At 65.1% G+C, this 55,970-nt stretch carries 56 protein-coding genes, 1 tRNA gene and 1 pseudogene (1 of these 58 running past the window's edge); 38 read left to right on the top strand and 20 right to left on the bottom strand.

All coding sequences use genetic code 11. The features are described 5' to 3' along the window. From ACKVEX_RS10150 to ACKVEX_RS10125, 6 genes are all read right to left on the bottom strand, one after another. Positions 1-184 carry the beginning of an AEC family transporter gene (locus tag ACKVEX_RS10150; RefSeq protein ID WP_473215609.1) on the bottom strand. 692 nt of this gene lie to the left of the window's left edge, so 184 of the gene's 876 nt are visible here — the first part of the coding sequence; its start codon is at positions 182-184; the stop codon falls past the left edge of the window. A 55-nt stretch (positions 185-239) separates the two neighbouring features. Continuing rightward, positions 240-1,571, bottom strand: coding sequence for an ATP-dependent protease ATPase subunit HslU (gene hslU, locus ACKVEX_RS10145; RefSeq protein WP_473215608.1), 1,332 nt, complete (start codon positions 1,569-1,571; stop codon positions 240-242). Further along, entirely contained in the window at positions 1,568-2,107 is a 540-nt protein-coding gene (gene hslV, locus ACKVEX_RS10140; RefSeq protein WP_473215607.1) for an ATP-dependent protease subunit HslV, read from the bottom strand. Before hslV ends, hslU begins: the two co-directional genes overlap by 4 nt. Before the next feature lie 38 nt (positions 2,108-2,145). Continuing rightward, positions 2,146-3,315, bottom strand: coding sequence for an STAS domain-containing protein (locus tag ACKVEX_RS10135; protein ID WP_473215606.1), 1,170 nt, complete (start codon positions 3,313-3,315; stop codon positions 2,146-2,148). A gap of 85 nt (positions 3,316-3,400) precedes the next feature. After that, positions 3,401-4,339, bottom strand: coding sequence for an alpha-E domain-containing protein (locus ACKVEX_RS10130; RefSeq protein WP_473215605.1), 939 nt, complete (start codon positions 4,337-4,339; stop codon positions 3,401-3,403). 1 nt (position 4,340) lies between these two features. Further along, on the bottom strand, positions 4,341-5,789 hold the full coding sequence (locus tag ACKVEX_RS10125; RefSeq protein ID WP_473215604.1) for a circularly permuted type 2 ATP-grasp protein: 1,449 nt from the start codon (positions 5,787-5,789) through the stop codon (positions 4,341-4,343). A gap of 145 nt (positions 5,790-5,934) precedes the next feature. On the opposite strand from ACKVEX_RS10125, the gene ybgC reads away from it, so the two are divergent. From ybgC to ACKVEX_RS10070, 11 genes are all read left to right on the top strand, one after another. Then, positions 5,935-6,384, top strand: a complete 450-nt coding sequence (ybgC, locus tag ACKVEX_RS10120) for a tol-pal system-associated acyl-CoA thioesterase (protein ID WP_473215603.1) — start codon at positions 5,935-5,937, stop codon at positions 6,382-6,384. Further along, positions 6,381-7,055, top strand: a complete 675-nt coding sequence (tolQ, locus tag ACKVEX_RS10115; RefSeq protein WP_473215602.1) for a protein TolQ — start codon at positions 6,381-6,383, stop codon at positions 7,053-7,055. Before ybgC ends, tolQ begins: the two co-directional genes overlap by 4 nt. A gap of 13 nt (positions 7,056-7,068) precedes the next feature. Next, on the top strand, positions 7,069-7,473 hold the full coding sequence (gene tolR, locus ACKVEX_RS10110; RefSeq protein WP_473215601.1) for a protein TolR: 405 nt from the start codon (positions 7,069-7,071) through the stop codon (positions 7,471-7,473). Further along, entirely contained in the window at positions 7,473-8,360 is an 888-nt protein-coding gene (locus ACKVEX_RS10105; protein WP_473215600.1) for an energy transducer TonB, read from the top strand. The genes tolR and ACKVEX_RS10105 overlap by 1 nt, the downstream gene beginning before the upstream one ends. Before the next feature lie 139 nt (positions 8,361-8,499). After that, a complete protein-coding gene (tolB, locus tag ACKVEX_RS10100; protein ID WP_473215599.1) occupies positions 8,500-9,783 on the top strand; it encodes a Tol-Pal system beta propeller repeat protein TolB in 1,284 nt (427 codons plus the stop codon). Between the two features lie 49 nt (positions 9,784-9,832). Then, positions 9,833-10,348 carry a peptidoglycan-associated lipoprotein Pal gene (gene pal / locus ACKVEX_RS10095; protein WP_473215598.1) on the top strand — a complete coding sequence of 172 codons (516 nt, stop codon included), beginning with the start codon at positions 9,833-9,835 and terminating at the stop codon, positions 10,346-10,348. Then, a complete protein-coding gene (gene ybgF, locus ACKVEX_RS10090; RefSeq protein ID WP_473215597.1) occupies positions 10,348-11,067 on the top strand; it encodes a tol-pal system protein YbgF in 720 nt (239 codons plus the stop codon). The genes pal and ybgF overlap by 1 nt, the downstream gene beginning before the upstream one ends. A 19-nt stretch (positions 11,068-11,086) precedes the next feature. Beyond that, positions 11,087-11,749: a 7-carboxy-7-deazaguanine synthase QueE gene (queE, locus tag ACKVEX_RS10085; protein WP_473215596.1), complete on the top strand. Its 663-nt coding sequence runs from the start codon at positions 11,087-11,089 to the stop codon at positions 11,747-11,749. Between the two features lie 31 nt (positions 11,750-11,780). Continuing rightward, complete coding sequence (queC, locus tag ACKVEX_RS10080) at positions 11,781-12,461, top strand: 7-cyano-7-deazaguanine synthase QueC (RefSeq protein WP_473215595.1); 681 nt, start codon at positions 11,781-11,783, stop codon at positions 12,459-12,461. 33 nt (positions 12,462-12,494) lie between these two features. Then, positions 12,495-13,601 (top strand): YeeE/YedE family protein, encoded by a 1,107-nt coding sequence (locus tag ACKVEX_RS10075; RefSeq protein WP_473215736.1) that lies wholly within the window; start codon positions 12,495-12,497, stop codon positions 13,599-13,601. Positions 13,602-13,699: 98 nt separating this feature from the next. After that, positions 13,700-13,775, top strand: a tRNA-Lys gene (locus ACKVEX_RS10070). Positions 13,776-13,896: 121 nt separating this feature from the next. On the opposite strand, the gene ACKVEX_RS10065 is transcribed toward ACKVEX_RS10070, so the two are convergent. Together ACKVEX_RS10065 and ACKVEX_RS10060 are read right to left on the bottom strand one after the other, a co-directional pair. Beyond that, complete coding sequence (locus tag ACKVEX_RS10065; RefSeq protein WP_473215594.1) at positions 13,897-14,292, bottom strand: PIN domain-containing protein; 396 nt, start codon at positions 14,290-14,292, stop codon at positions 13,897-13,899. Next, entirely contained in the window at positions 14,292-14,534 is a 243-nt protein-coding gene (locus ACKVEX_RS10060; RefSeq protein ID WP_473215593.1) for an AbrB/MazE/SpoVT family DNA-binding domain-containing protein, read from the bottom strand. The genes ACKVEX_RS10065 and ACKVEX_RS10060 overlap by 1 nt, the downstream gene beginning before the upstream one ends. Before the next feature lie 273 nt (positions 14,535-14,807). Between ACKVEX_RS10060 and ACKVEX_RS10055 the strand changes: the two genes are divergently transcribed. The 3 genes from ACKVEX_RS10055 to ACKVEX_RS10045 are packed head-to-tail and all read left to right on the top strand — an operon-like array spanning position 14,808 to position 17,982. Next, the gene (locus tag ACKVEX_RS10055) at positions 14,808-16,151 is read left to right on the top strand and encodes a metal-dependent hydrolase family protein (protein ID WP_473215592.1); all 1,344 of its coding nucleotides are present in this window, start codon (positions 14,808-14,810) and stop codon (positions 16,149-16,151) included. Between the two features lie 23 nt (positions 16,152-16,174). Further along, on the top strand, positions 16,175-16,954 hold the full coding sequence (locus ACKVEX_RS10050) for a hypothetical protein (RefSeq protein ID WP_473215591.1): 780 nt from the start codon (positions 16,175-16,177) through the stop codon (positions 16,952-16,954). Positions 16,955-16,992: 38 nt separating this feature from the next. Then, a complete protein-coding gene (locus tag ACKVEX_RS10045) occupies positions 16,993-17,982 on the top strand; it encodes an META domain-containing protein (protein ID WP_473215590.1) in 990 nt (329 codons plus the stop codon). Positions 17,983-18,029: 47 nt separating this feature from the next. On the opposite strand, the gene ACKVEX_RS10040 is transcribed toward ACKVEX_RS10045, so the two are convergent. The 3 genes from ACKVEX_RS10040 to ACKVEX_RS10030 are packed head-to-tail and all read right to left on the bottom strand — an operon-like array spanning position 18,030 to position 22,808. Further along, positions 18,030-19,244 (bottom strand): osmoprotectant NAGGN system M42 family peptidase, encoded by a 1,215-nt coding sequence (locus ACKVEX_RS10040; RefSeq protein ID WP_473215589.1) that lies wholly within the window; start codon positions 19,242-19,244, stop codon positions 18,030-18,032. Between the two features lie 8 nt (positions 19,245-19,252). Further along, positions 19,253-20,983, bottom strand: coding sequence for an N-acetylglutaminylglutamine synthetase (ngg, locus tag ACKVEX_RS10035; protein WP_473215588.1), 1,731 nt, complete (start codon positions 20,981-20,983; stop codon positions 19,253-19,255). 43 nt (positions 20,984-21,026) lie between these two features. Further along, positions 21,027-22,808 carry an N-acetylglutaminylglutamine amidotransferase gene (locus tag ACKVEX_RS10030; protein WP_473215587.1) on the bottom strand — a complete coding sequence of 594 codons (1,782 nt, stop codon included), beginning with the start codon at positions 22,806-22,808 and terminating at the stop codon, positions 21,027-21,029. Positions 22,809-23,043: 235 nt separating this feature from the next. On the opposite strand from ACKVEX_RS10030, the gene thiL reads away from it, so the two are divergent. The 11 genes from thiL (at position 23,044) to ilvA (ending at position 32,248) form a co-directional block, all read left to right on the top strand. Beyond that, positions 23,044-24,021 carry a thiamine-phosphate kinase gene (gene thiL / locus ACKVEX_RS10025; RefSeq protein WP_473215586.1) on the top strand — a complete coding sequence of 326 codons (978 nt, stop codon included), beginning with the start codon at positions 23,044-23,046 and terminating at the stop codon, positions 24,019-24,021. Further along, positions 24,005-24,505, top strand: a complete 501-nt coding sequence (locus tag ACKVEX_RS10020) for a phosphatidylglycerophosphatase A family protein (RefSeq protein WP_473215585.1) — start codon at positions 24,005-24,007, stop codon at positions 24,503-24,505. The genes thiL and ACKVEX_RS10020 overlap by 17 nt, the downstream gene beginning before the upstream one ends. After that, entirely contained in the window at positions 24,490-24,990 is a 501-nt protein-coding gene (locus ACKVEX_RS10015; protein ID WP_473215584.1) for a CinA family protein, read from the top strand. The genes ACKVEX_RS10020 and ACKVEX_RS10015 overlap by 16 nt, the downstream gene beginning before the upstream one ends. A gap of 74 nt (positions 24,991-25,064) precedes the next feature. Continuing rightward, the gene (gene recA, locus ACKVEX_RS10010) at positions 25,065-26,108 is read left to right on the top strand and encodes a recombinase RecA (protein ID WP_473215583.1); all 1,044 of its coding nucleotides are present in this window, start codon (positions 25,065-25,067) and stop codon (positions 26,106-26,108) included. 10 nt (positions 26,109-26,118) lie between these two features. Next, complete coding sequence (recX, locus tag ACKVEX_RS10005; protein WP_473215582.1) at positions 26,119-26,568, top strand: recombination regulator RecX; 450 nt, start codon at positions 26,119-26,121, stop codon at positions 26,566-26,568. Continuing rightward, positions 26,555-27,277: an LPS export ABC transporter ATP-binding protein gene (gene lptB, locus ACKVEX_RS10000; RefSeq protein WP_473215581.1), complete on the top strand. Its 723-nt coding sequence runs from the start codon at positions 26,555-26,557 to the stop codon at positions 27,275-27,277. The genes recX and lptB overlap by 14 nt, the downstream gene beginning before the upstream one ends. A 22-nt stretch (positions 27,278-27,299) precedes the next feature. Continuing rightward, positions 27,300-28,730, top strand: a complete 1,431-nt coding sequence (locus tag ACKVEX_RS09995; protein ID WP_473215580.1) for an RNA polymerase factor sigma-54 — start codon at positions 27,300-27,302, stop codon at positions 28,728-28,730. A gap of 16 nt (positions 28,731-28,746) precedes the next feature. Beyond that, complete coding sequence (hpf, locus tag ACKVEX_RS09990; protein ID WP_473215579.1) at positions 28,747-29,070, top strand: ribosome hibernation-promoting factor, HPF/YfiA family; 324 nt, start codon at positions 28,747-28,749, stop codon at positions 29,068-29,070. Positions 29,071-29,239: 169 nt separating this feature from the next. Then, positions 29,240-29,725: a PTS IIA-like nitrogen regulatory protein PtsN gene (gene ptsN, locus ACKVEX_RS09985; RefSeq protein WP_473215578.1), complete on the top strand. Its 486-nt coding sequence runs from the start codon at positions 29,240-29,242 to the stop codon at positions 29,723-29,725. Then, positions 29,694-30,635, top strand: coding sequence for an HPr(Ser) kinase/phosphatase (hprK, locus tag ACKVEX_RS09980; protein WP_473215577.1), 942 nt, complete (start codon positions 29,694-29,696; stop codon positions 30,633-30,635). Before ptsN ends, hprK begins: the two co-directional genes overlap by 32 nt. 92 nt (positions 30,636-30,727) lie before the next feature. Further along, positions 30,728-32,248, top strand: a complete 1,521-nt coding sequence (gene ilvA, locus ACKVEX_RS09975) for a threonine ammonia-lyase, biosynthetic (RefSeq protein WP_473215576.1) — start codon at positions 30,728-30,730, stop codon at positions 32,246-32,248. On the opposite strand, the gene ACKVEX_RS09970 is transcribed toward ilvA, so the two are convergent. Then, the gene (locus ACKVEX_RS09970; RefSeq protein ID WP_473215575.1) at positions 32,227-32,808 is read right to left on the bottom strand and encodes a 5-formyltetrahydrofolate cyclo-ligase; all 582 of its coding nucleotides are present in this window, start codon (positions 32,806-32,808) and stop codon (positions 32,227-32,229) included. The genes ilvA and ACKVEX_RS09970 overlap by 22 nt on opposite strands. A gap of 102 nt (positions 32,809-32,910) precedes the next feature. Between ACKVEX_RS09970 and ACKVEX_RS09965 the strand changes: the two genes are divergently transcribed. The 3 genes from ACKVEX_RS09965 to ACKVEX_RS09955 are packed head-to-tail and all read left to right on the top strand — an operon-like array spanning position 32,911 to position 37,070. Then, positions 32,911-34,857: a lytic transglycosylase domain-containing protein gene (locus ACKVEX_RS09965; RefSeq protein ID WP_473215574.1), complete on the top strand. Its 1,947-nt coding sequence runs from the start codon at positions 32,911-32,913 to the stop codon at positions 34,855-34,857. A gap of 24 nt (positions 34,858-34,881) precedes the next feature. Next, positions 34,882-35,847, top strand: a complete 966-nt coding sequence (locus ACKVEX_RS09960) for a complex I NDUFA9 subunit family protein (protein WP_473215573.1) — start codon at positions 34,882-34,884, stop codon at positions 35,845-35,847. Next, entirely contained in the window at positions 35,847-37,070 is a 1,224-nt protein-coding gene (locus ACKVEX_RS09955; protein WP_473215572.1) for a multifunctional CCA addition/repair protein, read from the top strand. Before ACKVEX_RS09960 ends, ACKVEX_RS09955 begins: the two co-directional genes overlap by 1 nt. Positions 37,071-37,098: 28 nt before the next feature. Here the strand turns inward: ACKVEX_RS09955 and ACKVEX_RS09950 are convergent, their stop codons facing one another. Beyond that, on the bottom strand, positions 37,099-37,296 hold the full coding sequence (locus tag ACKVEX_RS09950) for a DUF2905 domain-containing protein (RefSeq protein WP_473215571.1): 198 nt from the start codon (positions 37,294-37,296) through the stop codon (positions 37,099-37,101). A 113-nt stretch (positions 37,297-37,409) separates the two neighbouring features. On the opposite strand from ACKVEX_RS09950, the gene ACKVEX_RS09945 reads away from it, so the two are divergent. Next, a complete protein-coding gene (locus ACKVEX_RS09945; protein WP_473215570.1) occupies positions 37,410-38,030 on the top strand; it encodes a glutathione S-transferase family protein in 621 nt (206 codons plus the stop codon). Continuing rightward, entirely contained in the window at positions 38,027-38,833 is an 807-nt protein-coding gene (locus tag ACKVEX_RS09940) for an alpha/beta hydrolase (protein WP_473215569.1), read from the top strand. The genes ACKVEX_RS09945 and ACKVEX_RS09940 overlap by 4 nt, the downstream gene beginning before the upstream one ends. A gap of 29 nt (positions 38,834-38,862) precedes the next feature. On the opposite strand, the gene ACKVEX_RS09935 is transcribed toward ACKVEX_RS09940, so the two are convergent. Then, positions 38,863-40,023 carry a class I SAM-dependent methyltransferase gene (locus tag ACKVEX_RS09935; protein ID WP_473215568.1) on the bottom strand — a complete coding sequence of 387 codons (1,161 nt, stop codon included), beginning with the start codon at positions 40,021-40,023 and terminating at the stop codon, positions 38,863-38,865. Positions 40,024-40,098: 75 nt separating this feature from the next. Between ACKVEX_RS09935 and ACKVEX_RS09930 the strand changes: the two genes are divergently transcribed. From ACKVEX_RS09930 to ACKVEX_RS09915, 4 genes are all read left to right on the top strand, one after another. Then, on the top strand, positions 40,099-40,848 hold the full coding sequence (locus ACKVEX_RS09930) for a pteridine reductase (RefSeq protein ID WP_473215567.1): 750 nt from the start codon (positions 40,099-40,101) through the stop codon (positions 40,846-40,848). An 86-nt stretch (positions 40,849-40,934) separates the two neighbouring features. Continuing rightward, positions 40,935-41,867, top strand: coding sequence for a tRNA 2-thiocytidine(32) synthetase TtcA (gene ttcA / locus ACKVEX_RS09925; RefSeq protein ID WP_473215566.1), 933 nt, complete (start codon positions 40,935-40,937; stop codon positions 41,865-41,867). 66 nt (positions 41,868-41,933) lie between these two features. Continuing rightward, positions 41,934-42,851, top strand: a complete 918-nt coding sequence (locus ACKVEX_RS09920) for an FHA domain-containing protein (protein ID WP_473215565.1) — start codon at positions 41,934-41,936, stop codon at positions 42,849-42,851. Between the two features lie 247 nt (positions 42,852-43,098). After that, positions 43,099-46,998: a DUF3683 domain-containing protein gene (locus tag ACKVEX_RS09915; protein WP_473215564.1), complete on the top strand. Its 3,900-nt coding sequence runs from the start codon at positions 43,099-43,101 to the stop codon at positions 46,996-46,998. Between the two features lie 31 nt (positions 46,999-47,029). Here the strand turns inward: ACKVEX_RS09915 and ACKVEX_RS09910 are convergent. Further along, positions 47,030-47,377 (bottom strand): annotated as a pseudogene (locus ACKVEX_RS09910) (LysR substrate-binding domain-containing protein); the annotation flags it as partial. Between ACKVEX_RS09910 and ACKVEX_RS09905 the strand changes: the two are divergent. Next, on the top strand, positions 47,349-47,624 hold the full coding sequence (locus tag ACKVEX_RS09905) for a hypothetical protein (RefSeq protein WP_473215563.1): 276 nt from the start codon (positions 47,349-47,351) through the stop codon (positions 47,622-47,624). The pseudogene ACKVEX_RS09910 and the gene ACKVEX_RS09905 overlap by 29 nt on opposite strands. Positions 47,625-47,722: 98 nt before the next feature. Next, on the top strand, positions 47,723-48,592 hold the full coding sequence (locus tag ACKVEX_RS09900) for a pirin family protein (RefSeq protein ID WP_473215562.1): 870 nt from the start codon (positions 47,723-47,725) through the stop codon (positions 48,590-48,592). A gap of 63 nt (positions 48,593-48,655) precedes the next feature. Here the strand turns inward: ACKVEX_RS09900 and ACKVEX_RS09895 are convergent, their stop codons facing one another. The 4 genes from ACKVEX_RS09895 to pyrE form a co-directional block, all read right to left on the bottom strand. Continuing rightward, positions 48,656-49,432 carry an NAD-dependent deacylase gene (locus tag ACKVEX_RS09895; RefSeq protein ID WP_473215561.1) on the bottom strand — a complete coding sequence of 259 codons (777 nt, stop codon included), beginning with the start codon at positions 49,430-49,432 and terminating at the stop codon, positions 48,656-48,658. Next, the gene (locus ACKVEX_RS09890; RefSeq protein ID WP_473215560.1) at positions 49,429-51,510 is read right to left on the bottom strand and encodes a molybdopterin-containing oxidoreductase family protein; all 2,082 of its coding nucleotides are present in this window, start codon (positions 51,508-51,510) and stop codon (positions 49,429-49,431) included. Before ACKVEX_RS09890 ends, ACKVEX_RS09895 begins: the two co-directional genes overlap by 4 nt. 118 nt (positions 51,511-51,628) lie before the next feature. Further along, positions 51,629-52,270, bottom strand: coding sequence for a hypothetical protein (locus tag ACKVEX_RS09885; protein ID WP_473215559.1), 642 nt, complete (start codon positions 52,268-52,270; stop codon positions 51,629-51,631). Further along, complete coding sequence (gene pyrE, locus ACKVEX_RS09880; protein WP_473215558.1) at positions 52,257-52,901, bottom strand: orotate phosphoribosyltransferase; 645 nt, start codon at positions 52,899-52,901, stop codon at positions 52,257-52,259. The genes ACKVEX_RS09885 and pyrE overlap by 14 nt, the downstream gene beginning before the upstream one ends. 30 nt (positions 52,902-52,931) lie before the next feature. Here pyrE and ACKVEX_RS09875 point away from each other — a divergent pair, with 30 nt between their 5' ends. Further along, the gene (locus ACKVEX_RS09875; RefSeq protein ID WP_473215557.1) at positions 52,932-53,714 is read left to right on the top strand and encodes an exodeoxyribonuclease III; all 783 of its coding nucleotides are present in this window, start codon (positions 52,932-52,934) and stop codon (positions 53,712-53,714) included. Between the two features lie 515 nt (positions 53,715-54,229). After that, entirely contained in the window at positions 54,230-54,913 is a 684-nt protein-coding gene (locus tag ACKVEX_RS09870; protein WP_473215556.1) for a PEP-CTERM sorting domain-containing protein, read from the top strand. A 742-nt stretch (positions 54,914-55,655) separates the two neighbouring features. On the opposite strand, the gene ACKVEX_RS09865 is transcribed toward ACKVEX_RS09870, so the two are convergent. Next, on the bottom strand, positions 55,656-55,868 hold the full coding sequence (locus tag ACKVEX_RS09865; RefSeq protein WP_473215555.1) for an SLC13 family permease: 213 nt from the start codon (positions 55,866-55,868) through the stop codon (positions 55,656-55,658). Positions 55,869-55,970: the final 102 nt, after the last annotated feature.

Below are 55,970 nucleotides of genomic sequence, written 5' to 3'. Positions count from 1 at the left end.
CGAAGTAGTCGGTCACCCGCATGTCGCGATTGACCAGCGCGGCGAAGATCAACGCCGGCAGGAAGACGTCCATGTTGAGCTTGTTCGCATGCGCCATGTCCGGCTTCAGGCGCCGGCCGATCCAGTAACCCAGCGCCGCGATCGCGAACATCGGAAACAGGATGGCAACGATTCGGATCAGCATCGGGAAGGGTTCGTCCTGACCAGAACGGAGGCCGCTTCCCGGCCCCCGCTCCCGCTCAGAGCACGTAGCGGGCCAGGTCCTCGCGTTGGGACAGCACTTCCAGACGGGAGTCGACATAGGTCGCGTCGACATTGACCCGGTCGAAGCCGGCCTTGCCCGCGTCGAAGGACACTTCCTCGAGCAGCTTCTCCATCACCGTGTACAGCCGGCGCGCGCCGATGTTCTCGGTTTTCTCGTTGACGTGATACGCGATCTCGGCGAGCCGCCGGATCCCTTCGTCGGTGAAGCCCAGCGTCACGCCGTCGGTCGCCAGCAGCGCCTCGTACTGACGGGTCAGGCAGGCGTCGGTCTTGGTCAGGATGCGCTCGAAATCCTCCACCGACAGGCTCTCCAGTTCGACCCGGATCGGAAAGCGCCCCTGCAGTTCCGGAATCAGATCGCTCGGTTTGGACAGGTGGAAGGCACCGCTCGCGATGAACAGGATGTGGTCGGTCTTGATCATGCCGTACTTGGTGGACACGGTCGTCCCTTCGACCAGCGGCAGAAGGTCACGCTGCACGCCCTGGCGCGACACGTCCGCGCCATGCACGTCGGAGCGCGCCGCGATCTTGTCCACCTCGTCGAGGAACACGATGCCGTTCTGTTCGACCGAACGCACCGCCTCGGCCTTGATCTCCTCGTCGTTGATCATGCGCGCGGCTTCCTCGTCGGCGAGCGCCTTGATCGCGTCACTGATCTTCATCTTGCGCTGCTTCTTCTTGCCACCGCCCAGATTCTGGAACATGCCCTGAATCTGCTGCGTGAGTTCCTCCATGCCGGGCGGCGCGAAGATCTCGGCGGTCATCGCATGCGCGGCGACCTCGATCTCGATCTCCTTGTCGTCGAGTTCCCCCTCGCGCAGCTTCTTGCGGAATTTCTGACGGGTGCTCGAATCCTGCGCTGCGGGCTCGGCATCGAGACCGACCGCACGCGCCGGGGGCAGCAGCGCGTCCAGCACGCGGTCCTCGGCCGCGTCCAGTGCGCGATCGCGTACGCTGCGCATGGCCTGCTCGCGCATGTCCTTGATCGCAGTCTCGGCCAGGTCGCGGATGATGGTCTCGACGTCGCGGCCGACGTAGCCCACTTCGGTGAACTTGGTCGCCTCGACCTTGATGAACGGGGCGTTCGCGAGGCGGGCCAGCCGACGCGCGATCTCAGTCTTGCCGACACCGGTCGGACCGATCATCAGGATGTTCTTGGGCGTGATCTCGCTGCGAAGTGGCTCGTCCACCTGGGCGCGACGCCAGCGGTTGCGCAGCGCGATCGCGACCGCGCGCTTGGCCTTGTCCTGTCCGACGATGTGCTTGTCGAGTTCGGAGACGATCTCCGGGGGGGTCATCTGGGTCACGCTTGAAGTACCTCGATCACATGGCTCTGGTTGGTGTAGATGCAAAGGTCGCCGGCGATCTGAAGCGACTTCTTCACGATGTCCTCGGGCGACAGTTCGGTGTTCTCGAGCAGCGCGCGCGCCGCCGACTGCGCATACGCGCCACCGCTGCCGATCGCGACGATGCCCTGCTCGGGTTCGAGCACGTCGCCATTGCCGGTGATGACCAGCGAGTGCTCGCCGTCGGCGACCGCCAGCATCGCCTCGAGTCGGCGCAGCATGCGATCGGTGCGCCAGTCCTTGGCCAGTTCCACCGCGCTGCGCAGCAGATTTCCCTGATGCTTGTCGAGTTTGCCCTCGAACCGCTCGAACAGAGTGAAGGCGTCGGCGGTGCCGCCCGCAAAACCGGCGAGTATCCTGCCCTGATACAGCGTGCGCACCTTGCGCGCGGTCGCCTTGATCACGATATTGCCCAGCGTGACCTGACCGTCGCCACCGAGCGCGACGTGCCGGCCCCGGCGCACCGACAGGATGGTGGTGCCGCGATATTGCTCCATGATTGTTCCTCGATTGATTCGATTCAGGCCGGTCCGACTCAGCGGCGCAGGCTGACCTGCGCCACCTGATCGACACTCATCACGCGCAACAGCGCGCCGACCATCGCATTGACATTGATCAGGCTCACCCGCTTCCCCTGTGCACACAGGGAGGACACGATGTTGAAGAGGGTGCCTGCACACACGAAATCCATGCGCCGCAACTGGCCGCAGTCGATCTCGATCGACTGCCGTTCGGCCCCCAGTGCGGCGAGCCGCCGGATGCTCTCGTTGCCCGCGCCGACCAGTTCCCCCTCCAGGCAACAGTCGTCCGAACGCACGCTGGTCTGGTTGGTTGCGGCAATCGCCGCAGTGGGCCGGGGTTTGTCTTCCCAGGACGGCGGCGACTCCTCGAAGGTGATCGCATAATCGAGCGCCAACTGCTCGAAACGCTCGTGCGCGCCAGTATGCTGGAGGAGCTCCAGCATCAGCAACCAGAACGGCCTGCGCTGTGCGACACCGACCTCGATCTGGCTCTCGACCAGCGTGATCAGCCCCTCGCAGTTGAGCAGGTACAGTCTGGCGCGCTCCCGCGCGAGTCCGGCGACCACGTCCAGCAGCAGGCAGCAGCCGGTTTCATCGACCGTGCGCAGGCGCTTCAGGTCTATCCTGATCGCCCCGCTCTTCTGCCCGATCACCAGCATCTGCTTGAATTGCGCTTCGGCCTGACCGTTCAGGTTGCCGGTCAGATTGATCAGCGGCACCACGTCGGACTTGCGCCTCGGCGGACTCGCCGACAGATCCACCCACGGCGGCGGGGAGCGCTCGAAACGGGTCGCGTAGTCGAGCACACGCGACTCGAAGCGCTCGCGCTGCCCGGTCAGCTGGTACAGATCGAGCAGCATCATCCACAGCCCTTCCCCTGCTGCGGCGGATTCATCCGCCAGCACCGCATTGAGCAGGGCTTCGGCTTCGCGCGCATTGCCGTTCGCGTAGAGGATCGCGACTTCCTCGAATATCGCACCAAGGCCTGTACCGACCTCCTGGACTTCGACCAGGTCCGCGCAATCGGCCAGCGCCAGCGAGAATTCGCCGGTGGAGAAATCGATGCGGGACAATTCGCCGCCAGGCTCGGCTGCCTGCCCACGACGCGGGGGCGCATCCTTGCGGGCGCCGTCCCGCGCACCCGGTTTACCCGCAGGAGACTTGTTGCCAAATAGACCAGCCACGCCGATATGTACCCGAGAGTTCGCCAAAGATCCTACCGATCCATAACCAGCGCAAGGATAGCATTTTGCACCCGCGCCTTGCCGCTCAAGCGTCGTACGCGGCCGGAAACCAGCATTCGACGATCGCCTCGTGCAGTTCGGCGATCTCGAGCTGGAGCCTGTCCATGAATTCGTGTAGCCCGTCGCCTGCGATCAGCGCGTCGACGTCCGCATCGAGCACATGGCGCCGGGCCTGCATCGCGATCCGCAGCGGACGCTCGTTGTGCGGCAGGCAGTCGAGCGCGCTCTCGGACTGGGTCAGCGCATGCGCGACCGAACGCGGGAACGGGACGTCCTGCAGCAGAAAGCGCACCACGTCCGGTCCGTTGATGCGGCGCTTGACGTGCTGACGGTACATCTGGAAACCGCTCTGCGAGCGCAGCACGCTGGTCCACAACAGGCCTTCGTAAGGTTCCGGGTCGTCGCGACGCGTCAGCAGGCGGATCGCACCGACGTCGATCTGCCGGGTCGCCATGTCGCCGCGCTCCAGATTGCGGCCGAGCCGGATGAAGTCGTAGGCGGGGTCGTGGCTCATGCTCCCGGCGAGCAAGCCGGTCAGCGTCTGGCAGCGGCGCACGATCTCGGACAGAAAAGCGTAGCGCCCGCGCTTGGTCAGCCCGCTTTCCAGATGGTCGCGCGCGAACAGGTAGAGCTCGTTTACCACCTCCCAGCCGTCGGTCGGCACCAGGTCGCGCGTGGTGCGCACGTTCTCGCGAGCGCCACGCAGCGAACTGAAGACCGAACTCGGGTTGTAGGTATCCGCAACCAGGAACTTGACACAGTTGCGGTCGTCCTCGCGCTGATAGTGCTCGTCGAAGATGTGGTCGTTGCCGGTCACCGCCACCAGCCCCTTCCACGAAAGCTGAACCGAGCGGGGCATGTCCAGCGCCAGGTTGTGGAAGGCCATCATCATTCGCGCGGTATTTTCCGCCCGCTCGATATAGCGCGCCATCCAATACACACGCTCTGCGACTCTCGATAGCATGTCAGCTCTCCTCGTCGACGATCCAGGTGTCCTTGCTGCCACCACCCTGGGATGAGTTGACCACCAGCGAACCCTTGCGCATCGCGACCCGGGTCAGTCCGCCGGCGGTCACGTCGGTGCGCACGCCCTGCAGCACGAAGGGCCGCAGATCGAGATGGCGCGGCTCCAGGCCATCCTCGCACAGCGTGGGGGCAACCGACAGACTCAGCGTCGGCTGCGCGATGTAGTTGCGCGGATCCTTGCGAATCAGCTGCGCGAACTCGGTGCGCTGCTTCTTGGTCGAGTGCGGGCCGACCAGCATGCCGTAGCCGCCCGACTCGTTCGCCGGCTTGACCACCAGTTCCTCGAGGTGCTCGATGACGTAGTCGCGGTTCTTCTTCTCCACGCACATCCAGGTCGGCACGTTCGGGATGACCGGATCCTCGTCCAGGTAGTACTTGATCATGGCCGGCACGAAGGTGTAGATCACCTTGTCGTCGGCCACCCCCGAACCGGGCGCATTCGCGATGCCGACCTTGCCTTTGCGCCAGGCGCGCATCAGGCCGGGCACGCCGAGCATCGAATCCGCTCGGAAGGCGTCCGGGTCCATGAACTCGTCGTCGATGCGGCGGTAGATCACATCGACCCGCTCCAGGCCGTCGATGGTGCGCATATACACGCAGTCATCGTCGTCGACGACCAGGTCCGCGCCTTCGACCAGTTGCGCACCCATGCGCTGCGCGAGAAAGGAGTGCTCGAAGTAGGCCGAGTTGAAGATGCCCGGCGTCAGCACCGCGATCTGCGGATAATCCTGCGGGCGCGGAGAGATCGACGCGAGCATGTCGAACAGCTGGGTCGTGTATTCGTCGACCGGCAGGATGCTGGAGCTCTCGAACAGTTCAGGGAACACGCGCTTGGTCACCTGGCGGTTCTCGAGCATGTAGGACACGCCGGACGGCACCCGCAGGTTGTCCTCCAGCACATAGATCGTTCCATCCTTGTCGCGCACCAGATCCGAGCCGCAGATGTGCGCCCACACGCCCAGCGGCGGCGTGAAACCCCTGCACTGATCGCGGAAGTTCTTGGAATTCGCGAACACGTATTCGGGCACGACCTTGTCCCGGACGATGCGCTGCTCGTTGTAGATGTCGTCGATGAACAGATTCAGCGCGGTCAGGCGCTGGATCAACCCCGTCTCGACCGCCTGCCACTCGCTGCGCGGAATCACGCGCGGGATGATGTCGAAGGGCCAGGCCCGATCGATGTTCTCGCCCTCGCTATAGACGGTGAAACTGATCCCCATCTCGACGATCGCGAGTTCAGCGGCGCGCTTGCGTGCACGGATTTCGTCATCGTCGAGCGACGCGAGGTAGTCGGTGAGCTTGCGTGCACCCGAACGTGGTTTGCCGGGCGATGCGATCAATTCATCGTAGAAGGGCGATGGATCGTAGGTCTTCCAGTCTATCGACATGCTGTACGTCCTCTCTGGTCGGTGCGGCATGTGACGCCGCTCGGATCGGCCGTGCTCACCGCCGCAGCATACGTGATCGCCATTCGGGTTGAAACCCGATGTGGCATGCTGCGCCGCACGCAACGATCCCGTCTAGAATACGCGGATGAACGATTCCGACCAACGGACCCGGGCCAAGCTGGCAGTCCCCTTCGAACTCCAGCTGCGCGTCTATTACGAGGACACCGACGCTGCGGGCGTCGTCTATTACGCCAACTACCTGCGTTTTTGCGAGCGTGCCCGCACCGAAGCCTTGAGAACGCTTGGCTTCGAACAGGGGCGGCTGCTGGCCGAAAAGGGCATCGGTTTCGTGGTCCGGTCGGTTCAGGCGACGTTCATCCGCCCCGCCCGCCTCGACGACCCGCTGCTGATCGCCAGCACGGTCACCCGTCTCGGCGGGGCCAGCCTGGAGTTCGATCAGAAAGTGCTGCGCGGCGCGGAACTTCTGTTCGACTCCAGGATCTCGATCGCCTGCGTCGACACGCTGCGGCAACGTCCAACCGCGATTCCGCCGGAACTTCGCACCCTTCTCACTCAGCACGTTCCACAGCCATGACCACCACTCAAGACCTGTCCATCCTTTACCTGATCACGCAGGCGAGCCTGCTCGTGCAGCTGGTCATGCTGCTGCTCGCGGCGCTGTCGGTCGTGTCCTGGTACTGGATCTTCCGCAAATGGTTTCAGATTCGCACCGCACGCGACAGCACCGGAACCTTCGAGCGGGACTTCTGGAGCGGTGGCGATCTGAACACGCTGTATCAGTCGGCCGCCGCCGCGCGCGAGGACGCCGGCGGGATCGAGCGGATCTTCGAATCCGGCTATCGCGAGTTCACCAAACTGCGCGCCAAGAGCCACGACCATCCAGCGATCATCGATGGCGCCCGGCGCGCGATGCGGGCGACCCACCAACGCGAGATGGACGATCTGGAGTCTCACCTCGCCTTCCTCGCGACGGTCGGCTCGGTCGCACCCTACATCGGGCTGCTCGGTACCGTGTGGGGCATCATGAACGCGTTTCGCGGCCTGGCCAACGTGACGACCGCGTCGCTCGCACAGGTCGCACCGGGCATCGCCGAAGCACTGGTCGCCACCGCGATCGGACTGTTCGCCGCGATTCCGGCGGTGGTCGCATACAACCGCTTCACGCACGACATCGACCGGATCGGTATCCGCTTCGAGAGCTTCATGGAGGAGTTCTCCAATATCCTGCAGCGGCACCTGCGCTGAACGAGCCACAACCATGCGTCAACGCCGTCTCATGAACCAGATCAACGTCGTGCCTTACATCGACGTGATGCTGGTGCTGCTGGTGATCTTCATGGTCACCGCCCCGATGATCCAGACCGGCAGCGTCGATCTGCCCACCGTCGACGGCGTGCCGCAGCCGCCGAGCGAAGCGATGTTCGTCGTGATCCGATCGGACGGCTCCTTCGCACTGCGGCAGACCATGTCCGCGCCGGCGCGCGACCTGCCCGAACTCGAGGTGATGCGCGAGCTCAAACAGGCCATAGAAGCCAATCCCGATCAGGCCATCGTGATCGAAGCCGACAAGGAAGTGAAGTACCAGATCGTGATGGATACTCTGAATGAAATGCGCAAAGCCGGCTTCAACAAGGTCGGCCTGCAGACCCAGACCGGCAGCTGATGAACGATTCCCCGAATTTCGAGCGCCGCGAGCCCCCCGGCAAATGGGTGTCGATGGGGCTGACCGTGTTCGTTCACGTCGGTCTGATCGTGTTCCTGCTGGTCGGCGTGCGCTGGGAAAGCCGGCCGCCTGCCGCGATGGAGGTCCAACTGGTCGCCGCGCCGACCGCCCCGGTGGCCGAGACGAGGCCGGCACCGGCCCCGCGTCCGACGCCGGAGCCGCCCAAGCCCGAGCCGCCGAAACCCGAACCCAAACCGGAACCACCGAAACCGGCGCCAGCGAAGCCTGAGCTGCCCAAACCGGCGCCGGACATCGCGACCAAGGCGCCCGAGCCCAAGCCTGAGCCGCCCAAAACCGAACCGCCCAAGCCGCCACCTCCGAAACCGGAACCTCCGAAACCGCCACCGCCCACACCGGAGTCACCAAAGCCGGAGCCAAAGCCAGAGCCAAAGCCGGAACCAAAGCCGGAACCACCGAAGCCGGCCCAGACGCCGCCCGACGACTATATGGCGCAACGCCTGGCGCAGGAACTCGAGCGCGCGCAGATCGAGCGGCTGATGCGCGACGACGCGGCACGCGTTGCGGAGGCACGAACCGCCGTTCCGGGCGGGGCGCTCGGGGATTACGATGCACGCATCCAGGCGCACATCAAGCGCAATATCGTGCTGCCGCCCAGCGTCTCGGGTGATCCGAGCGCCGAGTTCCTGGTGACACAGGCACCGGACGGCACGGTCACGAGCGTGCGGCAGCTCAGTTCGTCCGGCATTGCTGCGCTCGACGCGGCGATCGAACGGGCGATCAACCGCTCGAGCCCGCTGCCGCTGCCGACGACGCAGGAGCGGCCACCGCGGGAACTCCGACTGACTTTCCGGCCACTCAGGGACTGAGCTGAACGCCGTGCAGCCCGAACGCCGACAGACGGACTGCATCACTTTCGCTTCAAATTCAATGCAGACCAATGCTTACACACCTCGCCGCAGGACTCCAGTAGAATCCCGGACCAACGCAAAAAGGCACGACAAGGCCATGAAATATCTGCTTTTCCGCTTTCGAATCGCCATCATGGCCTGCGTGCTGGCGATTCCGCTGTTCACGCACGCCCAGTTGTCGATCGAAATCACCGGCGCGGGCGCGACCCGCTTCCCGGTCGCGATCCCTATTCTGGAGAACGAATCCACCCTCCCTCGCAGCGTGTCGGATGTGGTGCGTGACGATCTCGAGCGCAGCGGGCTGTTCAGCATCGTCAATCTCGGGCTCGCCAGCCTGCCCGAAGCCGTGGTGCCCGATCTGATCGGCATCCGCGGCCGCGGCGCCGACGCGGTCCTGACCGGTACGGTCGTACCGCTGCCCGACGGCCGCTTCGACATCCGGGTGCGCCTGTTCGACACGCAGAAGCAGATCGAACTGGGTGCGATGGCAATGCGCATCGCGCCGGCGCAGAACCGTACCACCGGACATCGGATCGCGGACTTCGTGTATGAGAAGCTCACCGGCCTGCCGGGTTACTTCTCGACCCGCATCGCCTATGTCGTCAAGAGCGGGCCACGCTTCGAGCTGCAGATCGCCGACGCCGACGGCATGAATCCGCAGACCGCGCTGGTGTCGCGTGAGCCGATCATCTCGCCGGCCTGGGCGCCCGACGGCCAGCGCCTTGCTTATGTGTCATTCGAGGCGAAGAAACCGGTGATCTACGTGCACGACCTGCCGACCGGTCAGCGCCAGGTGGTCGCGAACTTCCGGGGCTCCAACTCGGCCCCGGCATGGTCACCCGACGGTCGGCAACTGGCGGTAGTACTGACCCGGGACGGGCCGTCCCAGATCTACATCCTCAATGCCGACGGGTCGGGCGCCCGCCGGCTGACGACGTCGAGCAGCATCGATACCGAGCCGGCCTGGTCGCCAGATGGGCAATGGCTGTATTTCACGTCCGACCGCGGCGGCAGCGCGCAGATCTATCGTGTCGGACGCGACGGCGGAACGCCGCAGCGAGTCACCTTCGATGGCAATTACAACGTCACACCGCGGGTCTCGGCCGACGGCAGAAGCCTCGCCTACGTCACACGCAGGGATGGTCGCTTCCAGGTCGCCATCATGGACCTCGCGTCGGGCCAAAGCATGGTTCTGACCGATTCGGTGCGCGACGAATCGCCGAGCTTCGCGCCGAACGGCCGCATGATCCTGTATGCGTCCGAGAGCGGTGGTCGCGGCGTGCTCGCCGCGGTTTCGTCCGACGGACGGATCAAGCAGCGACTGTCGATCCAGGCGGCGGACGTGCGCGAACCGGCATGGGGCCCGCTGCCCAGACAATGAACACCCCGATCCTCCTTGGTACACACCTCAACCTGTAATGGAAATCGAAATGAAGAAATTGCTCCTGCCGGCCCTCCTTTCAGTCCTGCTGGTCGCTTGCGGCGGAAAAGCAGGCCCGCAGCAAACCGGGGTCGGCGTGGATGACCGCTCGACCGGCGTCGCCACCGTCTCCGCAGGCGACGTCTCCGGAACCGGTATCGCGGCCCTGACCGACCCGAACAGCATCCTGTCGCGCCGAGGCGTGTATTTCGATTTCGACAGCTTCGTGATCCGCTCGGAGTTCATGCCGCTGGTCGAAGCGCACGCCAACTTCCTGTCCAGGAACCCCGACATGCGCATGCTGGTTCAGGGCAACACCGACGAGCGCGGCAGCCGCGAGTACAACCTCGCACTCGGCCAGAAGCGCGCCGAGGCGCTGAAGCAGGCCTTGATGCTGCTCGGTGCGCGTGAGAACCAGATCGAGTCGGTGAGCCTCGGCGAAGAGAAGCCGCGCTGCACCGAGCAGACCGAAAGCTGCTTCGCGGAGAACCGCCGCGCCGACATGTTGTACACGGGCGAATTCTGATGAAGAGACTGCTCCCGATCGCTGTGCTCCTCGCAAGCTCCACGTTTTCCACCGCGCATGCCCAGTTGTTCGGCGGCGACGATCAGGCCAGGCGGCAGATCGTCGAGATGAACGCTCGTCTCGAGGCCAGCGGTCGGGCGCAGCTGGAGCTGTCCAATCAGAACGAAATGCTGCGGTCCGAGATCGCGACGATGCGCGGCCAGATGGAAGTGCTGATGCACGAGCTCGAGTCGCTGAAGCAGCGGCAGCGCGATTTCTATGTCGATCTCGACGACCGCCTGCTGCGACTCGAGGGCACCGGTGGCGCGGAGGGGTCTGGCGGTGCCGCCGCAGCGCCGTCCGACCCAGGCGCCGAATCGGCAGCCTATGAGGCGGCGCTGAATCTGCTGAAGGAAGGCAGGCACGCCGATTCGCTGGCGGCATTCGAGAAGTTCATCGCCGAACACCCCCGCAGCAACTTGCTGCCGGGCGCCAACTTCTGGGCGGGCAACGCGGCCCTTCAGGCCCAGGAAATCGTGTCGGCCAGGAGCTTTTTCAACACTGTCATCACCAACTGGCCGAACGACCCGATCGCCCCGGATGCGATGCTCGGCCTGGCCAACAGCCTGCAACTGATGGGGGAGGCGCGTACCTCGCAGGAGACCCTGCGACGCATAGTCGAACGCTATCCCGACAGCTCGGCGGCACAGGTCGCGATACAGCGACTCGGCACCCAGTAAGGCGCAACGCCCAGACCTGATGACGATGACCGACAACCGCAGTTCGAGGCTGCGGATCACCGAGATTTTTGCCTCGGTGCAGGGGGAATCTTCCCGCACCGGCCTGCCGACCGTGTTCGTGCGGCTCACCGGCTGTCCGCTGCGCTGCAGCTGGTGCGACACCGAGTACGCCTTTCATGGCGGCAGGCTGCGCGACCTCGACGACATCCTTGCCGAGATCGCGACCCATGGCATTCGGCAGGTCTGCGTCACCGGAGGCGAGCCGCTCGCACAGAAGTCCTGCCTGGAACTGCTGACCGCGCTGTGTGATGCGGGCTATTCCGTGTCGCTCGAAACCAGTGGCGCGCTGGACATCGCGGCGGTCGATTCTCGCGTATCGCGCGTCATGGACCTCAAGCCACCCGGCTCGGGCGAGGTCGGCCGCAACCGGTACGAGAACATTGGGGCGCTGCGCGCCGGCGACGAGGTCAAGTTCGTGCTCGCCGACGCGGACGATTACGCATGGGCGAAAGCCTGCATCGCGGAGCATGCGCTGATCGGGCGCTGCGAGGTGCTGCTGTCTCCGGTCGAAGGTCGGTTCGATCCGGCCGCGCTGGCCGAATGGATCGTGCGCGACCGGCTGCCGGTCCGCTTTCAGCTTCAGCTTCACAAGATCCTGTGGCAGGACGCGCGGGGTCGCTGAAGGCCAAACACGCACCAGAAGGAAGACCACCATGGACACCCGACCCCGCGCAGTCATCCTGCTCTCCGGCGGCCTGGACTCGACCACCTGCCTCGCGATCGCGCAGGCCGACGGTTACGACTGCCACACGCTGTCGGTCGCCTATGGGCAGCGGCATGTTGCCGAGCTGACCGCGTCGAAGCGCATCGCCGAAGCCATGGGCGCACGCGAACACCGGATCGCCACGGTCAGCCTGGGCCAGTTCGGCGGCTCGGCGCTGACCGACGCCGCGATCGGCGTGCCGACCCACGGCGCGACCGAGGACATTCCGGTCACCTACGTCCCCGCGCGCAACACGGTCATGCTGTCGATGGCGCTGGCCTGGGCGGAAGTCCTGGGATCAGGTGACATCTTCATCGGCGTCAACGCGGTCGACTACTCGGGCTATCCGGACTGCCGTCCCGAGTTCATCGACGCCTTCGAGACGATGGCGAACCTGGCGACCCGCAGCGGCGTCGAAGGCAAGAGGCTTCGGATTCATGCCCCGCTGATGCGTCTGTCCAAGGGCGAGATCATCGCTCGTGGCATCGAACTCGGTGTGGACTACGCGCAGACAGTGTCGTGCTACCAGGCCGATGCCAGCGGAGCAGCCTGCGGCGTGTGCGAGGCCTGCCGGCTGCGTCGCGCCGGCTTCGAGGCAGCCGGCATGGTGGATCCCACGCGATACCAGTAGAATCGACACCGCTACGCCCAACGGAAAATCATGCTGGACGAACCGATCATTGCCGCCTCCACGATCGCCTGGGCCGCCTTCGCGCTGGGCGCGGTCTTCGGCTTCGTCGGCAACAAGACCAGTTTCTGCACGATGGGTGCGGTGTCGGACATCGTCAATATGGGCGACTGGACGCGCATGCGCATGTGGATGCTCGCGATCGGCGTCGCGATCGTCGGCACCACCATGCTGCAGTTGACCGGCCAGTTCGACGTCACGCACTCCTTCTACACGGGTAATCGGCTGATCTGGTTCTCCAACCTGCTCGGTGGCGCAACCTTCGGGGTCGGCATGACGCTCGCCTCAGGTTGCGGCAGCAAGACGCTGATCCGCATCGGCGGCGGCAATCTGAAGTCGCTTGTGGTTTTCGTGTTCCTCGGCATCTCCGCCTACATGACGATGCGGGGCCTGTTCGCCGTCTGGCGGGTCGCGTTCATCGACTCGGTCGACGTGACCTTGAGCACCGGCCAGGACATTCCATCCATCCTCGCCGGCATCGGTCTCGCACACGACACCGCGCTGATCCTTGCGACCGGGATCATCGGCGGCGGACTGCTGATTTTCGCGCTGCTCGACCGCGAGGCCCGGCGTAGCGACATCCTGCTGGGCGGTATCATCATCGGCGGCCTGTCGGTCGCCGGCTGGTATCTGACCGGGCATGTCGGCTATGTCGAGGAACACCCACGCACGCTGGAGCAAGCGTTCATCGGCACCAACAGCGGCAGCGCCGAGTCCTTCACTTTCGTCGCGCCGATCGCCTACACGCTGGAACTGCTGATGCTGTGGAGCGATACCAGCCGCATCGTGACCTTCGGCATCGCCGGCACGCTGGGCGTCATCGCCGGCTCCGCGGTCTATGCGCTGCTTTCGCGGAGCTTCCGGATCGAGGGTTTTCACCAGTCCGACGATCTGGCACGCCACATCGTCGGTGCGATCCTGATGGGTTTCGGGGGCGTGACCGCCTTCGGTTGCACGATCGGACAAGGCATCACCGGTTTCTCCACGCTCGCGGTCGGCTCGATCATCACGACGGCCGCGATCATCGCCGGCGCCGCCGCGACGATGAAGATCCAGTACTGGCTGCTGATGCGCGAGGGCTGAAACCCGGCTCCGGCGCCGGCGCCCGGCTGGCCCGCCCTGTCCGCGATGTTGACCCGGTCAGCCGTGCTAACTATAATTGCGGTCTTTCGAAGGTCGGCGGGTCGTTAGCTCAGTTGGTAGAGCAGCGGACTTTTAATCCGTTGGTCGCGTGTTCGAGCCACGCACGACCTACCAAAAACCTCGAAATAAAACACGCAGATAGCCCAGCCGATTCGGTTGGGCTTTTTGCTTTCCGGTTTCATGCAAGCACGATGCAGGCGCTGTCGGGCGATAGCGGCGCAGGCCGAAGGCAAAGTCAGGCAAAGGGATTGCGGACCTGTAGGCGACCCAGTGCCAACCCATCGTGCAGATCTTCCGTATACAGCACTTCAGCATCCACCTCCTGTGCCGAGGCACAGATGAGGGCGTCGTAGAACGACAGTCGATAGCGTTCAGCCAGGTGAAGCGCGCGCTCATGGGCCGCGAGCGACAGCGACACGACCTCGCAGCACGCCTTCACGGCATCGAGTAGTTCGCGCACCTCGGACCAGGGCAGTTTCAGCTTTCGCCGGCATACCGAGGCCACCTCATTGAGCACCTGAACGCTGACCGTGCCGCCGCGTGCGAGCAGCGCTTCGGCCGCGTTGGCCTTGTGCTCGTCAGCCGAAAGCAGGTAGAGCACGACATTGGTATCGAGGAAAACCGGGCGCATCAGCGGCTACGGTCGTCTTCATGGGCTTCGAGTCGGTCTAAGCGGAAGTCTGCTGGCAACCGGCCTCTGAACCGGCGCAAGCGTGCCAGCAAATCCTGAGGCAGCGCCTTGCGGGCAACCTCGAGCGTTCGGTCGCCCACCACGTGCAGTTCAATCTCCTCGCCTTCCTTCAGTTCGAGGGCCTGAACCACTGCAGCGGGCAGGCGGACGGCCAGTGAATTCCCCCATTTGGCGACTTGCATGGCAGCTTTCCCGTTTGGATATACATTCCAGGATAAGTTTATCCTTGCTTTGAATGGCTGTCAGTATTGCTGGACGACTCTTCGGCAGACATATGCAAGCTCATTTCCGCGGCCCATTCGCTCGGGGCCCCGAAGGATCGACACAGCCCATGCCGGTCCGTTTTCGTGCGGCTTCCGAAGTACCCTCCTTTACAGGATCGGCACACGCCGCTATCGTCCTCGTTAAATCTCGACGTAACGCATGGCGCAATGGGTGCGCCGGGGAGCCATCCAATGAATATCAAGCACTTCGCCATCGTCTCGATAGTCGCCTCGATGTCGGCGCTGACCTTCGATGCTCACGCCGCGCAGACCGCGGTGCTGATCGAAAACGTATTCATTTTCGACGGCAAGGGCAGCGCCCGCGCAAGTGTCCCGGCCAACGTGCTGGTCGTCGGCAACACCCTCGAGGCCATCTCCACCGCGCCGCTGGCTCCGCCCGATGGGGCCGAGGTGACCCGCATCGACGGCGCCGGAAGAACCCTGATGCCGGGTCTCATCGACGCGCACTGGCACGCGATGCTGATCGGCCAGACGCTGATGGACGCGATGACCAGCGAGGTCGGCTACACGAACCTGCGGGCGGCGCAGGTGGCCGAGGCCACGCTGATGCGCGGCTTCACCACCGTGCGCGACATGGGCGGCCCGGTTCAGGGGCTGCGCCGCGCGATCGAGGAGGGGCGTTATCGCGGGCCGCGCATCTTTCCGTCCGGCGCGATGATCTCCCAGACCGGCGGCCATGGCGACTTCCGCCTGCCGCACGAGATACCGCGCGCGCCCAACCAGCCGCTGAGCCACACCGAGCTGACCCGGACCGCCGCGATCGCCGATGGCGCCGATGAGGTCCTGCGGCGCGTTCGCGAGCAGCTGATGCTCGGTGCGACCCAGGTGAAACTGATGGCTGGCGGCGGCGTGACCTCCATCTACGACCCGATCGACGCGAGCCAGTACACGCCGGAGGAGATCCGTGCTGCGGTGGCAGCTGCGGAGAACTGGGGCACCTACGTCACGGTTCACGCCTACACGAGCCGGGCCGTACAGATCGCGATCGAGGCGGGTGTGAAGGCCATCGAGCACGGCCAGCTGGTCGACGATGACACCGTCAGGCTGATGGCCGAGCAGGGCATCTGGTGGTCTCTGCAGCCCTTTCTCGACAACGAACTCGCGAACCCGCAGACCGGCGCGAACCGGGTCAAGCAGTTGATGGTCTCGGCCGGCACCGAGCGCGCCTACGAGCTGGCCAGGAAGCACAAGGTCAAGGTCGCGTTCGGCACCGACATCCTGTTCTCCGGCGATGACGGCGAGGGGCAGAACGCCCGCCTGGTTTCGCTGGAACGCTGGTATTCACCGGGCGAGGTGCTGCAGATCGCGACCGGCAACAACGGCGCATTGCTCGAGCTGACCGGCGAACGCAATCCCTACCGCAAACCGCTGGGCGTGATCGCCGTAGGTGCGCTCGCGGATCTGTTGCTGGTCGATGGCGATCCAACCGAGGATCTGTCGCTCATCAAGCACCCCGAAGAGCACTTCGTCGTAATCATGAAGGACGGCCGCATCTACAAGAATCTGCTCGACTGAGCACGCAGACACCCGAGGACAGCATGAATCCGACACGGAGCTTTCGAGACGTCGCGATTTTCATCGTAGCGGTGACCCTTCCGCTGAGCGCCGCAGCCCAACTCCGTGTCGATCCTGATGCGATCGACAACGACCGCTGGCACTACCGCATCACCCCCTACGCCTGGGGTGCGGGTCTCGATGGCACGGTCGGCAAATTCGACCGCCGTGCTGAAATCGACAAGAGCTTCAGCGACATCCTGCACGACCTCGATTTCGGGGCCATGGTCGGATTCGAGGCCCGCCGGGGCCGGGTCGGGCTGCTCGCAGAATTGATGTACGTGCGTGTGAGCGAGTCCGACCGGGTTCCCACGCCGTTCGGCTTTTCGGTCAAGGTGAACGTCACGGCCCGCACTACGACCGGCCTGCTCGCCGCAACCTACCGGGTTGCGGTCGACGACTGGGGCTATGTCGATGTATTGGGCGGCGCGCGGCACTGGTCGCTGCGCACCGACGTCAGGCTCGGGGGCCCGCTCAACCTTCGTGGCCGGAACACCGAAAGCTGGACCAATCCTGTGATCGGCGTCCGTGGGCTCCACCACCTCGGGCCGCGCACCTACGCTTTGGGCTGGGCCATGGCCGGTGGCTTCGGCGTCGGTTCGCGCAGCAGTTCCGACCTGATGGCCGGGCTGGGCTACCAGCTAAACGAGCAGGCAGCATTGCTGTTCGCCTACCGTCGGCTCGCGGTCGATTATCGGAACTCCGGCTTCGTGTTCGACACGACCTTGCAAGGACCGGTCATCGGGCTCGACTATCGGTTCTGATCACCCGCTTACTGTCACATCCAAGGCTGGAATTCATCATGACACGTTACCCGAACAAACCCGTTCTGTTGTCCGCGCTGCTGCTCGGCTTGTCGGCCTGCGCCACGGTCGCGGAGCCCGATCGCGCGGGGAGCGCCTCCATGGCGCAGACAGTGTATACCGCCCTCCATTTCGATTGTGGTGACCTGTCCGTGCTGCTCACCGATGTGGATTCCACCCCGGTCCTGGTAGCCGCAGGCGAATCGATTCCGATGCATCAGACCCGCGCCGCATCCGGCGTGCGCTACGAGGCGACGCAGGACGCCTCGACCGTGCTGCACATGAAGGGCGACGCCGCCTGGGTGGATTTGCGCGGACGCGACCGCGCAAACTGTACGCTGACCACCCCGCCCGCGCAGCCCTTCACCGCTCAGGGACAGGAGCCGCCATGGCGGGTACAGGTGATGGATGATGCCGTGACGCTCACCACCGGCTATGCCGGCGCGGCGCGCACACTGGCGTTGTCGAGTATCGAGCAGTCCGGTCTGACGACGAGGATGCAGGCTGCGGACCGCGCGGGTGTGATCGCGCTGGCGATCGTCGGTGAGGTCTGCCGCGACAGCATGAGCGGCATGCCGCATCCGTACTCGGTCGTGCTCTCGGGAATCGACGGCGCTCAACCCGGATGCGGTGGCCAACCGATCGACCTGCTGGCCGGGCGGGAATGGATCATCCAGTCGCTGGACGGCGTGACACCGACCGACGGCTCACCGGTGACGCTGCGCTTCCTGAAAGACACGGGTCGAATCGCCGGCACGGGGTCGTGCAATCGCTACCACGCCGGCTACACCCTGGATGGCGAGTCGCTGCGCTTCACCCACGCCGCGACCACGATGATGGCCTGCGCGCCAAACCTGATGGACCAGGAACAACGCTTTCACTCGATCCTGAGTGGCATCGACCGTTTCGACTTTGACCTGGACGGCCGGTTGATCCTGGGCGGCGCCAATGGTCAGTTGGTCGCCACAGCCTCGCCTCTGTCGGACTGAAGCCTCTGCCCCGGTCAACCGAAGAGGGCCATCCCGCCATTTCCGCCTTACAGTCGATCCTGACAGTTAGGCAGATTGGGTGAGTCCAGGTCGAGGAACTCGCCCGGCTCCGGCAGCGGCGAGTTCGGCAGCACCATGTCCTCCGGACGCAGCTGTTCGGTGAAGCCTTCGAGCGAGCCGAGGGAGTGACAGTCACGTGGGCTGACCGGCTCGCTCATCATGTAGGCGGTGACCAGCCGGCTCAGTGCGATCAGCGCTTCGCGATGGGTACGCTCCTGCGCATGCGAGGCGTCCGCGCCGAAGCCGATCAGCGCGGTCCGGATATCGTTGCCGGCCTCGACCGCCGCGGCCGAATCGGAGCGGTAATACTTGAACACGTCACGCCGGTGCGCGATGCCGTGCTCCTTGGCCAGGGAAATCAGTTTGTGGGTCAGGTGGAAGTCGAAGGGCCCGGACATGTCCTGCATACAGATCGTGGCGGCATGTTCCGACGTGTTCTGGCCTGGCGCGGCGATCGAGATGTCCAGGCTGACCATCTCGGCGATCTCGCCATGCAGGGCGGCCGAAGCGCCGGAGCCGACCTCCTCCGTGATGGTCAGCAGCGGGTGCACATCCACCGGCAGCGGCAGCTTGTGGTCGCGTACCGCCTTGCACGCGGCAAGCAATGCAGCCACGGCGGCCTTGTCGTCAAGGTAGCGCGAGTTGATCCAACCGTTGGGCTGGATCTCGGGTTGCGGGTCGAAGGCGATCCAGTCGCCGACATGGATTCCGGCGGCCTCGAGATCGGCCTTGCAGCGCGCGTCCACATCGACCCGCACCTCGACATGATCCCAGCCGACCGGCTGAGAGTCGATCTCATCGCCGAAAGCGTGGCCAGAGGTCTTCAACGGCAGGCAACTGCCGCGCAGATGTCCATCCTCGGTGAAGATGGTCAGTCGCCCACCTTCGGCAAAACGTGCCGACCAGTGACCGATCGGCACGATCCCGAGGCGCCCGTTGTCCTTGAGGCCGCGGACCATCGCGCCCAGCGTATCGAGATGCGCGACGATCGCCCGCGCCGGCTGCTTTTCCCGACCGCGCAAGGTCGCACGGATCGCACCACGCCGGGTCAGCTCATACGGAATGCCCAACGCCTCGAGGCGTCCCGCGGTGTAGCGCACGGCCGCATCGGTCAGGCCGACCGGGCTCGGGATCGCGAGCAGCTGCAGCATGGTCTCCTCGAGATAGTCGTAGTCGATACCGGGCAGGATGGCTGGGGTCATGGTTCTCCTCACTGACTTGTTCTTGTATTCGGGAACAGCAGATCGATGAATCGTTCCGCCGTCGGCTGAGGTTCGTGATTGGCGAGACCGGGACGTTCGTTGGCTTCGATGATGACGTAGTCGGGCTCATCGGCCGCAGGCACCAGAAAATCCAGCCCGGTCACCGGAATGTCGAGTTCGCGGGCCGCGGCCTCGGCCGCGTCGCGCAGCACCGGATGCAACTGGTCGGTCACGTCGTGGATGGTTCCGCCGGTATGCAGGTTGGCGGTGTTGCGCACCGTGATCCGGTGATCGAGCGGCGGCACGTCATCCAGCGCGAAGCCCTGCGACTGCACGCAGCGGCCGGTCTCGTCATCGACCGGAATGCGCGACTCGCCACCGGTGGCCGCCTGCCGGCGCCGGCTCTGCTTCTCGATCAGCGCGCGCACGCTGGATCGGCCGTCGCCCACCACCACCGGCGGGCGGCGCACCGCGGCCGCGACCACCTTGAAGTCGATCACGACGATGCGCAGGTCCTGACCCTCGCAGTATTGCTCGAGGATGACCCGGTCGCAGAACTGCCGCGCACGTTCAATGGCGGCCTCGACTTCATCGGCTCCGGTCAGGTTCACGCTGATGCCCTTGCCCTGCTCGCCCTCGACCGGCTTCACCACCACCGCGCCATGCTCGGCCAGGAACGCGTCGATCGCATCCCGCCCGGACGCCTCGGCTTGCGCCGGCACCCGGATGCCGGTCGAACCCAGCAACCTGAGCGTCACCCGCTTGTCCTGGCAGCGGCTCATCGCGATCGCGGTCGTCATCTCGGACAGCGACTCGCGACACACGATACTGCGTCCGCCCAGCGTCAGGCGGAAATAGCCGTTCTCGGCATCGAGCACCTCGACATGGATGCCGCGTATGCGCGCCTCATCGACGATCAGGCGCGCATAGGGGTTGAGGCGATCGACGCCCTCTTCGGGTCCGACGAACAGCGCTTCGTTGATCGCATTGCGCCGCTTGACGGCGAACACCGGAATGCGGGTGAAACCGAGTTTCTCGTACAAGGCGATGGCCTGCGCATTGTCGTGCATGACCGACACGTCCATCCACGCCCGACCGCGAGCCTGGTAGTGCTCGGCGAGGTAGCGTACCAGCGCCTCGCCGATGCCGGGATGCGCCGCCTGTGGCGCCACCGCCAGTGCCCACAGGCTGGAACCTCGTTGCGGATCGTCGAAGGCCTCGACGTGATCCAGCCCCATCGCAACACCGACGATCTCGCCGCTGCTGCGCTCTTCGGCCAGCGCATAGGTGATGCTGCGGCTCGCGCGCGCGCGCCAGACCTTCTGCGTGTCGACCGGCACCATGTTGCGTGCCCGGTACACCACGTTGATCGCAGCCACGTCCGAGCGCGTTCTGAGACGCCTCACGGTAAAGCCTTTCCGCGCCGCGGTGCCGGTCCGATAGCCGGACAGCTCGAGACGGAACGCGTCGGACGGATCCAGAAACAGCTGCTGCGGTGCCTGGGCGACCACGATCTGCGGCTGCTGGACGTAGAACGCGATATCGCGCTCGCCGCTGCCTTCCTTCAGCAGTTCGACCGCAAGCCGGGCCGGATCACGCCAGGTCTGTGCCGGCAACCAGCGTCCCCAGCCGCACTCGATGATCGCGTCCTCGGACATGTCCTTGAAGGCCGGCTGCCCGGAGGGCAGGTGCAGCGGCGTCCGTCCGGCGCGCAACACCTTGGTCAGTTGCTTTCTCATTCGTCCACTCCGAACAGTGTCGGCCCGGAAGCCGTCGCCGTCGTCACCCACGACCTCCCGAATGGGTTTGCAGCCACCATTCGAGCAGGCCGAGTTGCCACAACTTGGACCCGCGCAGCGGCGTGATGTGAGCGCCGGGGTCGGCGAGCAGCATGTCGACATGGTCCTTGCGGAACAGTCCGCGCTCGCGCGCGGCCGCACTGTTCAATGCGTCCCTGACCCGCTCCAGCACCGAACCCTGCAGATACTTCAGCGCCGGCACCGGAAAGTAACCCTTGGGCCGGTCGATGACGGCCGACGGGATGACCTTGCGGGCCGCCTCCTTGAGCACGCCCTTGCCGCCGTGCGCGAGCTTGTGCCGCGCCGGGATGCGCGCGGCGAGTTCCACCAGCTCATGGTCCAGGAACGGCACCCTTGCCTCCAGGCCGAAGGCCATGGTCATGTTGTCCACACGTTTGACCGGGTCGTCGACGAGCATCACCGTGGTGTCCAGACGCAAGGCCTTGTCCACCGGATCGTGGGCGCCGGGCGCATTGAAGCGTTCGGCGACATAGGCGGCGGATTCGTCCGCGGCCAGCCATTGCGGCGACACCACCGCGGTGTATTCGTCGAAATCCCGGTCGCGGAAGGCCGCGAGATAGTCGGCGACCGGCTGGGCGCTGCCATCGAGCTTGGGATACCAGTGATAGCCGCCGAACACCTCGTCCGCGCCCTGACCGCTCTGCACCACCTTGCTGTGCCGCGACACCGCCTCGGACAGCAGGTAGAAGCCGATACAGTCGTGGCTGACCATGGGTTCGCTCATCGCCTCGACCGCTTCCGGCAGGCGCGCGAGCAGGTCGGACTCCGGCACGAAGATGCGCTCGTGTATCGTCGAAAAGCGCTGCGCGACGATGTCGGCATACTCGAACTCGTTGCCCTTCTCGTCGCCGACATCCTCGAAGCCGACGTTGTAGGTGCGCAATTCCGACACGCCGGCCTCGGCCATCAGGCCGACGATCAGGCTGGAGTCCACCCCGCCCGACAATAGCGCCCCGACCGGCACGTCGGCGACCAGGCGTCGCTTGACCGCCGCGCGCAGGCCATCGAGCAGGATCTGCGTCCATTCGTCGAAGCTGCGCGCTTCGTCGGCCGGGTCGCGCGGATAGACGAGCGACCAGAATGTCTGCTCGCGGCGCCGGCCATCGGCCTCGATCTCCATCAACGTGCCCGGCGCGAGCTTGCGCACGCCGGCGTACATCGTGTGCGGGGCCGGCACGACCGCATGGAAGGACAGGTAGAAGTTCAGCGCGACCGGATCGATCGCAGTATCGACGCCACCGGCGGCCAGCAGCGCCGGCAGCGACGACGCGAAGCGCAGTCCGCCGGCGAGTTCGGCGTAGTAGAGCGGCTTGATGCCGAGACGGTCGCGCCCGAGCAGCAACCGACCGCTGTCGCGCTCCCAGATCGCGAACGCGAACATGCCGTTGAGCCGCTTCACGAAGTCCGCCCCCCACGCGTGGTAGGCCTTGAGCAACACCTCGGTATCGCCTTGCGAGTAGAAGCGATAGCCGAGCCCCTCGAGCTCGCGCCGCAGCTCCGGGTGATTGTAGATCGCGCCGTTGAACACGATGCCCAGCCCCAGATTCGGGTCGAACATCGGCTGCTGCGCCGATTCGGACAGATCCATGATCTTCAGCCGCCGGTGCCCGAACGCGTAGCCTCCCTGCGCAAACGCACCCCCGCTGTCCGGGCCGCGGCGACGCTGGCGCGCGTTCATACGCGCCAGCGCGACCAGATCCGGCTCGGATCCGTCGAATCTCAGCTCTCCTGCGATACCACACATACGTGTTCCTCCTGCACTTCGAGCGGCGCACCCGCACAGACGCCGACTGTGAGCGACGACCCTGGCATCGCGCGACGGTCGGTGCGTCAGGAAACGACCGTTTCCGGCGCATCAGTCATTGCATTGACGATAAATTGATATTATAGCAAATATGTTTGCACCAATCCTTCAGACACTTGACAAGGCCTGGAGTAAGCTCGTCACTCGCCGCCCCTGGACATCCTGACCGCAGCACATGCCCTCCGAATTCGAGCTGATCCACCGCCATTTCACGCGCCCCACCGACCACACCGATCTTGCGGTCGGCGATGACGCAGCGCTCGTCCACGTCGGCCAGGGCATGCAACTGGCCGTGTCCTGCGACATGCTGGTGTCGGGCACGCATTTCCTGCCGGATGCCGAACCCGGCTCACTTGGCTGGAAGGCGCTCGCCGTCAATCTGTCGGATCTCGCAGCGATGGGCGCACGCCCGCGCTGGGCGGTTCTGGCGCTCGCGCTGCCCGCTGCGGAGGAGGCGTGGATACGCGCGTTCGCCGACGGCCTGCATGCATGCGCAACCCGCTTCGGGGTGGATCTGGTGGGCGGAGACACGACCCGCGGCCCGCTGAACCTGTGCGTCACCGTCATGGGCGAAGTCCCCGCCGGTAGCGCGATCACGCGCGCCGGCGCGCGCAGCGGCGACGATCTGTGGATCACCGGGGCACCAGGACGCGCGGCGCTCGGACTGACCTGCCTGCGCGATGCGCTGACGCTCCCGCCCGACGGCAGGGCGGTCTGCATGGATGCGCTTGAACGCCCCACGCCGCGCGTGGAAATCGGACAGAGGCTGCGCGGTGTGGCCAACGCGATGCTGGACGTGTCCGACGGCCTGCTCGGCGACCTCGGGCACATCCTCGAATGCTCAGGCGTCGGCGCCACGGTCGAGGTCGCGCGCCTGCCGCTGACGCCATTGCTGGACTGCGGGGCCAGTCGCACCCATGCGCTGGATGCGCTGCTGTCGGGCGGCGACGACTACGAGCTGCTATTCACCGCGACGCCACCGCAGCGGCATCGCATCGAGGCCCTGTCGGCCGCCACGGCGCTGCCGATTACACGCATCGGCTCGATCGTGGCCGAAGCCGGCAAGCTGATGCTCAGAACCGCGGACGGAAGGCTGTCGCACCCCACCCGGCTGGGTTATGATCACTTCCGAGATCATGCAACCGACATTTAATTTTCTCGTCAGCCATCCGGCCCATTTCATCGCACTCGGCTTCGGGTCGGGACTGTCCCCGCGCGCACCCGGCACGATGGGCAGCCTGCTGGCCTGGCTGATCTATCCGCTGATCAAGACGCCGCTGCCGGACGTCGTGTTCATCGCGTTTCTGACAGCCTTCTTCGCCGCCGGCGTGATCGTGTGCGACCGGACCGGACGCGCGCTGGGGGTGTCCGATCACGGCGCGATCGTGTGGGACGAGATGGTCGCAGTATGGCTGGTGCTGCTGTTCACGCCGGCGAGCGTGGTGTGGCAGGCGATCGCGGTCGGCCTGTTCCGTTTCTTCGACATTCTCAAGCCGCAGCCGATACGCTGGGCCGACAGCCGCCTGAAGGGCGGATTCGGCGTCATGCTCGACGACCTCCTCGCCGCCGGCTACACGCTGCTGGCGCTGGCCGTGCTGGTACACCTGTTTGGAGCCGACCCATGGACGATGCACTGAGCGCACTGTCGCGCGAAACCGGCGATTGCCTGAGCGGGCGCGGATGGATGCTGGCCACGGCGGAGTCCTGCACCGGAGGCTGGATCGCGGAAACGGTGACCGCCACCGCCGGCAGTTCCGCCTGGTTCGACCGCGGCTTCGTGACCTATACGAACCAGGCCAAGCAGGACATGCTGGGCGTCACACCCGAAACACTTGCCCGCTGTGGCGCGGTCAGCGAGCAGACGGTCGCCGAGATGGCGCAGGGGGCGCTCGCCCATAGCCGCGCCCAGGCGAGCGTGGCGGTATCCGGCATTGCAGGGCCGGACGGCGCGACACCCGGCAAGCCGGTCGGGACGGTCTGCCTCGCGTGGGCACTGGACGGCGACGGCACGATCACCCGGACCCTGCACCTCGACGGCGATCGCGAAGCGGTGCGGCGCCAGGCGGTGATCCATGCCCTCGACACATTGAACAGACTTCTTCGCGGCCCGATGATTGCATAGCCGCGGGCGTGGCTGCGCACCGCGCTCACGCAATCTCTGTGCCATAATTACAGCTCGTTTTTCAAGGAACGGAAATGGACGAAAACAAGGCCAAGGCCCTGACAGCCGCGCTATCCCAGATCGAGAAGCAGTTCGGCAAGGGTTCGATCATGCGCATGGGTGACGGCAACGTCGAACGGGACATCCAGACGGTGTCCACCGGCTCGCTCGGACTGGATATCGCGCTCGGACTCGGCGGCCTGCCGCGCGGACGGGTGGTCGAGATCTACGGCCCGGAGTCGTCCGGCAAGACCACGCTGACGCTGCAGGTCATCGCCGAGATGCAGAAGCTCGGCGGCACCGCGGCCTTCATCGACGCCGAGCACGCACTCGACGTCGGCTATGCCGAGAAGCTCGGCGTCAATATCGAGGACCTGCTGATCTCGCAGCCGGACACCGGCGAACAGGCGCTCGAGATCTCCGACATGCTGGTTCGCTCCGGCGGCGTGGACATCGTCGTCATCGACTCGGTCGCGGCGCTGACCCCCAAGGCCGAGATCGAGGGCGAGATGGGCGATCAGCTCCCCGGCCTGCAGGCCCGTCTGATGAGCCAGGCACTGCGCAAGCTGACCGCCAACATCAAGCGCACCAACACGCTTGTGATCTTCATCAACCAGATCCGCATGAAGATCGGGGTGATGTTCGGTAGCCCGGAGACCACCACCGGCGGTAACGCGCTCAAGTTCTATGCGTCGGTCCGGCTGGATATCCGACGCATTGGCGCGATCAAGAAAGGCGACGAAGTCGTCGGTTCGGAGACCCGCTGCAAGGTGGTCAAGAACAAGGTGGCCCCCCCGTTCAAGGAAGCGATCTTCGACATCCTCTACGGCGAAGGCATCTCGCGCGAAGGCGAGATCATCGATCTGGGCGTGCAGCACAAGATCGTCGACAAGTCCGGTTCATGGTATGCCTACAACGGCGACAAGATCGGCCAGGGCAAGGACAACGTGCGCGAGTTTCTGCGCAACAACCCGGCGCTTGCGCGGGAGATCGAGAACAAGGTGCGCAACGCCGTCGGTCTGAACCAGATGCAGGCGGTCAGTCGGCCGCAGGCCGAAGTTGCGGCCAGCGAGGCCTGAACCGGGCGCGATGCCGGAAACCAGTCTCAGGGAGCGCGCGATCCGCTTTCTCGCCCGGCGGGAGCATTCGCGCGCCGAGCTGGCACGTAAGCTCGCGCCACACGGGACAACCGATGAAGTCGAAGCCGTCCTCGATCGCATGACCTCCCTGGGACTCCTCTCCGATGCGCGCTTCGCCCAGAGCTGGCTCAGGAGCAGGGCGCACCGTTTCGGGCTGGCCCGAATCCGTCACGACCTCGCCCAGCGGGGACTGGATCGCGACACGATCGATGCAGCGCTCGAGAACGAACCCCTGGACGACGAGCTCGAGCGCGCACGCGCGGTCTGGACGACCCGGTTCGGTTCGATCGCTGCCGACCGTCGGGAATGGGCAAGACAGGCCCGCTTTCTGCAAAGTCGCGGCTTTTCCACCGCCACCATCACCCGATTGCTGAGAGAACGCCCCGATGACGCTGCTTGATGTGGTCGGCCTGCAGAAGCGCTACAAGTCACGCACTGTCGTCCACGATGTCGGCTTCGAGGTCGACGGAGGCGAGGTGGTCGGCCTGCTTGGCCCGAACGGCGCGGGCAAGACGACCTGTTTCTACATGATCGTCGGGCTGGTCCGAAGCGACGGGGGCGGAATCACGCTGGATGGGATCGACCTGACGCACCTGCCGGTGCACAAGCGCGCCCGCCAGGGACTGTCGTACCTGCCGCAGGAAATGAGCGTCTTCCGCAAGCTCAGCGTTGCGGACAACGTGCGCGCGGTGCTGGAGTTGCAGGGGCTGGGGCGCGGCAAGCTCGAGACGCGCCTGGAAGAGCTGCTCGACGATCTCGGCATTGCACATCTGCGCGACAACCCGGCGGTGTCCCTGTCCGGCGGCGAGCGACGGCGCTGCGAGATCGCGCGTGCGCTGGCGACCAACCCACGACTGATCCTGCTCGACGAACCCTTCGCCGGCGTCGATCCGATCGCGGTGCTCGACATCCAGAAGATCATCCGCTACCTGAAGGAGCGCGGCATCGGCGTGCTGATCACCGATCACAACGTGCGCGAGACGCTCGGCATCTGCGATCGCGCCTACATCATCAGCGAAGGGCGGGTCCTGGCGAGCGGACGTCCGGACGAGATCATCCGCAACGAACAGGTCCGCCAGGTCTACCTCGGCGAGCACTTCCAACTGTGACTGCCGCTCGCGTCGCCTCATCATGAAACCCACGCTCCAGCTCAAGCTTTCACAGCACCTGACGCTGACACCGCAACTGCAGCAGTCGATCCGGCTGCTGCAGTTATCGACGCTCGAACTCAATCAGGAGATCGAGAAGTTCCTGCTCGAGAACCCGATGCTGGAACGCGAGGACGGTGACGAGTCCGCTCCAGGCCCGGCCCCGTCTGCGGGCACCACGAGCACCGGCGAGGGTGTGGATGGTCAGCGGGCGGGCGAGTCCGAGCAGGAACACGATGCAGCCAGCTTCGCGGATGACTCGGACTGGTCCACGTCCTCGGGTAGCAGCGCCAGCCGTGACGACGAAGACAACGACTTCCAGGACATCCAGGCAGCCGAGACCAGCCTCAGGGATCACCTCAACCAGCAGATCAGCATGTCGCCGCTGTCCGATCGGGACCGGGCGCTGGCGCGCTTCATCATCGAAGCGATCGACGACGACGGTTACCTGAATCAGACGCTCGAAGACTTGCTGGAATTGCTGTCACCCGAGCTCGAGGTCGACCTGGACGACCTCGCCATCGCGCTGCATCAGGTCCAGAGCCTCGAGCCGGCCGGCATCGGTGCGCGCAGCCCGCAGGAGTGTCTGAGCCTGCAACTTCGTGCGATGCCGGCCGACCCGAACCGGAATCTCGCGCAGATCATCGTCGAGCGCCATCTCGAACTGCTGGCCGAGCGCAATTTCGTTCGCCTGCGCAGGGTGATCGGTTGCAGCGAGGACGAACTGCGCGCGGCCCATGCGTTGATCTGCAGTCTGGACCCGCACCCCGGGGCGCAGTATTCGACGCAGGCGACCCGTTACGTCGTTCCGGACGTGGTGGTACGCAAATTGCGCGGCCAATGGGTCGTCAACCTCAACGCCGACGCGATGCCCCGCCTGCGGGTCAACGCGCTGTACGCCAGTATCCTGCAGCAGCATCGCGGCAGTGGCGGCGCGCTGACCGGACAGCTCCAGGAAGCACGCTGGCTGATCAAGAACGTGCAGCAGCGTTTCGACACGATTCTGCGCGTTTCGCAGGCGATTGTTGACCAGCAGCGCCAGTTCTTCGAATATGGAGACGTGGCGATGCGTCCGCTGACCTTGCGCGAGATCGCCGAACAACTCGAGCTCCACGAATCAACCATTTCGAGGGTCACCACGCAAAAGTTCTTGTCCACGCCGCGCGGCGTGTTCGAACTCAAGTATTTCTTCGGCAGTCACGTGGCCACCGATACCGGCGGCGCGGCCTCCTCCACGGCGATCCGGGCGCTGATTCGCCAGCTGATCGAGGCCGAGGACAAGAAAAAACCCGTGTCCGACTCGAAGATTGCCGAACTATTGGGCCAGCAGGGTATCGTGGTGGCGAGGCGGACCATAGCCAAGTATCGCGAGTCACTGAATATTCCGCCGGTCAGCCAGCGCAAGACGATCTGAAAACCAAGGAGCAATCATGAATCTCAACATCACCGGGCATCACGTCGAGGTCACTCCGGCCATCCGCGAATACGTCACGACCAAGCTCGACCGGGTCATCCGTCACTTCGACAACGTCACCAGCATCAACGTGATCCTCTCGGTGGAGAAACTGAAGCAGAAAGCGGAGGTGACCCTGCACGTGCGGGGCAAGGACCTCTTCGTGGAAAGTGACGATGTCGACATGTATGCCGCGATCGACGACATGACCGACAAACTCGATCGTCAGGTGATGAAATACAAGCAAAAGAATCAGGATCACGGCCACGATGCACTGAAGCACCAGGTTCCGGAAGTCTGACGCTGTCGCGAAACCGGGGACGCGAATCGCGGCCTCGTGACTGAAGAACTGGTACTTTCGTCGTAGGGTGTGTTTATAATCGCGCACGTTTCGTGCCAAACGCACCCTTCCATCATCTTTCACCGTAACGACTCCGGCGTCGCCGGGACCGTAAGGACATCCCTCAAAGATGAGCCTGATAGCAGACCTCCTGCCCGTCGCCAACGTCGTCATCGACCTCGAAGCCAGCAGCAAGAAGCGCGTTTTCGAGCAGGCCGGACTTATGTTCGAGAACAACCAGGGCATCGCGCGCGGCGACGTGTTCGATTCGCTGTTCTCGCGTGAGCGGCTCGGTTCGACCGGACTCGGCCAGGGCATCGCGATCCCGCATGGCCGCATCAAGGGCCTTCAGAACGCCGCCGGTGCCTTCATCCGCCTCAGCACGCCGGTCCAGTTCGACGCACCGGACGGGCGCCCGGTCAGCATGCTGTTCGTGCTGCTGGTCCCTGAACAGGCCAACGAACAGCACCTGCAACTGCTCTCGGAACTGGCGCAGATGTTCAGCGACAGCGACTTCCGCGAACGACTTGCCAACGCACCGGACGCCGAGACCATTCACTCCCTGTTCGTTTCCTGGGGCCCGCATGCGACAGACGAACGTCGCGCAGCTGTTTGAGGCGCAGCGCGGCCCGCTTCAACTGACGCATTTGTGCGGCGAGCTCGACCGCACGATCTCGGTCACCGAGGAACGCATCTGGCCCGCCGACCTGGTCGGCCACCTGAACCTGATGCATCCGGCACGCCTGCAAATCGTCGGCGCGGCCGAACTGGCCTGGGCACGTCGCCAGTCGCGCGAGAAGATCGCGCACCACCTCCAGGAGATCTTTTCGGTTCGCCCGCCCGCGATCATCATGGCCGACAACTGCGAAGTGCCCGGCATGGTGCAGTCGATCTGCGAAGCGACCAATGTCGCGCTACTGACCTCGCCGCTCGCGTCGGCCAGCGTCATCGACCAGTTGCGCCTGTACCTGTCGCGCCAGCTGGCCGAAAAGATCTCGCTTCACGGCGTGTTCATGGATGTGCTCGGCCTGGGCGTGTTCATCACCGGGGATTCGGGCGCGGGCAAGTCGGAACTGGCGCTGGAGCTGATTTCCCGCGGCCATGGGCTGGTGGCCGACGACGTCGTCGAATTCTCCCGCATCGCGCCGACCGTGCTCGAAGGCCGCTGTCCGGAACTGCTTCAGGACTTCATCGAGGTCCGCGGCCTCGGCGTGCTCAACATCCGCACGATCTTCGGTGAGACCGCCTGCCGACGCAAGATGCGGCTTCGCCTGATCGTCTATCTGCAGCGTCGACTGCCCGGCCAGGACGACCCGACGCGTCTGCCCATCCATCTCGAGACCCAGGACATCCTGGGGGTATCGGTGCCGCGCACGATCCTGCCGGTCGCGGCCGGGCGGAACCTCGCGGTGCTTCTCGAGGCGGCCGTGCGCTCGACGATCCTGCAGTTGCGCGGCGTGGATTCGACCCAGGAGTTCATCGACCGGCAGCAGCGGGCGATCGACCAGGAGCCCGACCAGCAGTAGGCAGCGTCTGGCTACGTCACCCATTTCCTTGCGTCATCCGCACCCCGACTGCTACGCTCGCTGTCCATTGCTGGCCCGGACCTACCCCGATCATGACTTCCGCAACACCGGATTATCTGGAGCGCATCCTCAACGCTCATGTCTATGACATCGCCGAGGAGACGCCGCTGGAACTCGCAACCAACCTGTCGGCCCGCACGCACAACCGGATCCTGCTCAAGCGCGAAGACATGCAGCCGGTGTTCAGCTTCAAGATCCGCGGTGCCTACAACAAGATGGCGCACCTGTCACCGCAGGCCCTCAAACGGGGCGTGATCTGCGCGTCGGCCGGCAACCATGCCCAGGGCGTGGCCATGTCCGCCCAGAAGCTGGGCGTGCGGGCCGTGATCGTGATGCCGGTATCGACACCCCAGATCAAGGTGGACGCGGTGCGTGCGCGTGGTGGCGAGGTGGTGCTGGCCGGGGATTCGTATTCGGACGCCTATGCCCACGCGCTGGCGCTCGAACGGGAGGAGAAACTGACCTTCGTGCATCCTTTCGACGATCCGGACGTGATCGCCGGCCAGGGCACGATCGGCATGGAGATCCTGCGCGCCCACTCCAGACCCATTCACGCGATCTTCTGCTGTGTCGGCGGCGGCGGCCTGATTTCCGGCATCGCCGCCTACGTGAAGCGACTGCGTCCGGACACCCGCATCATCGGCGTGGAAGCGGTCGACGCCGACGCGATGACCCGCTCGCTCGCGGCCGGCGAGCGCGTCGCGCTCGACCAGGTCGGCCTGTTCGCCGACGGCGCGGCGGTCAAGGAGGTGGGCGTGGAAACCTTCCGGTTGTGCCAGCAATATGTGGACGAAATGATCGTCGTCGACAACGACGCGATCTGTGCCGCAATCAAGGACGTGTTCGAGGACACCCGCTCGATTCTCGAGCCCGCGGGAGCACTCGCGGTCGCAGGCGCCAAGGAATACCTCAAGCGACACAAGCTGCGCGACAAGAATCTGGTTACGATCGCGTCCGGCGCGAACATGAACTTCGACCGGTTGCGCTTCGTCGCCGAACGCGCCGAACTGGGCGAGCAGCGCGAGGCGGTGCTCGCGGTGACGATCCCGGAGAGGCCCGGTTCGTTCAGGAAGTTCTGCAGTGCGCTCGGCAGCCGAAACATCACCGAGTTCAACTACCGCTACGCGGACTCCAGCAAGGCACACATCTTCGTCGGCGTCACCGTTCACAACCGCAGCGAAGTCGGGCGCCTGGTCGAGATGCTGGAACGCCATGAACTGCCGGCCCTCGACCTTACCGACGACGAGATGGCCAAGACCCATATCCGCTACATGGTCGGCGGACGGGCGCCGCAGGTGGAGCATGAACTGCTGTATCGCTTCGTCTTTCCGGAGCGGCCCGGCGCGCTGATGAATTTTCTGTCCAACCTGCGCTCGGACTGGAACATCAGCCTGTTCCACTATCGCAACCATGGCTCCGATTTCGGGCGGGTGCTGGTCGGCATGCAGGTGCCGCCGGACGACAAGATCGCGTTCCAGAATTTTCTCGATCGTCTCGGCTACCAGTACGCCGACGAAACCATGAATCCGGCCTATCGGATGTTCCTCGCCTGATCGTGGCCTGACGACGCTCCGGCGCAGTCGAACGCCCCGGCTTCGGTCACGATCCAGTCCATCCGCCGATCGTGTGCCTCGGGCGCGACGCTGTCGACCCGCCCCAACTCGAAGCCCACGCCGATCGCGACACTCGCCATCGCCACCAATGTGCGATCGAAATAGCCACCACCGTAGCCAATGCGGTAACCAGCCGCATCGAAGGCATTGAGTGGGACCAGCAGCGCGTCCGGCACCACCGGTTCGCCCGCAGGCGGGTGCGGAATGCCGTGACGGTCCGGCTGCAGCGCCATGTCGGGTGTCCACAGGCGGAACACCATCGGCGCTTCCCTGTCCAGAACGACGGGTAGCGCGGCGGCCCGGCCGGGCCCGGCGGCGAGCCAATGGGCCATGAATCTGCGCAGGTCGGGTTCGGCCCGGTACGGCCAGCAAAAGCCGAGCGTCTGCGGCGCGAGCCGCTCCAGCAGTGGCCTCAGATGGGCGCACAACCTGGATGTCAGCGCGGCGCGCGCCGTCTCGGTCAGGGCCTCACGACGGCCGATGGCCGTGCGCCGCAACATATTCCGCGGGCTTGAGGTAGCATTCCGGGTGGGCGGTCGAGTCATCGTTTCGTCAGATCTGCGATCACTGCCAAACCGCCATTACAGAGGTTTTCGGCAAACATGAGCAAGCTAATGCGCGGCGTCGTCGCGATCGTTTTCATCGGCCTGAGCGCTGCGGCCCCCGCACAGCAGGGTGACGACCGGATTCTAGCCGCGCGCGAGGCCTTGCGCACCGGTGACCGTATCACGCTGGAGCGACTGGCGGCGGCGCCCGAGCCCGGGCACGTGCTCGACCACTACGTTGCGTACTGGTTGCTGCTCAACAAGCTCGCACGCCCCGATCCGCCCCCGACCACCGAACTCGCGGCGTACGCGTCGGCCCATCGCGGCAGCGTCCCTGCCGACCGGCTGCAGGCCGCATGGCTGCGCAGGCTCGCCCGTGACGGCGACTGGCCTCGCTTCGACATGGTCTTCGCCGAGCATGAGAATCCGGACGGCGAACTGCGCTGCATGAGCTTTCAGGCCCGTTTCCACGCCGGCGACCGCCAGGTCTTCGACGACATCGCGCTGCAGTGGCAGCAATTGCTCGACGCGCACGAGGCCTGCACATCGATGCTGCAGTCGGCGGCAGCCAACGGCCATGTGTCGGAAGACGCGGTGTGGTGGCGGATCCGCCGCCAGGTCGACAGCCGCAGTCCGGACCGCGCGCACGTCACCGCCAGCTGGCTGCGCCAGGACCCGCGCCCCGATCATCGCGCGATGGAGCAGGCGATCGGGTCGCCCGCGCAGTTTCTCGACCGCATGCCGCCGAACTTCGCGGTCACCCGCGCCGGGCGGGAACTGGCCATCATCGCGCTGACCCGGCTCGCGCGCGAGGACGCCGCGGCCGCATATGTGCGCTTCACGCGCATCAACGACCGGCTGGATCATGACGAGCGCGCCTACGTGTTCACGTTGCTTGGTCATCATGGCGCATTGTCGCGCCTGCCTCAGTCCGACGAATGGTATCGCGCGGCCGGCGATGCCCAGATGACGCCCGTGCAGCGCGCCTGGCGCGTTCGCGCCGCGATCCGAAGCGCGAACTGGCGTCATGCACAGGCTGCGATCGAGGCCCTGCCGGAAGGCGAACGCCTGCAGCCTGAATGGGTTTATTGGCTCGCGCGTGCGTCGGCGGAACAGGGGCGCGGCGAGGACGCCGAAGCGCTGTATCGATCGATCTCGCAGGAAACTCATTTCTACGGCCTGCTCGCCGCAGAGGAACTCGGACAGGCCTTCCCGCCACCGCCCCCGGACCGTGCGATCGGCAGCGAGGTCCGGGGGCGGGTGGCCACCGATCCGGGCATCAGGGTTGCGCTGACCTTCTACCGTCTGGGCCTGAGCACGGAAGGCGCGCGTGAATGGTTTCGTGCAGTGCGCGATCGCGATCAGGCCTTCCTGCTTGCCGCGGCGCAGCTCGCGCTCGAACACGACCTCTACGATAGAGCCATCAACACTGCCGAGCTGGCAGATCCGAACGGCAGCTTTGGGCTGCGCTTCATCGCCCCGTATCGCGACGTGGTCGAACCGCAGGTCAGGCGGCAGGGGCTGGATCTCGCCTGGGTATACGGGCTGATGCGCCAGGAGAGCCGTTTCATCGTGCCGGCACGCTCGAGCGCCGGTGCCCAGGGCCTGATGCAGGTCATGCCGGCCACCGGCAAATGGGTAGCCGGCCGTATCGGCATGCGCGGATACAGCCGGCGCATGCTGAACGACCCGCATACCAATGTTCTGCTCGGGACCAGCTACATGCGGCTGATCCTGGGCGACCTGGACAACCATCCGGTGCTCGCGTCGGCGGGCTACAATGCAGGCCCGGGCCGAGCGCGCCGCTGGCGGGACGACAAACCGCTGGACGCGACGATCTACATCGAGACGATTCCGTTCGACGAGACCCGCGATTACGTCAAGAAGGTGCTGGCCAATGCGGTCGCCTACGCCGCGATCTTCGAGAACCGTCCGCAGTCGCTGAAGGCCCGGCTGGGCGTCATCGCCCCGGCGCCCGGCCGATCCGACCCGACCATTCAATGACCCAGCAATCAAGGTGAACAAGACATGAAACTCGAACGTGTGGTTTTGACCGGAGGCTCCGGTTTCGTCGGCAGCGTGATCGCCAACAGACTTTCCGAATCCGGTGTCAGCGTGATCGTGCCGACCCGCAGGGTGCAGCATGCGAACCACCTGCTGCTGCTCCCCACCGCCGAGATCGTCGAGGCGGACATCCATGACGATGCAAGCCTGGAAGGCCTGATCGCCGGCGCCGATGCGGTCGTCAACCTGGTCGGTGTGCTTCATTCGCGGCCGGGTACGCCTTATGGTCCGGATTTTGCGCGGGCCCATGTCGAACTGCCGGCCCGCATCGTCGCGGCCTGCCGTGCAACCGGCGTGCCGCGACTGATCCACATCAGCGCGCTCGGCGCCGACGCGAACGGACCGTCCGAATACCAGCGGTCCAAGGCGGCCGGCGAGGAGGCGATCCGCAGCGGCGCCAACCCGCCCGCCTGGACGATCCTCCGGCCCTCGGTGATCTTCGGGCGGGACGACAGTTTCATCAACCTGTTCGCCTCCCTCGTCCGGCTCTTTCCGGTACTGCCGCTGGCCGGTGCGGGCACCCGCTTCCAGCCGGTATATGTGAACGACGTCGCCCGCGTGGTCCTGCACTGCCTGACACACCCCGAAACCGCCGGCCAGACCCATGAGCTCGCCGGTCCGACCGCCTACACGCTGCGCGAGCTGGTCGCCTATGTGGCGCACGTGCTCGGCAAGAAGCGTCTGATCGTGCCCTTGCCCGAAAACATCGCGATGCTGCAGGCGCGCCTGATGGAACTGATGCCAACGCCGCTGATGAGCCGCGACAACGTGCGCTCGATGCGGGTCGACAACGTCACGCAGGGGGCACCGCTGCCGTTCGGCTTCGATGCCACCGCGCTGGAGACGGTCGCGCCCACCTATCTGTCGAACGTGACCGCACGGGCTGCCTATTATCCCAGCCGTACCCGGGCACATCGCACGGACGGTTGATGAAGGCTTTCGTGGTCGGCGGTGCGGTTCGCGACGAACTGCTCGGCTTGCCGGTACAGGATCGCGACTGGGTCGTGGTCGGCGCGACCCCGGAGCAGATGCTGGCCGAGGGATTCAGGCCGGTCGGCAAGGACTTCCCGGTCTTCCTGCACCCGAAAACCGGCGAGGAGTACGCGCTCGCGCGCACCGAACGCAAGACCGGCCGGGGCTACACCGGCTTCACCTTCCATACGTCGCCGGACGTCAGCCTGGAAGAGGACCTGCTCCGGCGCGATCTGACCATCAATGCGATGGCGCGCGACGAAGCCGGCCGGCTGATCGACCCGTACGGCGGTCGTGCGGATCTGGACGCGCGGCTGTTCCGCCATGTCAGCGCGGCCTTCGGCGAGGATCCGGTCCGCATCCTGCGCGTCGCCCGCTTCGCTGCCCGCTTCGCCGACTTCGACGTCGCGCCGGAGACGCTCGCTCTGATGCGCGACATGGTCGCCCACGGCGAGGTGGACCACCTGGTGGCGGAGCGCGTGTGGCAGGAACTGGCGCGCGGCCTGATGGAGATTCGGCCGTCGCGCATGTTCCGCATGCTGCGTGACTGCGGCGCGCTTGCGATCCTTCTGCCGGAACTCGACGCGCTGTTCGGCATCCCTCAGCCTCGCCAGCATCACCCCGAGGACGACGCGGGCGAACACGTGCTCGCGGTGGTCGATCATGCCGCTGTCGCCGGACGGGTCCTCGCTGTCCGCTGGGCCTGTCTGCTGCACGACCCGGGCAAGGCCGACCCCCCTGTGGACGGGCTGCCGCACCATCAAGGTCACAAAACGACGAGCGCCGCGCATGCCGAAGCGATCTCGCGGCGGCTGAAGGCGCCCAACGAATGCCGTGATCTCGCGATCCTGTTTGCTCGCGAGCATGGGATCCTGCATCGTGCCCACGAATTGCGACCGGCCACGATGGTGTCGCTGCTCGAGCGCTGCGATGCGCTCAGGCGGCCGGAACGGTTCGAACTGCTGCTACAGGCGGCCGCCAGCGATCGCCTCGGGCGTCCGGGCACATCTGCGCGGGACTGCCCGGAGAATGCGCACTGGCGCGGCGCGCTGCAGGCGGCCCGGTCAGTGGACGCCGGGGCGATCGCGATAGCCTGCGGCGAGCGCAGCGAGATTCCTGCGAGAATCCATGCGGCCCGGGTGGCGGCGGTCAGTTGTGCGCTGGGACCCGAATCCCACTGAGACCGTGACGCACTCGGCTTGAAAGCGATCAGAAAGCGCGCAAAATTCCCCATGCGACCAGCGACAGGAGTACGGTACTGGTGAATGGAAAGTGATAGGAGCGGCCACGAATCGTGAACCGGACATCGCCCGGCAAGCGCCCCAGGCGCAGTCCACGCGACAAATCCTGACGAAACAGGCCGGTGACCAGCACCAACAATACGACCACGACGACCCACTTCAGCATTATCCTCTCCGCCAGGCAAGGAAACATTAGACCCCGGGAACCCCTGACGCCGCAAACCACGCAGATCCCGAAAGCCAGGATCCGGGCGCAAACCCACAGAGAGCATCCATCAGATGATCACGCTATACACCTGGAGCACGCCGAACGGTTACAAGGTGTCGATCGCCCTGGAAGAGCTCGGCTTGCCCTACGAAGTCCGACCGATCGACATCACGCGCGGGGAGCAGCATTCACCCGAGTTCCTGGCACTGAACCCGACCAACAAGATCCCGGTCATCGTCGATGACGCCGGCCCCGGGGGTCAGCCGATCACGGTCTTCGAATCGGGCGCGATCCTGCTGTATCTCGCCGGTAAGACCGGCCAACTGCTGCCGTCCGACCTGCGCGACCGGCTCGAAGCAATGCAATGGCTGATGTTCCAGATGGGCAGCGTCGGCCCGATGCTCGGACAGGTCCATCATTTCCTGCGCTTCGCCCCGGAACTGATTCCGTACGCGATCGACCGATACTCGAAGGAGGCGCTGCGCATCTACGGCGCGCTCAACACCCGCCTTGGCGGTCGCGACTGGCTGGCAGGGCAGACCTACTCGATGGCGGACATCGCCACCTTTCCATGGATTTCCCGGCATGACTGGCAGGGCATCGATCTGAAACGCTTTCCCGAGGTCAATCGCTGGTTCGAGGCGATCAAGGCCCGTCCCGCGGTTCAACGCGGCATGAAGGTACCCAAATGAATTCAAACCGGTTCGGTGACCTCGAGGTCATCTCCCGCTCACCCAAAGGTGAGCCTGTCTCCCCGACGCCGCTGCTGTTCGTGCACGGCGCCTACACGGCCGCCTGGTGCTGGGAAGAGCACTTTCTGCCCTACTTTGCAGATCAGGGCTTCAACTGTTACGCGGTCTCGCTGTCCGGCCATGGCGGCAGCCGCAAACGGGGCTATCTGGACGGCTTCTCGATCGCCGATTATGTCGCGGACGTCGCCGAGGTGGTCGCCAGGCTGCCGGGGGCGCCTGCCCTGATCGGACATTCGATGGGCGGCATGGTGGTGCAGAAGTACCTGGAGCAGCAGGACGCGCCCGCCGCGGTGCTACTGTGCTCGGTTCCGCCGCAGGGATTGATGGGTTCCGCGCTCGGCCTGATGATGAGCAAGCCCAACCTGCTGACCGATCTCAACCGGGTTCTGGGCGGTGGACAGCCCCATCCCGAGAGCCTGCGCGAGGCGCTGTTCCATCAGCCGATCGACGCCGAGATCATGATGCGCTACTACCACCGGTGTCAGCCGGAATCGCATCGGGCGATCTGGGACATGACGCTGTTCAACCTGCCTCACCCGGGGCGCATGCATCGCCCGCCGATGCTGGTGCTCGGTGCCGAACACGATCACCTGATTCCACCGTCGCAGGTGCATATGACCGCCCGGGCATACGACCTGGAGGCCGAGATCTTCACCGACATGGGTCATGGCGTGATGCTGGAGCAGTCCTGGGACAAGGTCGCCGCGCGCATCGCGGAATGGCTGAAGAGCCAGCTCGACTGAGCCGTCCGCGCACGGCGTCGCGCGGCGGCCTACAGCGTGTGCAGCCGGTTGCCGCGGCGAAAACCGATCAACCGATCCGGCATGCCTCTGCCCACGGCCAGCACCTTGAACAGCTCGCCCATCTCCTGCGGCGTCGTGAGGCGTTGCACCGCCCTCGCCGCACGGATGTAGTCCGCGCCGTCCTCCGGCCTGCGCCGGTCCAGTGCTTCGAGGATGCCGCAGTTGAACAGGAAGTTCGCCTGACTCGCATAGCCCAGCACATCCAGGCCGGCGTCGTAGGCCGCCTCGGCGATCGACGTGAAGTCGACGAAAGCCGTGATGTCGTTCAGACCCGGCCACAGAAACGGATCGGCATGCGCATGATGGCGGTAGTAGCACAGCAAGGTGCCGCTCGAGCGTGACGGCAGATAGTACTCGGCGCGCGGATAACCGTAGTCGACCAGCAGCAGCGCGCCCCGCTCTAGCCGTTCCGACCAGTCCGACACCCACGCACGTGCGGCCAGATTGAGCTCGGTCACGTATTCGCCAACCTCAGGCCGGGGCAGGTCGAGTGCTTCGGCGGCGTGCCTGACCGCGCCGGTGGCCGGCGTATCCGCCCAGCGCAGCTGGCCGTGATCGTCGACCGCCACGCCGCGCTCGAACAACCCCTCGGGGCGAGACACCGCGACATGCAGCGGCATCACGTCGAGCACTTCGTTGGCGACGATCGCCCCCTCGAAACGGGACGGCAGGCAGTCCAGCCAGTGCACCCGCTGCGCCAGATGCGGCACCTTGCCGTTCAGCGTCGCCTGCTGACGCGCGCGCAGTTCCCCCGACAGCTCCAGAATCGCGTAACGTTCCGGCAGTGCGGCGCGGCGCTCGAGTTCGAGCAGCAGATCCGCCGCCAGCAGACCGGTCCCCGCGCCGATCTCGATCAACCAGGGCGCGGACAGGCGCATCACCTCCTCCACCTGCACGGCCAGCGCCTGGCCGAACAACGGCGTCAGCTCCGGCGCGGTGATGAAATCACCGCCGGGGCCGAACTTTCGTGCGCCGCCGCTGTAATAACCGAGTCCGGGGGTGTAGAGGGCGCGCTCCATGTAGCGCGAGAACGGAATCCATCCGCCGGCTTCCGCAATCTCGTCTACGATCAGGCATCGCAGACGTTCGCTTTGCGCCAGCGCATCCGGCGAAGGTTTGGGCAGTGACATGCGGAGTCCGTCGGGATGATGGACGCGTATTCTAGCAAACACGCGCATGGGTCGAGCGCGAACGAGGTGTGAGCAATGAAACACGAGGACGATGCGGAAGTGGTGCTGGTGACCGGCGCGGCACGGCGTGTCGGGGCGGCCATCGCACGCGCGCTGCACCGGACCGGTGCCGACGTCGCACTGCATTACCGCAGTTCGGACGCGGATGCGCAGGCATTGGCCGCGGAGCTGAACCGGGTTCGCCCGGGGTCCGCGTCGCTGATGCAGGCCGACCTCGGCCAGGACGATGCGCCTGAACGGCTGATTGAAGCGGTACTGGCGCGCCACGGCCGCCTGACCGGCCTGGTGAACAATGCGTCATCCTTCTTCCCGACCCCGCTCGGGCAAATCGACCGGCGGGCGTGGGACGACCTGATCGGTTCCAACCTGAAGGGTCCGTTGTTCCTGAGCCAGGCCGCGGCCGGAGCGTTGCGCGCAGCGCGGGGGGCGATCGTCAACATCGTCGACATCCACGCCGAACGCCCGTTGCGGCACTATCCGCTGTACTGCGCCGCAAAGGCAGGTCTGCTCGGACTGACGCGCGCGCTGGCACTGGAGCTGGGCCCCGAAGTCAGGGTGAATGGCGTCTCGCCGGGTCCGATCGACTGGCCCGAGGACGGGCAGTTTCCGGAGGCGGAGCGCGCCGCGATCATCGAGCACACGCTGCTCAAACGCGTCGGCGATCCGGACGACATCGCCGGTGCAGTGCGCTTCCTGATGTTCGACGCGCCCTATGTCAGCGGACAGATTCTGGCCGTGGATGGCGGACGAAGCGCTCACCTTTGACGGCTGGCGCGGTCCGGCACCCCATGCGGATCCGGGGATCCGCATGAACGCGTATAATTTGCGCGCCATTCAGCCAGGACCCTGCAGTGAACCCAGCCCCCGACTTCACCGGCGATACGACCAGCCGCTTCTCCAACACCTTTCTGCGCCTGAAGAAGAAGATCGAGCGCAGCATGGGCGAGGCGATCGCCGACTTCAACATGATCGAGGACGGCGATACGATCATGGTGTGCGTGTCAGGCGGCAAGGATTCGTACACGATGCTGTCCGGCCTGCTGGCCCTGCGCGAGCGCGCACCGGTCGATTTCCGCGTCATCGCGATGAATCTCGACCAGCAGCAACCGGGCTTCCCGGCTGATGTGCTGCCGGCCTGGTTCGAGTCGATCGGCGTCGAATACCGCATCGTCACCGAGGACACCTACTCGATCGTCAGGGACAAGATTCCGGAAGGCAAGACGACCTGCTCGCTGTGCTCGCGTCTGCGTCGCGGCATCATCTATCGGACCGCCCGCGAGCTCGGCGCAAACAAGATCGCGCTCGGTCATCACCGCGACGACATCATCGAGACGCTGTTCCTGAACATGTTCTTCGGCGGCCGGATCAAGGCGATGCCGCCTAAGCTGGTCAGCGACGATGGGGCGCATGTCGTGATCCGCCCGCTCGCCTATTGCGTCGAAAGCGACATCGCGCGTTTCGCGCGGACCATGGACTTTCCGATCATCCCGTGCAACCTGTGCGGCTCCCAGGAGAACGCTCAGCGCAAGCAGATCAAGCACATGCTGCAGGCCTGGTCCCGGGAACACCCCGGACGGATCGAGTCGATCTTCACCGCGATGGCGAACGTGGTTCCATCCCACCTGGCGGACAATGACCTGTTCGATTTCAAGGGCCTGACCCGGGATACGGTCGTGCCCGAGGGCGATATCGCGTTCGATCCGCCGCAGTGGCAGGCGCCTGCGCCCCGGACCGACGACTTTGCCCGCGTGATCCACATCCGGGATGAGCGCCCCGGGCCATGATGCGCTTGGGCTTGCATCGAATGGCGCGCTTGGCCATCATGGATGACGTTTGCACGACAGCACGTGATGCGTGATCCGACCACCTTTCGCAGCCACCCACCCGAACAGAGCATGGGCGAACGCAAGAATCTCTGTGTCCTAATAGTCGAAATCGTGGGTGGCCCGACCACCAATGCGACGACGTCGGGCGCTCTTGAGATCCGCCATGCGATCGACCGCTGCCTTCGACGGGTGGAACTGGCGATCGAGGCCAATGCCGGCAGCGTTTTGCTGCGCGACCGGTTCGGCATCTCCGCGACCTTCGAGCGCTGCGACCCGGCAATTCTCGCAGCATGCGAGATGCTCGAACGCACGCAGAGCCTGCCGCCGCTGCGCGGCAAGCGTTTTGCGATCAGTGTCGGCATTCACTACGGCACGGTCGGAACCGGGCAGGAGGATGCAGGCGAAGGCCTGGACATCGCCCGTCGCCTGGCCCGGGTTTCGCGCAGCGGCGAGGCCCTGGCCACCGGCGCGGCGGTGCTGCAGCTATCGGCGACCACCCGCCACTTCGCCCGGCCCACCAATACCGACAAGGCCAGGATCTCCGACCTGGAGTGGCCGATCTTCTCGGTCGCCCGTCAGCCGGAATCGGTCATTTCGCTGCCCCCGGCCACACGCCTGCTGCAACGGCTGAGAATCCGGCACCAGAACGAGATCATCTTCGTCGACGAGTTGCGTCCGATCGTGCTGTTCGGGCGTGAGCTCGGAAACGATATCGTGATCATGGATCCGCGCGCGTCACGCCAGCACGCGCGCGTCGAGCGTCGGCGTGGCGGCTTCATGCTGATCGACCAAAGCACCAACGGCACCTGCCTGCTCGAGGACGATGCGGTCGAGCGCTGCATCAAGGGTAGCGAGGTGGCGCTGGTCGGACCAGGGCGAATCGGTTGCGGCTTCTCGGCCAACGACGTCGAGCGCGACCTGGTTTTCTTCGACATCGTCTAGACACGCCTGCACGAGAATCGTCGGCTGGCGGACCGGGATCGCGCGGACTACCGCGACCCGACAGGCACGGTCAGCGCCCGAAATGCACGATGCGTGAGAATCTTCCGTCCCTCTGGCGGTCAGACTGCAGTAAAATAACTCTACAAATCAATACCCTACGACTGTAATGGATATTGCGGCCGGTGATTCCGCACTGCAATAAGTTACAATCGACCGCTTTCCCGTCGCCTTAGTACCGGACCCGCCCATGACCCAGCGCCTGCGAGAAATTCCCTACAACTACACGTCGTTCTCGGACAGGGAGATCGTGATCCGCCTGCTCGGCGACGACGCATGGCATACGCTGCAGTCGCTTCGCGACGAGCGGGTCACCGGACGGTCGGCGCGCATGCTCTACGAAGTGCTGGGCGACATCTGGGTGGTCCAGCGCAACCCCTATCTGCAGGACGACCTGCTGGACAACCGGGGCCGGCGCAAGGCGCTGGTCGAGGCCTTGCGGCACCGCCTGGCCGAGGTCGAACTGCGACGGGCCGAGAGCGCCAGCGAGGACCCCGAGCGCGCAGGCAAGGTATCGCGTCTGATCAAGGCGGCCGAGGCCACGGTGCGCGAGTTCGAATGCTTCTTCGATGACACCGCGGCTTTGCGCAAGCAGGTGCTTAAAACACTGGCGCGCCACACCCGCAAGGACAACATCTGCTTCGACGGCCATGCCCGCGTGTCGCATGTCACCGACGCGACCGACTGGCGGGTCGAATATCCGTTCGTGGTGCTCTACCCCGACACCGAGGAGGAGATGGGGCCGCTGGTGCGCGACTGCATCGAGCTCGGACTGACCATCATCCCGCGGGGCGGTGGTACTGGCTATACCGGAGGAGCCATCCCGCTGGACGCCCGATCGGTGGTGATCAATACCGAAAAGCTGATCCAGATCGGCAAGGTCGAGGAAGTTTCCCTGCCCGGTGTGACCGAGCCTGTGGCAACCATCCGCACCGGCGCCGGGGTCGTGACCGCGCGCGTATCCGAAGCGGCCGCTGCGGCCGGTCGGGTGTTCGCGGTCGATCCGACCTCGGCCGACGCGTCATGTGTCGGTGGCAACATCGCGATGAACGCGGGCGGCAAGAAGGCAGTGCTGTGGGGTACCGCGCTCGACAATCTGGCGTGGTGGAAGATGGTCACGCCGGATGGCAACTGGCTGGAAGTCGAGCGACTCAACCACAACCTGGGCAAGATCCACGAGCAGGAGACGGTCGCGTTCTGCCTGAAGCGCTTCGACTCGAGCGGCAAGACCCTGCTCGGCGAGGAGACCCTGACCATGCCCGGTGCGGCCTGCCGCAAGATCGGGCTGGGCAAGGACGTCACCGACAAGTTTCTCGGCGGTCTGCCCGGCGTGCAGAAGGAAGGCACCGACGGGCTGATCGTCGCCGCGCGCTGGGTGCTGCACAAGATGCCGCCGGTCACGCGCACGGTCTGTCTCGAGTTCTTCGGCCAGGTGCGGGAGGCCGTGCCGGCCATCGTCGAGATCACCGACTACTTCAAGCCGGGCGGCGCCGGCCACGCGGCGGGGGTCCAGCTGGCCGGCCTGGAGCATTTGGACGAACGCTATGTGAACGCGGTGGGCTACACCACCAAGGCCAAGCGGCACGGCCGGCCCAAGATGGTGCTGATCGGCGACATCGTCGGTCATGACGAAAACGCGGTGATGACCGCTGCATCCGAGGTCGTGCGCATGACCAACGTGCGCGGCTCGGAAGGTTTCATCGCGGTCAGCCCGGAGCAGCGCAAGCGCTTCTGGCTGGACCGTTCGCGCACCGCGGCGATCTCGCGCCATACCAACGCGTTCAAGATCAACGAGGACGTCGTGATCCCGCTGCCGCGCATGGGCGAATACTGCGACGGCATCGAACGCATCAACATCGAACTGTCCACCTCCAACAAGCTCGCACTGTGCGACGCACTGACCGAGTTCCTGCAGGGCGAGTTGCCGCTCGACATGGGTGACGCCGGCATCGCCAAGGACGTGCTGATCGGCGACCGGCGCCAGTCCGCGCTCGACTACATCGCCGCGGTACGGTTGCGCTGGCAGTGGCTGCTCGACCATCTGGACGCGCCGCTCGACGAAGCCGAGGCGCAGTTCGATGAATTCGGCGTGCAGGCCGGCGAGCTGTCCAATCGCGCGGCCGATCCCCGACTGTTCCACCGACTGCAGGACTATTCGGTCAGGATCTCGTGGAAGACCGAGCTGCGTCCGCGTCTGGAGAAGATCTTCGACGGCGTCGTGTTCGGCCCGGTACTCGAGCGCATCCGTCAGATCCACAAGGATGTGTTGCGCGGGCGGGTGTTCGTCGCGCTGCACATGCACGCCGGCGACGGCAACGTGCACACCAACATCCCGGTCAACTCCGACAACTACGAGATGCTGCAGACCGCGAACCGTGCCGTGGACCGGATCATGGCGCTGGCCCGTTCGCTGGACGGCGTGATCTCGGGCGAGCACGGCATCGGCATCACCAAGCTCGACTACCTGACCGACGACGAGATGGCGGGTTTCTGGGCCTACAAGCAGAAAGTCGACCCGGAGGGTCGCTTCAACCGCGGCAAGCTGCTGCGTCGCAGCGGCGGCATGCGCGTGTCGCCCGGCAATCTGGACAACGCCTACACGCCCAGCTTCAACCTGATGGGTCACGAATCGCTGATCATGGAGCAGACCGAGATCGGCGACATCGCGCACGACATCAAGGACTGCCTGCGCTGCGGCAAGTGCAAGCCGGTCTGCTCCACGCACGTGCCGCGCGCCAATCTGCTGTACAGCCCGCGCAACAAGATCCTCAGCACATCGCTGCTGATCGAAGCGATGCTGTACGAGGAACAGACCCGGCGCGGCGTGTCGCTGGCGCACTGGGCCGAGTTCGAGGACGTGGCCGATCACTGCACCGTATGTCACAAGTGCGAGAAACCCTGCCCGGTCGATATCGATTTCGGCGACGTGTCGATCAAGATGCGCAACCTGCTGCGCAAGCAGGGCAAGAAGTCCTTCAATCCCGGCACTGCCGCCGCCATGGCCTTCCTGACCGCCAAGGATCCGGCCACGATCAAGCTGATCCGCAAGGGCATGATCGAATGGGGCTACAAGGCGCAGCGACTCGGCCACAAGGTCGGCAAGTCGCTCGGGCTGATCCAGGATCAGGTCAATGCACCACCGGCGACGCTGGGCAAGGCATCAATCAAGGCGCAGGTGATCCATTTCATCAACAAGCCGATGCCGGGCAACCTGCCCAAGCGCACCAGCCGCGCGTTGCTGGACATCGAGGACGACAAGGTCATCCCGGTCATCCGCAACCCGCAGGTCAAGCGCAACGAGTCCGACGCGGTGTTCTACTTCCCCGGCTGCGGGTCCGAGCGCCTGTTCAGCCAGGTCGGGCTCGCAACCCAGGCGATGCTGTATCACGTCGGCACGACCACCGTGCTGCCGCCAGGCTATCTGTGCTGCGGGTATCCGCAGACGTCGGCCGGCTTCGAGGACAAGGGTCAGCAGATCATCACCGACAACCGGGTGCTGTTCCACCGGGTCGCGAACACGCTGAACTATCTCGACATCAAGACCGTCATCGTGTCCTGCGGGACCTGCATGGATCAGCTGCTGAAGTATCAGTTCGACAAGATCTTTCCGGGTTGCCGCCTGCTCGACATCCATGAATACCTGCTGGAAAAGGGCATGAAGCTCGACGGCGTTTCCGGCACCCGCTACATGTACCACGAGCCCTGCCACACGCCGATGAAGCAGTACCAGGGCATCGAAGTGGCCAACACGCTGATGGGAACCCGGGTCGACCTGAACGACCGCTGCTGCGGCGAATCCGGCACGCTGGCGGCAAGCCGCGCCGACATCTCGACCCAGGTTCGCTTTCGCAAGCAGGAGGAGATCGAGAAAGGTGCTGCGGCGCTACGCGAGGATGCGCCAGGCGCGCCGGTCAAGATCCTCACCTCGTGTCCGAGCTGCCTGCAGGGACTGAGCCGCTATGCAGACGATGGCAAGGTCGAAGCCGACTACATCGTGGTCGAGATGGCGAAACACGTGCTCGGCGGGAACTGGATGCAGGAGTACGTCAGCCGCGCCAACGAGGGCGGCATCGAGCGGGTGCTGCTGTAGGCCCGCGAAGGCCCGCGGTCACAGCGCGACTTCAGCGAAATCCGGGGTCACCGCTGCAGTCTGCGAGTGCGGTCTGCAGCATGTCGAGAAAGGCACGCGTCTTGGCGGGCATCAGCCAGCGGCCGGGGAAGACGGCCCACGCGGCATTCGCGGGCAGGGACCAGTCCGCCATCACGCGGCGCAGTTCTCCGCGACGCACGTAGGGCGCGGCAAAGTAGTCCGGCACGGCGGTGATGCCGGCGCCGCCGCGGGCCAGCCGGATCAGCAACTCGGGTGAGTTCGCGGTGATGCTGCCCGGCGGCGTACCCTGCCAGCGGGCCCCGCCGCGCATCAGCGTCCAGCCGATCGCCTTGCCCGTTCGTGCCAGCAGCCGCAGCGAAGGCGCCAATTCCACCCGCGTCGCCAACGACGTCGTCGCCCGGCTGAAGGCCACCAACCCGCACGCGAAGCTCGAGCTGTGCAATCTGGCGCGCGACCCCGCCCTGCTGATCGACGAGACCGTGCTCGGTTTTCCCGGCATGACCGACATCCGCTTCGTCTACGCGGAAGGCCTTAACATGGGCGACGACGCGATGAAGCAGGGTTTTGCCGAAGCCGAGGCCGACATCGCCGCGGCGCTGGCCTGATCCGGCGCACGGCGCCTTAGAGAAGAACGACGCCGGGCGCCACGCTGCCCGGCACACTGCCCCCAACCCCACCGCCACCCCGAGCCAGGAGCGCTGCCATGTCCGTCCGCCAAGCCGAAACCGTCACCCATCCGCGCACCGTCGAGCGTCTGGTCGCTGGCCAGGCCACGTCGGACGGTGCCGGCGTCAAGCTCACCCGTGTCCTCACCCAGGCGCTGCAGCGTCGGCTCGACCCCTTCCTGATGCTCGACGCCTTCGGCAGCGACGAGCCCGACGACTACATCGCCGGCTTTCCGGATCACCCGCACCGCGGCTTCGAGACCGTCACCTACATGATCGCGGGGCGCATGCTGCATCGTGACAGCGCCGGCCACGAGGGTCTGCTGGAGAGCGGCGGCGTGCAGTGGATGACCGCCGGAAGGGGGGTGATCCACTCCGAGATTCCGCAGCAGCAGGAAGGGGTCATGGAGGGTTTCCAGCTATGGCTGAACCTGCCGGCCAGGGACAAACTGTGCGCGCCCTGGTACCGCGACTTCGCCAGTGCCGAACTGCCGCGCTTCACCACCGAGGCAGGCGTCGATGTGACCGTGATCGCGGGCGAAAGCCATGGCGTGAGCGCTGCGGTCACGCGCGAGGCCACCGCGCCGATCTACGTCGATCTGCACCTGCCGGCGGGCGCGGGTTTCAGTCAGACGCTGCCTGCCGGGCACAACGCTTTCGTTTATGTCTATCGAGGCGAACTCAAGGTGGCCGATACCGTCGTGCCCGCGAAGCGTATGGCCATCCTCGCCAACGACGCGGGCAGCGACGGCGTGCTGATGGAGGCCGGCCCTGACACCCGCGCGCTGCTGATCGCCGGCCGTCCGCTCGGCGAGCCGATCGCGCAGTACGGCCCCTTCGTGATGAACACCGAGCAGGAGATCTACCAGGCGGTCGCCGACTACCGAGCCGGCCGGCTGGCGGTCTGACGCCGCCTTGACCGGCGGCATTGCCGGCCGACGGCATCACGCTGTGCCACGCGCGACAGTTGCCTACAGTCCGAGCGGCATATCGGGCTGGAGCCGCTCCCACAGCGCGGCCATCGTTTCGGCCGCGCCGGCGCGGAGCCGATGTCGGACCAGGTGGCTGACCTCGGTGTCACCCGGGTTGATCTCGACCGTCGGCACGCCGGCCTCGCGCGCCCACCACACCGGGCCGGCGATGTAAGGGAAGACGCTGGTCGTGCCGATCGTCACGACCAGATCGACGCCGCCGGACAGTACCGCCTCGAGCCGCTGGATCTCGCGCTCGGGCAGCATCTCGCCGAACAGCACCACATCGGGCCGCAGCACGCCGCCGCAGATCGGGCACTCGGGCGGAATCCGCATGCCGGAAAAATCCGGCACCCGCCGTGAATGCGGACATTCGGTGCAGCGCAGGCGGTGCACCGTGCCGTGGATCTCGATCAGGTTGCGTGAGCCGGCCTCGGCATGCAGGCCATCGACGTTCTGGGTCAGCACGCACACGCCGGGACGCATCTGCTCCAGCGCCGCGATTGCGAGGTGCGCCGCATTCGGCTGGGCGCCACGACAGTTGGCCTCGATCTCGGCGATGTACTTCCACGCGACATCCGGCCGCGCGACCATCATCGCCCCGGACAGCGCCTCCTCGATGGTCAGGCCGTCGTCGGTCAGGCGCTCGTGATACAGCCCGCCGATGCCACGATAGGTGGGCAGGCCGGAATCGGCAGAGATGCCGGCCCCGGTGATGAACAGTATCCGCTCGGCCGCCCCCATCAGCCGCGCGACCTCATCGAGAACCGGGTTCATGCGGCAGCCTTCTCGACCTCGACCAGGCAGTCGTACAGCACCGGTCCACCGCCCATGTCGGTCAACGCCGACGAGGTCACCGCATTGGCGTTCTCGCCGTCGCCCGACAGTTTCTGCCACCAGATCGACGGGCTCACCGCCAGACCGGCACGCACCCTGTCGGTGATGACCGCCCGCGCATGGAATGCCCCCCGGTCGTTGAAGATGCGCACCCGGTCGCCATCGGCGATGCCACGTCCAGCCGCGTCATCCGGATGGATCTCCAGCCTGGGACCGCCCTCCTGCTCGAGGAAGCGCGGCATGTTCGCGAAGCTGGTGTTCAGGAAGTTGCGCGCCGGGGGCGACAGAAAGGCCAACGGATAAGGATTCGCCTGGCCGGGATTGCTGACCGGGGACTCCAGCGGCGGCACCCAGGCCGGCAGCGGATCCAGTCCTTGCGCCTGCAGCGCGGCGCTGAAGAACTCGCACTTGCCGGACGGCGTGTAAAAACCACCCTTCGCGAACGGCGCGAACGGTCGCGGCAGGTTGAGCCTGGCCCAGCCCTGCGACGCCAGCAGTTCCGGCTTGAGTCCGAGCGTCCTGTCGTCGCGGCGATTGAACACGGCCGCAACGATCGCGTCGTCCGAATCCTGCAGGGGCGCGTCGTCGAAACCCATGCGGGCTGCGAGCAGGCGGAACACCTCGCTGTTCGGCTTCGCCTCGCCCAGCGGCGCGATCGCGGGCTGGTTGTCGATCGCGTAGAAGTGACCGTAGGCCTTGTGCACGTCGCGGTGTTCGAGCTGACTGGTGGCGGGCAGCACGATGTCGGCGTAGTCGGCGGTGTCGGTCTGGAACAGCTCATGCACGACGCAGAACAGATCCTCGCGCGCAAACCCCGCACGCACCCGCCGGCTGTCGGGCGCGATCGCGACCGGGTTGCTGTTGTAGACGTAGATCGCCTCCAGCCTCGGGTCGTCGGCGCCGAGCAGCGCTTCGCCGATCTGTGCCATGTTGATCGTGCGCGGCGGAAAACGCCGTGGGTCCGGATACAGGTCGGGCCGCTCCAGTGCGCGCTGATCGAGCGGGAAGTTGCCCGATGTCGACAGCAGTGCGCCGCCGGCCGGGTGCCGCCACGCCCCGGTCAGGGCCGGCAGGCACGCGATGTTGCGCACCGCCATGCCGCCCCCGCGGCAGCGATTCAGGCCATAGTTGAGCCGGATCGCCGAGCGCTTCTCGCGCCCGTAGTCGCGCGCGAGCGTACGGATGACGTCGGCCGACAATCCGGTCAATGGCGCCGCCCAATCCGGCGAACAGCTGCGGACCCGCTCGGCCAGCGCGTCGAAGCCCAGCGTGTATCGGCCGATGTAGTCGTGGTCGAGCAGGTCCTCGTCGATGAGCACATGCATCATCGCCAGCGCCAGCGCGGTATCGGTACCCGGCCACGGCGCGAGGTGCAGGTCGCATTTGTCGGCGGTCTCGGTGCGTCGCGGATCGATGCAGACGAGGCGCGCGCCGCGCCGCTTCGCCTCCTGCATGAAGCGCCACCCGTGCAGATTGGACACGACCGGATTCCCGCCCCAGATCAGGATCAGGCGCGAATCGACGATCGCCTCCGGATCCATGCCGATCGACTTGCCTATGGTCGCCTTCCAGCCCGCAGTGCCGGCCGTCGCACAGATCGTCCGATCCAGCAGCGACGCGCCCAGGCGATGAAAGAAACGCATGTCCATGCTGGCGCCCTGCACCAGCCCCAGCGTGCCGCCATAGCTGTAGGGCAGGATCGCGCGCGGGTCCCTGGCCGCGATTCCGCCGAAGCGCGCCGCGATCGTGTCCAGCGCCTCGTCCCACGAGATCCGCTCGAAGCGACCCTCGCCCTTGCGACCGACCCGCTTCATCGGGTGCAGCAGCCGCTGGTCCGAATACACCCGCTCGAGGTAGTGGGCGACCTTGGTGCACAACGCGCCATGCGTGAAGGGGTGATCGGACACGCCGCGGAGCTTCACCGCCCGGCCGTCCTCGACCGTGACCTGCATCGCGCAGGTGTCCGGGCAGTCGTGCGGACAGGCCGCATGGACGGTGCGCGCGTCGTTCGGATTCATGTGGCCTCCTGCACCAGGCGTTCGTGTGCGGATCGACACGGGTGGGTCACGGGGTCACGATGCGGCGTAGCGATTTCCCGTCCGGCACATCGCCCGGCAGCCGTCGCAATCCGCAAGGCTACTGGCGGTGGCCCTCGCCCGACGCGATCAATTCCGCGTAGCGGCGCCGGTCGGCCGCATAGCGCACGCGCACCGCGTCCATTTCGGCCTCGCGTGCCTCGATCATCTTCACATTGGCATTGCGCTCGGTCTCGATGATGCGCAGCCCCGACTCGATCTCGCGCGGCAGATCGCGCCCCTGGTAGAACTCTGCCTCCCGCTCGTAGCGCGCGCGCTGCTCGATCAGTTCGGTCTCGCGTTCGCGCAGCGGTGCGATCCCGCGCTCGATCTCCGCGAGCTCGCGCGCCTCGCGCGAGTCGATGTCGTCCAGACTCAGGTAAGTCTCGAGCAAGGCCCGGTCGAGCCGGCGCTGGACCTCCAGGCGGGCCTCCTCCTCGCGGCGGCGACGCTCCTCCGCATCGCGACGCGCGATCTCCTCGGCGGTGGGCGGGGCGGCGACATGGCGACGCAACACCCCCTGCGGAGAAATCTCACGATAGGCCTTGCCGTAGCAGGCTGCCGGCAACACGTCGCCGCACACCGGCCGTCCGCGATCGTCGTCGCAACAGTAGATCGATCGTTGCACCTGCCCCTGCGCGATCGCCGCGGAACTCAGCAAGGTGGCCGCAAACGCGGTCAGGATGAGACTAGTGCGCAGCAATGCCGTAGGTATCACGATAGGCCTTCACGGTATGGAGGTTGGCGGCCAGCTCCGGGCTGTCCGAAAGATAGTCGATCAGGTCGATCAGCGTGGCCACCGCAATCACCGGGATGCCGAAGGTCTCGCGCACCTCCTGCACGGCCGACAGCGTACCCTTGCCCCGCTCCATGCGGTCGAGCGCGATGACGACTCCGGCCGGCTCGGCACCGGCCGCGCGGATGATGTCGACCGACTCCCTCACCGAGGTCCCGGCCGAGATCACGTCGTCGAGGATCAGCACCCTGCCGGCCAGCGGCGCGCCGATGAGCGTGCCGCCCTCGCCATGGTCCTTCACTTCCTTGCGGTTGAAACAGAACGGGCGGTTCTCGCCGGTCTCGGCCAGGCGGATCGCGACGCCGGCGACCAGCGGGATGCCCTTGTAGGCCGGCCCGAACAGCATGTCGTAGTCGAGCCCGGAGCGCCGCATCGTTTCCGCATAGAAACCACACAACGCGCGAAAGGACGCACCGTCGTCGAACAACCCCGCGTTGAAGAAATAAGGTGAATCCCGCCCCGCCTTGGTGATGAAGGAACCGAAACGCAGCACGCCCTTGTTGCGGGCGAGCTCGATGAAATCACGGCTAGAATCCATATTCGACGAACGGAAGGAACAAGTCTGCGAATGTTACGCGTCATCACCGCCAACCTCAACGGCATCCGCTCGGCCGCCAGAAAGGGGTTTTTCGAATGGTTGCCGGCCCAGCACGCCGACTTCGTGTGCCTCCAGGAGCTCAAGGCTCAGGCCCCAGACATGAGCGCCGACATGCTGAACCCGCCCGACCACTTCGGCTACTTCCACTACGCCGAGAAGAAGGGCTACAGCGGCGTCGGCATCTACACGCGGCGCCAGCCCGACCAGATCATCGAGGGGCTGGGCAACGCCGAATTCGATGCGGAGGGCCGCTACATCGAAGTCATCGTCGACAATCTGAGCATCATCTCGGTGTATCTGCCCTCCGGCTCCAGCGGCGAGATCCGCCAGGACGCCAAGTTCCGCTTCATGGACATCTTCTATGCCCATCTGGCCGAACTCGCCGCGCGCGGCCGCGAGGTGATCCTGTGCGGCGACTGGAACATCGCGCACCAGCAGATCGACCTGAAGAACTGGAAGAGCAACCAGAAGAACTCCGGCTTCCTGCCTGAAGAACGCGCATGGCTCGGCCGGGTCATAGCCGAGCTCGGCTGGGTGGACGTCTACCGCCGCCTGCACCCGGACGCCACCGACGAATGCTACACATGGTGGTCCAACCGCGGCCAGGCCTGGGCGAAGAACGTCGGCTGGCGGCTGGACTATCAGCTGGCGACCCCGGCCATCGCCGCCAGTGCGACCCGCGCGGACATCTACAAGACCGAGCGCTTCAGCGATCACGCTCCGCTGACCGTCGACTACGACTTCAGGCTGTGACTCGCAAAGGCCAAAGACAGCTTACGACCCTCAGCAGTCATAGAAATCACCGCAAAGCTGCCGATCAGCGAGAAGGGTCTCCCGTGAGTATCGCTTCCAGGAAGCTGCCGTTCGCCACCGCACCCACTCCGCCATTAACGGCTTTCAGTCCGTGCGGGAGATTTTCATCTCGGTGGTTGGTAGTCTGCGAAAGCCGCCCTAGTAATTCAGACCGTAGATTGTGAGGTGGGCATAGCGTTTCACACCGATCCGTCAGCGTCGTGATTTGCCACAGTTGAATTTCAGTATCAATTCTCGGGCATTTAAGTGTCGGATTTTTTTACACTGAACCAGGTGTTTCGACATTGATATGCACGATTACTAGTTAGCGACCAGAAAATTAATCATTTTTATCAATGGCTTATTAAATATTTAACCATTTTGGTGCGAAACGTGCTTTAGACGCAAGACAGTGCCGTCGTTCGGTTCAATTCAACCCTGCTTTTGTTCGCCATCACTCTAAAAAAGGGAAATCGATGTTTACCTACAAATCCTCTTTCAAACCCTTGGCGGTTGCCGCACTGTTTCTCTGTGCTAGTGCTTCGCACGCCGCGTTCATCAATACCTTCACGAGCCTGAGCGCATTCAACGCCAGTACGACCCTGCAAGGCACTGACCTGTACAGCGGATTGCCGAACTTTCTAAGATCACCGATAAATCGAAATACGCAGTCGGGAGAGATTTACAACTACACGGCTAGTACCCCTAATACTAGTTTTTTTGGTAGTTCTATTGGTTTTGTTAAAGGTGGCTCGTCGGAAAACCCTTTTCTGACGACTAACGAGGCTACCAACACCATTACCATTAATGGCTTCTCGCCGTCGATCAATGCTATCGGCGGCAATTTCTTTGGCAACAACTTTTCCGGCCTCTTTGCCGTTGGGGACATTGAGCTAACGTTCGCCGATTCCCTAGGTGCATCGTTGACCCTGACCATTTCTGCGGCGGAGTTGACCAGTTTCCGTGGCGTGTTGTCGGACGGTTCAATCACCGAACTAGCTATCCGGTCAGTGCAACCCGACAGCGGCTTCCTGTGGCCGTCGGTTGATAATTTGGTATTAGCCCAGAGCAGTTTGAATGTGCCAGAACCCGGCTCCATTGCTCTCATTGGCCTTGGCTTTGCTGGCCTAGCAGCAGCGCGCCGTCGTAAATCGGTCTGATATCATCAAATCGCAATGGCGGCACCTTCGGGTGCCGTTTTTCGTGTGCGCCCAGCATGGGAGCACTCCTGCGGGTGCAAGTCCCGCCGTAAGTTGATCTGCCAAAGCGACAACGCGACATTGGAAATTTGACTGGCCGTTCTGTGTCGGTATGCGACTGACGTCTCTTCGACTTCATCGCCGAGAAGCTTCCATCAGGTACGAGAATTTTAGATGTAACCGCCACCGGCAGGTGATGGCCGGATTGCGACGTTCGCACTCGACATCGGCGTGGCGAACCGTCTACGGGCGTCTCCTCCGTCCCGTTGCAGTCACCGGCGCTGCGGGGAAGCGGTCTTACCGTGTGACCGGCAGGACGAGGACCGACGCGCGGCCTTGCCAAATTTTGCCAAGCCGACCAGTCTGCCTCGATGAGTACGATGAATATTTCTTTGCCCGACAGCCTGAAATCATTCGTGGATGAGCAGGTGGGCGAACGGGGCTATAGCACCAGCAGCGAGTACGTTCGCGACCTTATCCGTAAGGATCAGGATCGTCAGCGATTGCATCGAGCGCGGCTGGCCTGCGCGCCTGGACGCTGTCGGCCTACCCCCACCTCGTCCTCTACGTCGAACGCCCGGACCACATCGATGTCTGGCGCGTACTGCACAGCCAGCCCGACATTCCCGTCTGGATGCAGGACCCTGACGCCTTCGCCTGACGCGAGCGCCCGGCACACCAAGGGCCAGTTCTCACGGACCGCCTACCGGCGCTCCATTCCAGCAGTCGATGCCGCCAGGGCCACGATCATCGCGAACGGATAGGGCGACGCGCCAAGGTGGGCGGCCACCGCCAGCGCCACCGGCGCCATCAGGATCGCAGTGGCGGTGTTCGAGATGAACATGCCCAGCACCGCCGTGAGCAGGATGATCGCGGTGACGAGCAGCACCAGCACGAGGACGAGGTCGGTATTCATGACGCGGGCTCCTTGTGCGCCGCAAAACCCGACGGCATCGGACAGCGCTGGCAGTAGCGTCCCTTCATGGACGATGTTCGAGCGGAACTTCGCGATTCCACG

This window comes from Denitraticella aggregata (genome assembly GCF_048158365.1).
Taxonomy (GTDB): domain Bacteria; phylum Pseudomonadota; class Gammaproteobacteria; order Burkholderiales; family Rhodocyclaceae; genus Azoarcus_F.
This window is presented reverse-complemented; position numbering and strand designations above follow the sequence as displayed.

Excerpts from the sequence above, each read along its gene's own strand:
- ACKVEX_RS09870 (WP_473215556.1), top strand. The coding sequence starts at position 54,230 with ATGTTTACCTACAAATCCTCTTTCAAACCCTTGGCGGTTGCCGCACTG.
- ACKVEX_RS10065 (WP_473215594.1), bottom strand. The coding sequence starts at position 14,292 with ATGCGCCCGGTTTTCCTCGATACCAATGTCGTGCTCTACCTGCTTTCG.
- ybgF (WP_473215597.1), top strand. The coding sequence starts at position 10,348 with ATGAAGAGACTGCTCCCGATCGCTGTGCTCCTCGCAAGCTCCACGTTT.
- ilvA (WP_473215576.1), top strand. The coding sequence starts at position 30,728 with ATGACTTCCGCAACACCGGATTATCTGGAGCGCATCCTCAACGCTCAT.
- hprK (WP_473215577.1), top strand. The coding sequence starts at position 29,694 with ATGCGACAGACGAACGTCGCGCAGCTGTTTGAGGCGCAGCGCGGCCCG.
- queC (WP_473215595.1), top strand. The coding sequence starts at position 11,781 with ATGGACACCCGACCCCGCGCAGTCATCCTGCTCTCCGGCGGCCTGGAC.
- ACKVEX_RS09920 (WP_473215565.1), top strand. The coding sequence starts at position 41,934 with ATGCGTGATCCGACCACCTTTCGCAGCCACCCACCCGAACAGAGCATG.
- ACKVEX_RS10020 (WP_473215585.1), top strand. The coding sequence starts at position 24,005 with ATGCAACCGACATTTAATTTTCTCGTCAGCCATCCGGCCCATTTCATC.
- ptsN (WP_473215578.1), top strand. The coding sequence starts at position 29,240 with ATGAGCCTGATAGCAGACCTCCTGCCCGTCGCCAACGTCGTCATCGAC.
- ngg (WP_473215588.1), bottom strand. The coding sequence starts at position 20,983 with ATGAGAAAGCAACTGACCAAGGTGTTGCGCGCCGGACGGACGCCGCTG.
- tolR (WP_473215601.1), top strand. The coding sequence starts at position 7,069 with ATGCGTCAACGCCGTCTCATGAACCAGATCAACGTCGTGCCTTACATC.
- ACKVEX_RS09970 (WP_473215575.1), bottom strand. The coding sequence starts at position 32,808 with ATGTTGCGGCGCACGGCCATCGGCCGTCGTGAGGCCCTGACCGAGACG.
- ACKVEX_RS09900 (WP_473215562.1), top strand. The coding sequence starts at position 47,723 with ATGTCCGTCCGCCAAGCCGAAACCGTCACCCATCCGCGCACCGTCGAG.
- recA (WP_473215583.1), top strand. The coding sequence starts at position 25,065 with ATGGACGAAAACAAGGCCAAGGCCCTGACAGCCGCGCTATCCCAGATC.
- ACKVEX_RS09935 (WP_473215568.1), bottom strand. The coding sequence starts at position 40,023 with ATGTCACTGCCCAAACCTTCGCCGGATGCGCTGGCGCAAAGCGAACGT.
- ACKVEX_RS09890 (WP_473215560.1), bottom strand. The coding sequence starts at position 51,510 with ATGAATCCGAACGACGCGCGCACCGTCCATGCGGCCTGTCCGCACGAC.
- recX (WP_473215582.1), top strand. The coding sequence starts at position 26,119 with ATGCCGGAAACCAGTCTCAGGGAGCGCGCGATCCGCTTTCTCGCCCGG.
- hpf (WP_473215579.1), top strand. The coding sequence starts at position 28,747 with ATGAATCTCAACATCACCGGGCATCACGTCGAGGTCACTCCGGCCATC.
- ACKVEX_RS10050 (WP_473215591.1), top strand. The coding sequence starts at position 16,175 with ATGAATCCGACACGGAGCTTTCGAGACGTCGCGATTTTCATCGTAGCG.
- ACKVEX_RS10130 (WP_473215605.1), bottom strand. The coding sequence starts at position 4,339 with ATGCTATCGAGAGTCGCAGAGCGTGTGTATTGGATGGCGCGCTATATC.
- ACKVEX_RS09955 (WP_473215572.1), top strand. The coding sequence starts at position 35,847 with ATGAAGGCTTTCGTGGTCGGCGGTGCGGTTCGCGACGAACTGCTCGGC.
- ACKVEX_RS09960 (WP_473215573.1), top strand. The coding sequence starts at position 34,882 with ATGAAACTCGAACGTGTGGTTTTGACCGGAGGCTCCGGTTTCGTCGGC.
- ACKVEX_RS10105 (WP_473215600.1), top strand. The coding sequence starts at position 7,473 with ATGAACGATTCCCCGAATTTCGAGCGCCGCGAGCCCCCCGGCAAATGG.
- tolB (WP_473215599.1), top strand. The coding sequence starts at position 8,500 with ATGAAATATCTGCTTTTCCGCTTTCGAATCGCCATCATGGCCTGCGTG.
- ACKVEX_RS10055 (WP_473215592.1), top strand. The coding sequence starts at position 14,808 with ATGAATATCAAGCACTTCGCCATCGTCTCGATAGTCGCCTCGATGTCG.
- pyrE (WP_473215558.1), bottom strand. The coding sequence starts at position 52,901 with ATGGATTCTAGCCGTGATTTCATCGAGCTCGCCCGCAACAAGGGCGTG.
- ACKVEX_RS09875 (WP_473215557.1), top strand. The coding sequence starts at position 52,932 with ATGTTACGCGTCATCACCGCCAACCTCAACGGCATCCGCTCGGCCGCC.
- ACKVEX_RS09945 (WP_473215570.1), top strand. The coding sequence starts at position 37,410 with ATGATCACGCTATACACCTGGAGCACGCCGAACGGTTACAAGGTGTCG.
- lptB (WP_473215581.1), top strand. The coding sequence starts at position 26,555 with ATGACGCTGCTTGATGTGGTCGGCCTGCAGAAGCGCTACAAGTCACGC.
- ACKVEX_RS10045 (WP_473215590.1), top strand. The coding sequence starts at position 16,993 with ATGACACGTTACCCGAACAAACCCGTTCTGTTGTCCGCGCTGCTGCTC.
- ACKVEX_RS10125 (WP_473215604.1), bottom strand. The coding sequence starts at position 5,789 with ATGTCGATAGACTGGAAGACCTACGATCCATCGCCCTTCTACGATGAA.
- ACKVEX_RS09995 (WP_473215580.1), top strand. The coding sequence starts at position 27,300 with ATGAAACCCACGCTCCAGCTCAAGCTTTCACAGCACCTGACGCTGACA.
- tolQ (WP_473215602.1), top strand. The coding sequence starts at position 6,381 with ATGACCACCACTCAAGACCTGTCCATCCTTTACCTGATCACGCAGGCG.
- hslV (WP_473215607.1), bottom strand. The coding sequence starts at position 2,107 with ATGGAGCAATATCGCGGCACCACCATCCTGTCGGTGCGCCGGGGCCGG.
- ACKVEX_RS10060 (WP_473215593.1), bottom strand. The coding sequence starts at position 14,534 with ATGCAAGTCGCCAAATGGGGGAATTCACTGGCCGTCCGCCTGCCCGCT.
- ACKVEX_RS09950 (WP_473215571.1), bottom strand. The coding sequence starts at position 37,296 with ATGCTGAAGTGGGTCGTCGTGGTCGTATTGTTGGTGCTGGTCACCGGC.
- queE (WP_473215596.1), top strand. The coding sequence starts at position 11,087 with ATGACGATGACCGACAACCGCAGTTCGAGGCTGCGGATCACCGAGATT.
- ACKVEX_RS09895 (WP_473215561.1), bottom strand. The coding sequence starts at position 49,432 with ATGAACCCGGTTCTCGATGAGGTCGCGCGGCTGATGGGGGCGGCCGAG.
- ACKVEX_RS09865 (WP_473215555.1), bottom strand. The coding sequence starts at position 55,868 with ATGAATACCGACCTCGTCCTCGTGCTGGTGCTGCTCGTCACCGCGATC.
- ACKVEX_RS09965 (WP_473215574.1), top strand. The coding sequence starts at position 32,911 with ATGAGCAAGCTAATGCGCGGCGTCGTCGCGATCGTTTTCATCGGCCTG.
- pal (WP_473215598.1), top strand. The coding sequence starts at position 9,833 with ATGAAGAAATTGCTCCTGCCGGCCCTCCTTTCAGTCCTGCTGGTCGCT.
- ACKVEX_RS10030 (WP_473215587.1), bottom strand. The coding sequence starts at position 22,808 with ATGTGTGGTATCGCAGGAGAGCTGAGATTCGACGGATCCGAGCCGGAT.
- ybgC (WP_473215603.1), top strand. The coding sequence starts at position 5,935 with ATGAACGATTCCGACCAACGGACCCGGGCCAAGCTGGCAGTCCCCTTC.
- ACKVEX_RS10040 (WP_473215589.1), bottom strand. The coding sequence starts at position 19,244 with ATGACCCCAGCCATCCTGCCCGGTATCGACTACGACTATCTCGAGGAG.
- ACKVEX_RS09915 (WP_473215564.1), top strand. The coding sequence starts at position 43,099 with ATGACCCAGCGCCTGCGAGAAATTCCCTACAACTACACGTCGTTCTCG.
- ACKVEX_RS09940 (WP_473215569.1), top strand. The coding sequence starts at position 38,027 with ATGAATTCAAACCGGTTCGGTGACCTCGAGGTCATCTCCCGCTCACCC.
- ACKVEX_RS10015 (WP_473215584.1), top strand. The coding sequence starts at position 24,490 with ATGGACGATGCACTGAGCGCACTGTCGCGCGAAACCGGCGATTGCCTG.
- ACKVEX_RS09930 (WP_473215567.1), top strand. The coding sequence starts at position 40,099 with ATGAAACACGAGGACGATGCGGAAGTGGTGCTGGTGACCGGCGCGGCA.
- thiL (WP_473215586.1), top strand. The coding sequence starts at position 23,044 with ATGCCCTCCGAATTCGAGCTGATCCACCGCCATTTCACGCGCCCCACC.